Here is a 57,671-nt window from a genome sequence, read left to right as displayed (position 1 = left end):
CACCTTTTGCCAGAAGACGCACACCAGCAACCTTGCGGCTACCGACCAGACCAGCCTGGTACAGTGCTTCTTCCGTCACAGGAGCAGAGGCGGAAAGCTTGCCAGCCTCCAGAGCCTTGCTCACTGCACCGATATTCACCGCAGCATATTCCTTGCGGAAAATGTTGACGAAGCCACGCTTCGGCATACGGCGATAGATCGGCAGCTGACCACCCTCAAAGCCATTGATGGCCACGCCGGAGCGTGCCTTCTGACCTTTGTGACCCTTTCCGGAGGTCTTACCCTTGCCGGAACCGATACCACGCCCGAGACGCTTCTTGTGATAGCGTGCCCCGGCGTTGTCGCGCAATTCATTCAGGTTCATATCAACCCTCCACCTTCACCAGGTGGGACACCTTGCGGATCATACCACGGACAGAAGGGGTATCCTCCAGCTCACGGCTGGAACCGATGCCACGCAGGCCCAGCCCCTTCACCGTTTCCGCCTGACCCGGTTTGGAACCGATCACAGAAGCGATCTGCGTCACCCGGATTGTCTTGCCTTTTGTCTCAGACATTGGCAGCCTCCGTCTCTGACTGCTCACGACGTCCGAACAGCTCGAATGTCTTCTTGCCACGGCGGGCCGCAACCTGACGCGGGCTGCTTGCACGCTCAAGAGCGTTGAAAGCAGCTTTGATCATGTTGTGCGGGTTCCGGGTCCCGAGGCTCTTGGCAACAACGTCGCTGATGCCCAGGCTCTCGAAGACAGCACGGATCGGACCACCAGCGATGATCCCCGTACCAGCCTCAGCTGCACGAACGACAACCTCACCAGCACCGAAATGGCCCACTGCATCATGATGCAGAGTCCGGCCTTCTTTCATCGGTACACGGATCATGTTGCGACGGGCGCGCTCGGTTGCCTTACGAATGGCTTCCGGCACCTCACGGGCCTTACCAGCACCATAACCGACACGCCCCTTCTGGTCGCCAACAACGACCAGAGCCGCGAAGGCGAAACGCCGACCACCCTTAACAACCTTGGCGACACGGTTGATGGTTACCAGCTTGTCAACCAGCTCATCACCCTGCTCGCGCTCACGACCACCACGGCCGCCTTCTCTTGGCTCACGTGCCATGTGTGATCCTCCTTAGAAAGACAGCCCGCCCTCACGGGCAGCCTCTGCCAGGGCTTTCACCCGGCCATGATAGAGATAGGAGCCACGGTCGAACACGACTTCCTTGACCCCAGCCTTGACAGCGCGCTCGGCAACGAGCTTACCAATAACGGTAGCTGCTGCGATATTCGCACCCGTTTTACCGGCTTCACGAACACTCTTCTCAAGCGTAGAGGCGCTGGCCAGCGTAATTCCACGGGCATCGTCGATGACCTGGACGTGGATATTCTTGCTGGAACGGAAGACCGACAAACGCGGCCGGCCGCCGCTCTTGCGACGAAGCTGGAAACGCAGCCGCTTGCGGCGGCGTTCCTGCAATCCTTGCAGCGATGCCATTACTTCTTCTTACCTTCTTTCTGACGCAGAACTTCGGTCTCATACCGGACACCCTTGCCCTTGTAAGGCTCGGGCTTGCGGAAGCTGCGGATATCCAGAGCTACCTGACCAACGCGCTGCTTGTCGTTACCTTCAACCAGAATGGCTGTCGGGCGGGGCGTCGTGATTTTCACATCGGACGGGATCGGATAGATCACATCGTGAGAGAAACCGAGGTTCATGACCAGATTGGAACCCTGAACAGCAGCACGGAAACCCGTACCCTGGATCTCAAGCCCCTTCTGGAAGCCCTCAGAGACACCTTTGATCATGTTGGCGAACACCGCACGGGATGTCCCCCACATCGTCCAGCTCTTGTTGGTACGACCACCCAGCGGAGACACGGTAACCTTGCCGTCGGCAATCTTCACATCAACATGAGAAGATACCGGCACGCTAAGCTCACCACGTTTACCCTTGACGCAGAACATACCGTCCTTGACAGCTGCTTCCACGCCTGCGGGGAGGTCAATAGGATATTTACCTACGCGAGACATATTCCCTCCTTAGAAGACGCGGCAGAGGATCTCGCCACCAACATTGGCAGCCCGAGCCTCGACGTCTGAAAGAACACCGCGCGGCGTGGAGAGGATGGAAACACCCAGACCAGCATAAACACGCGGCAGCTCTTTGATTTTGGAGTACACACGGCGACCCGGACGGGACACGCGATGAATCTCGCGGATCACCGGCTGACCATCTGTGTACTTCAGCTCGATACGGAACTGGGAAATGCCCTTGCGGACTTCCTCGGTCGTGTAACCGCGGATATATCCTTCGCGTTTCAGTGCTTCAAGAACACTGGCACGCAGCTTGGACGCCGGAGCAACGCAGGCAGCATGGCGGGCACGCTGAGCGTTACGGACCCGGGTGAGCATATCACCCAAAGGATCAGACATAGACATTCAGACTACCCTTTTACCAGCTGGACTTGACCATGCCGGGGATCTGCCCCGTAGAAGCAAGGTCACGCAGAGCAATACGGCACAGTTCAAACTTGCGGTAGTTCCCACGGGGACGACCGGTCAGTTTGCAACGCAGGCGCACACGGGTCTGGGACCCATTACGCGGCAGCTTGGCCAGTTTAAGTGTCGCTTCGAAGCGCTCCTCCATGGAGAGAGAGCGGTTCTTGATAGTATTTTTGAGAGCGGTCCGCTTTTCAAGGTCACGCTGCGCCATGGCAGCACGACGATTATTACGGTTCACCGCAGAGACTTTCGCCATCTCGAATCTTCTCCCGGAACCTGTCAGGCCTATCCCGACGGTTTTCCAATCACCGGACTTGTAACGGAAACTCCCCCCTCATGTGAAGGGGGAAAGTCCATTTTCCCGTGATTGATACGAAAAATTGTCGCTCAGGACACGAACGGCAGATCAAATGCCTTCAGAAGAGCCTTCGCTTCTTCATCAGTTTTTGCCGTTGTCACAAAGATGATGTCCATACCACGGATGGCATCAACCCTGTCATAATCAATTTCCGGGAACACGATCTGCTCTTTCAGACCCATGGCAAAATTGCCACGGCCATCAAAGCCCTTGTTCGCCGGAAGACCGCGGAAGTCACGGATACGCGGCATGGCGATCGTCACCAGACGATCCAGGAACTCGTACATGCGAGCCTTGCGCAGCGTTACCTTACAACCGATCGGCAGCCCTTCACGAATACGGAAGCCCGCAACAGCCTTGCGTGCCACAGTCTTGACCGGCTTCTGACCAGAGATCAGAGCCATCTCTTCAACAGCGGCATCCAGCTTCTTCTGGTCAGCAGCAGCCTCACCGACCCCCATGTTCAGGACAATTTTCTCCAGTTTGGGGATCTGCATGTCGCTCTTATACCCGAACTGCTCACGCAGCTTGGCGCGGAGCTTGTCCTGATATTCCTGCTGCAGACGGGGCAGAACGGCACTCTTGTTATCGCTCATCGTTCGCTCCTCAGCCTTCGATCACTTCACCGGTCACCTTGGCAACACGGACCTTGCGACCATCTTCCAGAACACGGAAACCAACACGGGTCGGCTTACCACTCTTCGGGTCGATCAGCTTCAGATTGGACAGATGAACAGGCATCTCACGCTCGATGATGCCGCCACCCTCGCCCATACGGTTCGGCTTGGAGTGGCGCTTGGCAACAGCCACGCCACGCACCACAGCCTTTTCCACCTTCGGCAGAACGGAAAGGACTTCCCCACGCACACCGCGGGAACGCCCTGTCAGGACCAGAACCTGATCACCTTTTTTGATACGTGCAGCCATTACAGCACCTCCGGAGCCAGGGAGATGATCTTCATGAACTTGCGGGCACGCAGCTCACGAACAACCGGGCCAAAAATACGCGTACCAATCGGCTCCTGCTGCTTGTTCAGCAGGACAGCAGCGTTCCGGTCAAAGCGGATGGCGGAGCCATCTGCACGACGCACCGGGTAAGATGTGCGAACGATGACAGCCTGATGGACGTCACCCTTCTTCACCTTCCCGCGGGGAATTGCTTCCTTGACGGATACGACAATGATGTCGCCGACCGAGGCGGTCTTCCTCTTGGAGCCACCCAGCACTTTGATGCACTGCACCCGACGTGCACCGGAGTTGTCAGCTACGTCAAGGTTGGTCTCGGGATGAATCATGTGTCTACCCCCTTATGCGCCGACAGAAGTCGAAGCGGCCTCGGCAACATCGACTCCATTACGGGAAACGACCGTCCACGTCTTACGCTTGGAGAGAGGTGCGCACTCAACGATGCGGACCACATCACCAACCTTGCATGCATTGGCGCCATCATGCGCTGCATACTTCTTGGAACGGCGGATAAACTTTTTATAGAGCGGATGCATGACACGACGATCAACAAGAACGGTCACCGTCTTGTCCATCTTGTCACTTGTCACCCGCCCTGTCAGGACGCGCCTGGGCATCGTCCGTCTCCTCTCAGGACTTGGCGGCGGACGTTTTTGCGCCCGCACGGTTCTTCGACTGGTTCAGCAGTGTCTTGATGCGGGCGACAGCACGACGCACGATCCTGACACGGCTGGTGTTCTCGGACTGGCCTGTAGCCGCAGAGAAACGCTGGTTGATCTGCTCACGCTTCAGATCCAGCAGGAGAGCCTTGAGCTCATCCTCGCTCTTTGCGCGCAGCTCGGCAACCTTATAGGTCGTCTCAGCCATTCTCAAGCCTCCCCGATACGCTGAATGAACTTGGTCTTGATCGGCAGCTTTGCAGCCGCCAGGCTAAGAGCCAAGCGAGCAACCTCCGGCGGCACCCCTTCAATTTCGAAGAGGATACGACCCGGCTTCACACGGGCTGCCCAGTACTCGGGGTTACCTTTACCGGAACCCATACGCACTTCTGCCGGCTTTGTCGAGACCGGAGTGTCAGGAAAAATACGAATCCAGACACGTCCGGCACGCTTCATGGCACGCGTGATGGCACGACGGGATGCCTCGATCTGACGAGCCGTGATACGCTCAGGCTCCAGAGCCTTCAGACCATACGCACCGAAATTCAGCTGCGTACCGCCCTTGGCCATCCCATGAATGCGGCCCTTGTGGGCCTTACGAAACTTTGTCCGCTTTGGAGAAAGCATGATTTTCTATCCTCACATCAAGCACCTCGGATAAAAGACGGGGGAAGCCCCCCGCCCCTTAACGCTGAGGAGCCTGCTCCGCAGCACGACGGTCCTGGGCCATCGGGTCGTGAGCCAGGATCTCACCCTTGAAGATCCAGACCTTCACGCCGCAGGAACCGTAAGTGGTGTGCGCTGTAGAAGTCCCATAGTCGATGTCGGCACGCAGCGTATGCAGCGGTACACGACCCTCACGATACTGCTCGTCACGAGCGATCTCGGCGCCACCAAGACGTCCACTGCATGTCACGCGGATACCCTGGGCACCCAGACGCATTGCAGACTGGATGGAACGCTTCATCGCACGGCGGAAGGCCACACGGCGCTCCAGCTGCTGGGCGATGTTGTCTGCCACCAGAGTCGCATCGATTTCCGGCTTGCGGATCTCGACAATATTCAGAGCGACATCAGCCTTGGCCATGGCGCTGAGGGTCTTGCGCAGGGCGTCAATGTCCTGACCCTTTTTGCCGATGATCACGCCAGGACGTGCGGCGTAGATCGTCACACGAGGCTTTTTGGCAGGACGTTCGATGACCACACGGGAAACACCAGCACCCGAAAGCTTCTTGCGCAGGAAAGAGCGCAGCTTCAGATCCTCATGGAGCAGACGGGCATAATCCCCGCCTGCATACCAGCGGCTGTCCCATGTACGATTGACACCGAGCCGAAGCCCGATCGGATTAACCTTATGTCCCATAGATCAGGCTGCCTTCTGCTCTTTTGAGTTCTTGCCGGCCTTCGGAGCTTCCTCAGCTTCAGCGCGCTCAGCAACAACAATCTTCAGGTGGCTGAAAAACTTCTCAACACGAGCAGAACGACCACGGCCCCGTGCATGGAAGCGCTTCATCACGATCGACTTGCCAACCTCAGCAGTCTTCACCACCAGCTTGTCAACATCAAGCTGATGATTGTTTTCTGCATTGGCCACGGCACTCTCAAGAGCCTTCTTGACCTGCTGGGCGATACGGCGACGGGAGAACGTCAGCGCAGCGATTGCCTTGCCTGCCGGCTGGTTGCGGATCGTGGCAGCAACCAGATTCAGCTTGCGCGGGCTGACACGGATGTTGCGGGCAACAGCCTGTGCCTCTGTATCAGCCAGGGTACGGATATGCTTAGGCTTACTCATGCTCAGCCTCGCTTCGACTTCTTATCGGAACCATGACCGGTATAAGTACGGGTGGGTGAGAACTCACCAAACTTATGACCGACCATATGCTCCGTCACCTGCACAGGCAGGAACTTCTGACCATTATAGACGCCGAACGTCAGCCCGACGAACTGCGGCAGGATGGTGGAACGACGGGACCAAATCTTGATCACCTCATTCCGGCCCGATGCACGGGCCTTCTCAGCCTTGCCAAACAGATACCCGTCGACGAACGGGCCTTTCCAGACGGAACGTGCCATCTTCTATGCCCCTCTCTTACTTGCCGGTTTTACGACGACGGATAATCAGGCTGTCCGTCTTCTTGTTGGTACGGGTCTTGTAGCCCTTGGTCGGCACACCCCACGGTGTGACAGGATGACGGCCACCAGAGGTACGACCCTCACCACCACCATGCGGATGGTCGACGGGGTTCATGACCACACCACGGTTGTGTGGACGACGCCCCATCCAGCGACGACGACCTGCCTTACCAAAGTGCTGGTTCATGTTGTCCGGGTTGGAAACCGCACCAACAGTTGCCATGCACTCGGCACGCACGATACGCAGCTCACCGGACTGCAGCTTGATCTGTGCGTAACCGGCATCCTTGCCAACGAGCTGGGCATAGTTGCCAGCCGAACGGGCCAGCTTGCCACCAGCACCGGGCTTCAGCTCGATGTTGTGGATGATCGTACCAACCGGCATGGAAGCCAGCGGCATGGCGTTGCCCGGACGGACGTCAGCATGATGGGCAGCAACCACACGGTCACCAGCCTTCACGCGCTGAGGAGCCAGGATATAGGCCAGCTCACCATCCTCATAGCGGACCAGTGCGATGAAGGCCGTACGGTTCGGGTCATATTCCAGACGCTCGACCGTGCCGACAACATCGAACTTGCGACGCTTGAAATCAACATAACGGTAGGACTGCTTGTGCCCGCCGCCACGGAAGCGTACGGTTGTACGCCCGTAGTTGTTACGGCCACCAGTCTTGTTCTTGCCTTCCGTAAGCTGCTTGACGGGCTTGCCCTTCCAGAGCTCGCTCCGGTCAATCAGCACGGTACCACGAGTGCTTGGTGTCGTGGGATTAAAGTGCTTCAATGCCATGGTATCTTACCCCGCGCCTCAACCAAGCTTCGCTGTGAGGTCAATTGACTGACCTTCAGCAAGCTGGACATACGCCTTCTTGATGTCAGAACGGCGACCCGGACGACCTTTGACGCGCTTTGTCTTACCTTTCTGGATCAGGGTGCTGACACCAGCCACCTTGACGTTGAAAAGCTTCTCGACAGCGACCTTGATCTGCGGCTTCGTTGCTTCCAGAGCCACCTTGAACACAACCTGGTTCTTCTCAGAAGCCATGGTTGCCTTTTCAGTGATCAGCGGTGCACGCAGCACATCAAACAGAGCTTCCTGAGACAGGCCAGCAGCCGCCTTGCGTGCATTCAGAACTGTTTTCGTTGTCATGCCAGACGCTCCTTGAGACCCTCAAGAGCAGCGTGGGTAATCACCAGCACATCATGCTTGAGAATATCATAAACATTTGCCCCGATCGTGGGCAGGAGATCAATCTTGGGCAGATTGGCAATCGCACGGGCAAACGGCTGGTCAGCAACCTGATCCACGATCAGCGCAGACGAGCAGCCAAGAGCCTTCAGACGGGCAGCGGCCTCACGGGTCTTCTCAACGCCAGCCAGATCCTTCAGGATGATCAGCTTGCCTTCAGAAGCCTTCTGGGAAACGGCAGAGCGCAGCCCAAGACGACGCACCTTCTTGGGGAGGTCGAAACCATGATCACGGGCGACCGGACCATGCACGACACCACCGGTACGGAACTGCGGAGCTCTCAGAGAGCCCTGACGGGCAGAACCTGTCCCCTTCTGGCGATACGGCTTCTTGGTTGTGCCAGAAACGACACCCCTGCCCTTTGTTGCGTGTGTGCCAGCACGACGTTTGGCAAGCTGCCAGTTCACGACGCGGGCCATGATGTCCTTGCGGGGAACAATCCCGAAAATCTCTTCCGGCAGTGCGATTTTACCGGCACTTCCGTTTTCGAGGGTTTTGATATCGTATTCCATATCCCTCACCCGGCGGCCTCAACGGTCGCTGCCGGATATGGCGCGTCCGCATTACGGGCCTTCTTGATTGCATCGCGAACCAGAACAACACTGTTCTTGGCACCTGGGATAGCACCGCGCACCATGATCAGGTTACGCTCTTCATCCACAGCAGCAATTTCGAGGTTTTGTGTTGTCACGCGCTTGTCACCGAGGTGACCAGCCATCTTCTTGCCCTTGAAGACCTTGCCAGGATCCTGGCGCTGACCCGTAGAGCCGTGAGAACGGTGACTGATGGACACGCCGTGTGTCGCCTCAAGACCGGCAAAGTTGTGGCGCTTCATGACACCAGCAAAACCTTTACCCTTGCTACGGCCCGTGACATCCACTTTCTGACCAACCACGAAATGGGCAGCAGAAAGCTTCGTCCCCGGTTCCAGCAGGGCATCCTCTGCCACACGGAACTCGGCCAGCTTCTTCTTGGGCTCAACCTTCACACGGGCAAAATGCCCACGGTTCGCTTTTGTGACGTGCTTGGCCTTTGCAGCCCCCATACCGAGCTGGACAGCCGTATAGCCATCACGCTCCTGTGTACGGGCATCCACAACCTCGACAGCATCAAGGTGCAGCACCGTCACCGGCACATGTGTGCCGTCTTCTTTAAAGAGCCGGGTCATCCCCAGCTTTTTTGCAATCAATCCGGTACGCATCGTCTGGACCTTAGAGTTTAATCTCGACATCTACGCCAGCGGCGAGATCGAGCTTCATGAGGGCGTCCACGGTCTGCGGGGTCGGCTCGACAATGTCGAGCAGCCGGCGGTGCGTTCTCATTTCGAACTGCTCGCGGCTCTTCTTATCCACATGCGGTGAACGATTCACAGTAAACCGGGCAATATGCGTCGGCAGGGGGATGGGACCCCGAACCCGCGCACCCGTACGCTTCGCCGTATTGACGATCTCTTTCGTGCTGTTATCCAGCACGCGATGATCATACGCTTTAAGGCGAATGCGGATGTTCTGGTCGTCCATGATTTCACTTCATCCTTAATAAACCGGATGCCGTCCTACTGCATTTCTCCTAGAAATGGAACCCCGGCCGAAAAAAATTCGACCGGGGCACCAGATTCCGAAGTCAGCAGGGACTTAGGCGCTGATGGAAGCCACCACGCCGGCACCCACTGTACGGCCACCTTCACGAATAGCGAAGCGGAGACCTTCGTCCATGGCGATCGGAGCAATCAGCTCGACATCCATGGTAGCGTTATCACCCGGCATCACCATCTCGGTGCCTTCCGGCAGGGTCACAACACCCGTCACGTCCGTCGTACGGAAGTAGAACTGCGGACGATAGTTGGTAAAGAACGGCGTATGACGGCCACCCTCTTCCTTCGTCAGGATGTAGGCCTCAGCCTTGAACTTGCTGTGCGGGGTGATGGTGCCCGGCTTTGCCAGAACCTGACCACGCTCAACATCTTCGCGCTTCGTGCCACGCAGCAGAGCACCGATGTTGTCACCAGCTTCACCGCGATCCAGCAGCTTGCGGAACATCTCGACGCCCGTAACTGTCGTCTTGACGGTAGGACGCAGACCAACGATCTCGACCTCGTCACCGACGTTGACTTCACCACGCTCGACACGGCCAGTCACAACCGTACCACGCCCAGAGATGGAGAACACGTCTTCGATCGGCATCAGGAACGGACGGTCAACCGGACGCTCCGGCTGCGGGATGTAGCTGTCAACAGCCTTCATCAGCTCCAGGATGGCTTCCTTGCCCTGTGCCGGGTTACCATCTTCCAGAACGGCCAGAGCAGAACCCTTGACGATGGGGATATCGTCACCAGGGAAGTCGTAGGAGGACAGAAGCTCACGAACTTCCATCTCCACCAGCTCCAGCAGCTCCGGATCGTCAACCTGGTCAACCTTGTTCAGGAAGACCACCAGAGCCGGCACACCGACCTGACGGGCCAGCAGGATGTGCTCACGTGTCTGCGGCATAGGGCCGTCAGCAGCGGAGACAACCAGAATGGCGCCATCCATCTGGGCCGCACCGGTGATCATGTTCTTCACATAGTCAGCGTGGCCGGGGCAGTCCACGTGAGCGTAGTGACGGTTTTCCGTCTCATACTCAACGTGAGCTGTGGAAATCGTAATACCACGAGCGCGCTCTTCAGGAGCCTTGTCGATCTGGTCATAAGCACTGAAGGTTGCACCACCGGTCTCAGCCAGTGTCTTTGTGATTGCAGCCGTCAGCGTGGTCTTACCATGGTCAACGTGACCAATCGTGCCGATGTTAACATGCGGCTTTGTACGCTCAAATTTAGCCTTTGCCATCGTCTCTCTCCAAAACCTTGACCCACAGGGGCCAGAGGTATGACTGAAACTTCATGCTGGCCACTCTGGAAACCAGAAAATGGCCAGAAGCCTTATTACCGGTAAAAATTACCAGCGATAATGACTGAATGCCTTATTGGCTTCAGCCATACGGTGAGTGTCTTCCCGCTTCTTGACGGCTGCACCGCGGTTGTTCACCGCGTCCATCAACTCATTGGAAAGACGGTCCTGCATGGTGTTCTCACCACGCTTGCGGGACGCCTCAATCAGCCAGCGGATAGCCAGCGCCTGACGGCGTTCTGCACGAACCTCTACCGGAACCTGATAGGTCGCACCACCAACACGGCGGGAACGGACCTCAACAGCCGGCTTTACATTATCCAGTGCTGAGTGGAACATGGCCACCGGGTCCGCAGAAGACCCGCCACGCTTACGCAGCACTTCCAGTGCTCCATAAACGATGCGTTCAGCAGTAGATTTCTTACCATCATACATCAGCGCATTCATGAAGCGCGTAATGACGGCATCTCCGAATTTTGGATCGGGAAGGATCTCACGCTTGACAGCGCGATGACGGCGACTCATTCCAAATACCCCTTATTTCGGCCGCTTTGCGCCATACAGCGAACGGCGCTGACGGCGTTTTGCGATACCCTGCGTATCCAGCACACCACGAAGAATGTGGTAACGCACACCGGGAAGATCCTTCACGCGACCACCGCGGATCAGAACAACGCTATGCTCCTGGAGGTTGTGCCCCTCACCCGGAATATAGCTCACCACCTCATACCCGTTGGTCAGACGCACCTTGGCGACCTTACGCAGGGCGGAGTTCGGTTTTTTCGGCGTTACAGTATAAACACGTGTGCAAACACCACGCTTCTGCGGACATCCCTGCAGAGCAGGAACCTTGTTCCGCTTTGCGGCCGGCTCACGGCCCTTTGCGATCAACTGGTTGATGGTCGGCATGCGCCCTTCCCAATCCTTGTCCATATGCTGACGGGGAAACCCCCGCCACGACATTCCGTTCTAACCGACATGCGGCTGAACCGCCTGTCTTCGCACGATTGCACAGAAGAAAGGAAAGAATCTTCCCTCCTCCAAAGCTACTTGCCTCTGGACTTAACCTTTTTTTCCAAGAAACAAAAGTAGTGCCAGATGCTATTTTTTATTCTGGGACGATTCCTTCACCTTAACAGGCGGGAACTGTCTAAGGCGCGGACCCTAAGTTGGGTTGGCCCGAGAGTCAAGCCTCTCTGCCATAACAGAGAGGCTTGACCCCAGAATTCCTCACTCAGCAGCGTCTTCCACCTCAGCTCTCCCCTTATCGAGGCGAGCCGGGGCCTGGTCTGCTGCAAGATTACGCAGACGCCGCATGGCACCGCCCGTCCCTGCCGGGATGAGACGGCCCACGATCACATTCTCCTTCAAGCCACCAAGCGTATCGATCCTGCCAGATGTGGCAGCATCGGTAAGCACACGCGTAGTCTCCTGGAAGGAGGCCGCAGAGATGAAGGACTGCGTCTGTAGAGACGCCTTGGTAATACCCTGAAGGATCGGCATGGCCTTTGCCGGCTCACGCCCCTGCTCCAGAAGCATCCTGTTGTCCCGCTCGAACTCGATCCGGTCCACAGTCTCACCAATGAGATAGGTGGAATCACCCGGCTCCAGAACCTCAACCTTCTGCAACATCTGGCGGACGATCACTTCAATATGCTTGTCGTTGATCTTCACGCCCTGCAGGCGATAGACGTCCTGAATCTCATTGACCAGATAGTCGGACAGGGCTTCCATCCCCATGACCTTGAGGATGTCATGCGGCACACGGGGACCATCGACCAGCGGGTCACCCTTCTGGACAAAGTCACCTTCCTGCACGGAAATATGCTTGCCTTTGGGTATCAGGTAATCCGTCCGCTCACCCGTCTCGTCATTATGTACGATGACACAACGCTTCGACTTGTAGTCCTTGCCGAACTCGATGCGGCCATCACCTTCGGCAATGATCGCATGGTCCTTCGGACGGCGGGCTTCGAACAGCTCGGCCACACGTGGCAGACCACCGGTAATGTCACGGGTCTTAGAACCCTCGCGCGGAATACGGGCCAGCACGTCACCGGCATGGACCACGGCCCCATTCTCCACGGACAGAATACTGTCAGGAGACAGGAAGTAGCGGGCCTCGTTGCCGTTGGCGAGACGGACCACATTGCCATCCGCATCCTTGAGCTGGAGGCGGGGACGCAGATCAACACCCTTGGCGGCCTGCTTATAGTCCACGACAACACGTGAGGTCAGGCCGGTCACCTCGTCAACCCGCTCGACCAGCGTGATGCTGTCGATCAGGTCCTGATACTCGACCGTCCCAGCCTGCTCCGTGATGATCGGCAGCGTGTAGGGATCCCACTCTGCCATCTTGTCACCACGCTTGACCTCCTGCCCTTCGGACACCATCAGGCGGGCACCGTAAGGCACACGGTAGCGGGCCTTCTCCGCCCCGGTTTCGTCAATCAGCAGAATCTCACAGTTCCGGGACATGACCACAGGAACGTTCTGGGAATTCTGGACGACGTTGCGGTTACGGATGGTCACCTTGCCGTCACGGAAAGCCTCGACCATGGACTGCTCGGCACCACGGGTCGCCGCACCACCAATGTGGAAGGTACGCATCGTCAGCTGCGTTCCCGGCTCACCGATGGACTGGGCAGCGATCACGCCAACGGCTTCACCGATGTTAACCGGCGTACCACGGGCCAGATCACGGCCATAACAATGAGCGCAGATGCCTGCCTTGCTGTCACAGGTCAGGACAGAGCGAATTTCCACCGCTTCAATCCCGGCACCTTCGAGCATCTCGACATCAGCTTCTTCCAGCAGACGGTTGCGCTCCAGCAGTTTCTCACCCGTCATCGGATGGAACACATCCTGGGACAGGGTCCGCCCGAGGGCACGCTCTGCCAGAGAAGCCACGACCTCACCGCTATCCGTCACCGCACGGACAACGAGGCCACGCTCGCTACCGCAATCAGTTTCGGTAATGATGCAGTCCTGCGCCACGTCGACAAGACGACGTGTCAGGTAACCAGAGTTGGCGGTCTTCAGCGCCGTATCAGCCAGCCCCTTACGGGCACCATGGCTGGACGTGAAGTAATCGAGAACTGACAGACCTTCTTTAAAGTTGGCCACAATCGGCTGCTCGATGATCTCACCAGACGGCTTCACCATCAGGCCGCGCATACCGGCAAGCTGCTTCATCTGGGCCGGTGACCCACGGGCCCCGGAATGGCTCATCATCCAGACAGAGTTTGTCGGCTTGCCCGGTACCTGCTTGGAAATCTCCTTGAGCATGGCCGCCTGCACTTCATCCGTACAGCGGGACCAGGCATCCACCACCTTGTTATAGCGCTCGCCAGCGGTGATCAGACCTTCCTGATACTGCTGCTCGAACTCCTTCACCTCTTCGGTGGTTTTGTTGACCAGAGTGGTCTTTTCGGCTGGAACGATCATGTCGTCCTTGCCGAAGGAGATGCCAGCCTTGGCAGCGTGGCGGAAACCAAGAGCCATGAGACGGTCACAGAAAATAACAGCCTCTTTCTGCCCGCAGTGACGATACACGGTATCAATCACGTCGGACACCAGCTTCTTCGTCAGCTGACGATTGATCAGGCTGAACGGAATGGCCGGATGCTTCGGCAGGATCTGGGCAATCAGGGCGCGACCCGGTGTCGTCAGGATCATCTGACGGACCGGCTTGCCTTCCTCATCCTGAGCATCCAGACGCAGACGGATCTTGTCATGAAGCTTCAGTGCACCGGAAAGCAGGGCCGCCTCAATCTCGGCCACGGCCGCATAGGCAGGCGGAGCCGCCTTGATGACCTTGCCATCCTTGATCTCGGCTTCATCCGGCGTCAGACGGTACTCGGGCACCTCGAGGCTCAGATAGTACAGGCCAAGCACGATGTCCTGGGAAGGCACAATGATCGGCTTGCCGTTGGCCGGGCTGAGGATGTTGTTGGTGGACATCATCAGCACACGGGCTTCCAGCTGGGCTTCCAGCGAAAGCGGTACGTGCACGGCCATCTGATCACCGTCAAAGTCCGCATTGAAGGCGGTGCAGACCAGCGGGTGCAGCTGGATGGCCTTGCCTTCCACGAGGCTCGGCTCAAATGCCTGAATGCCGAGACGGTGCAGGGTCGGCGCACGGTTCAGCATCACCGGATGTTCACGGATGACCTCTTCGAGGATATCCCAGACTTCCGGACGCTCTTTCTCGACCATCCGCTTTGCGGCCTTGATGGTCGTGGCGTGCCCGTACTTCTCCAGCTTGGAATAAATAAAGGGCTTGAACAGCTCCAGCGCCATCTTCTTGGGAAGACCACACTGATGCAGCTTCAGCTCCGGCCCCACCACGATCACGGAACGGCCAGAATAGTCCACACGCTTGCCGAGCAGGTTCTGACGGAAGCGACCCTGCTTCCCTTTCAGCATGTCGGACAGGGACTTCAGCGGACGCTTGTTGGCCCCGGTGATGGCACGGCCACGGCGGCCATTGTCGAACAGCGCATCAACGGCTTCCTGCAGCATGCGCTTTTCGTTGCGGACGATGATGTCTGGCGCACGCAGCTCGATCAGCCGCTTCAGACGGTTGTTACGGTTGATGACACGGCGATACAGGTCATTCAGGTCGGAGGTGGCGAAACGCCCACCATCCAGCGGCACGAGCGGACGCAGCTCCGGCGGAATCACAGGCACGATGTCCATGATCATCCATTCCGGACGGGCACCACTCTCGACGAAGGATTCGACCATCTTGAGGCGTTTGACCAGCTTCTTGCGGGCCGCCTCGGATGTCGCCTTGCGCAACTTCTTGCGCATGACCGTTTTTTCCGAATCGCCGTCCATCACCTCGGCGTCGTAATCGAACGGATCCGGCTCGCCACGCTCCCGGGCAGCACGGCTCAGCTCGGCCTCCTGAGCGTTCGGCAGACCCCAGTCATAGCTGGACAGCGCACGCTTGATGGCCTCGGCACCGATACCGACATCCAGACCGTCATCAGCGAATTCATCCATCAGCTCTTCGCAACGGATTTCATCCAGCAGATACTGGTCACGACGCTTGCCGTGCTTGTAGGACTCGACCTGATCGGACTCGCAGACGCCCTTGTCGAGCACCAGGAACTTCTCGAAATACAGGACCGGCTCAACATCCTTGAGCGGCAGGTCCAGCATCGTGGCAATGCGGCTCGGCAGGGACTTCAGGAACCAGATATGAGCGACAGGTGAAGCAAGGTCGATATGGCCCATCCGCTCACGGCGGACCTTGGCCAGCGTCACCTCGACACCGCACTTCTCACAAACGATCCCACGGAACTTCATCCGCTTGTACTTGCCACAGAGGCACTCGTAATCCTTGGTCGGACCAAAAATCCGGGCACAGAACAACCCGTCACGCTCCGGCTTGAAGGTACGGTAGTTGATCGTCTCCGGTTTTTTGATCTCGCCATAGGACCATGAGCGGATCTGCTCACTGGAGGCGAGCTGGATGCGGATCTGGTCAAACGTGCCTGACTGACCAGACTGACCCAGAATCTTCATGAGTTCGTTCATTTGCCGAAACCCCACTGTGCCGGGCGGCGTCCCGCCGGCACGTTAAACATGAACAATGAAGAAGAAGCGGAAAGCACTGCCCTCACAGCCCTCCCTGCTCAAGTTCGACATTCAGACCAAGCGACTTCAGTTCCTTCACCAGAACGTTGAAGCTCTCTGGAATACCAGCTTCAAAGTCGTCCTGTTCACGAACGATCGCCTCATACACCTTCGTCCGGCCGGACACATCGTCCGATTTCACCGTCAGCATTTCCTGCAGCGTGTAGGCAGCACCGTAAGCCTCCAGTGCCCAGACCTCCATCTCACCGAAACGCTGACCACCGAACTGGGCCTTACCACCAAGCGGCTGCTGGGTGACCAGCGAGTAAGGACCGATCGAGCGGGCATGAATCTTGTCATCAACAAGGTGATGCAGCTTCAGCATGTAGATGTAGCCCACCGTGGACTGACGCTCGAACTTCTCGCCCGTACGCCCGTCGATCAGCTGGGACTGACCACTCTCGCTGACACCAGCCTTCTTCAGCATCTCCTCGATGTCAGGGATGGAGGCACCATCAAACACCGGAGTTGCGATCGGCACGCCCTTCCGCAGGTTGTTGGCCAGCTCGATCAGCTGATCGTTGTCCATCGTGGCGATATCTTCATTGAAGATCTTCTCACCATAGACATCTTTCAGACGGTCCAGCAGCTCCTGCCGACGCTCACCCGTGCGCTGATATTCATCAACCATCGCACCGATGCTCTGGCCGATATTGGCACAGGCCCAGCCCAGATGCGTCTCCAGAATCTGCCCCACATTCATGCGGGACGGCACGCCCAGAGGATTCAGCAGCAGATCAACCGGCTGACCATTCTCGAGGAACGGCATGTCCTCGACAGGAACGACACGGGACACCACACCCTTGTTACCGTGACGGCCAGCCATCTTGTCACCCGGCTGAAGCTTGCGCTTCACGGCAATGAAGACCTTGACCATCTTCATCACACCAGGCGGCAGCTCGTCACCACGCTGGAGCTTCTCGACCTTGTTGTCGAAGCGGTTGTTGATGCGCTTGATGGCACCATCAAACTCACGGCACAGCGTTTCCAGCTCGGCCATGACGGCCACGTCGGCAACAGGAATGTTGCGCCACGTCACACGGGGATGCTCACCCAGAAGCTCGGCCGTGATCGGCGTACCAGCCCGTACGCCCTTGAAGCCTGCAGCGGCTTCCTGCCCGACCAGACGCTCCTTGAGGCGGTTGTAGAAGCTGCGCTCCTGGATGGCACGCTCGTCATCACGGTCCTTGGCCAGACGCTCGATCTCGGCCCGCTCGATGGCCATGGCACGCTCGTCCTTGTCCACACCACGGCGGGAGAAGACACGGACATCAACCACCGTCCCGCTCGTGCCCGGGGGCAGCTTGAGGGAGGTGTCACGTACATCAGAAGCCTTTTCACCGAAGATGGCACGCAGAAGCTTTTCTTCCGGTGTCATCGGGCTTTCACCCTTCGGCGTCACCTTGCCGATCAGGATGTCACCCGGATTGACCTCGGCACCGACATAGACAATGCCGGCCTCATCAAGGTTGCGCAGGGCTTCCTCACCGACATTCGGGATGTCACGGGTAATTTCTTCCTGACCCAGCTTGGTATCACGGGCCATGACCTCGAACTCTTCAATGTGAATTGAAGTGAAGATGTCATCCCGGGCGATACGCTCGGAGATCAGGATGGAGTCCTCGAAGTTGTACCCATTCCACGGCACGAAGGCCACGAGCACATTACGGCCCAGAGCCAGCTCACCCAGTTCGGTGGACGGACCATCAGCGATGATGTCACCGGCAGCGACCAGATCGCCAACCTTCACCAGCGGACGCTGATTGAGGCAGGTAGACTGGTTGGAACGCATGTATTTGCGCAGACGGTAGATGTCCACGCCCTGGGTGGCCCCCTGCTCGTCCGTCGCACGGATCACGATACGGGCACCATCCAGCTGGTCCACCACACCGCCACGCTTGGCAATGATGGTCGCACCAGAGTCGTGCGCCACAGGGCCTTCCATGCCGGTACCGACCAGCGGGGCATCAGCCTTCACCAGCGGCACGGCCTGACGCTGCATGTTGGAACCCATCAGCGCACGGTTGGCGTCGTCGTTTTCCAGGAACGGAATAAGCGCAGCAGCCACGGAAACCAGCTGCTTCGGCGACACGTCACAGGCGGTAACCTGTTCCGGCGGCACAAGACGGAAGTCACCGGTCTGGCGGACAGCCACCAGCTCGTCCGTCAGACGATTGTCACTCTGCTTGGCATCGGCCTGCGCCACCAGAAGGCGTTCTTCCTCCATGGCGGAGAGATACTTCCAGCCGTCCTGGAAAACGCCATCCTTCACCAGACGATACGGCGTCTCGATGAAGCCGTACTTGTTCACCTTGGCATAAGTGGCCAGGGAGTTGATCAGACCGATGTTCGGCCCTTCCGGCGTCTCGATCGGGCAGATACGGCCATAATGGGTCGGATGAACGTCACGGACTTCAAAGCCTGCACGCTCACGGGTCAGACCGCCCGGACCAAGGGCCGACAGGCGACGTTTATGTGTCACCTCGGAGAGCGGATTGGTCTGATCCATGAACTGGCTGAGCTGGGAGGAACCGAAGAACTCACGTACGGCAGCAGCAGCAGGCTTGGCGTTGATCAGGTCATGCGGCATGACCGTGTCAATATCGACAGAGCCCATACGCTCACGGATGGCGCGCTCCATACGCAGCAGACCGATGCGGTACTGGTTCTCCATCAGCTCGCCGACGGAACGGACACGACGGTTGCCGAGGTTGTCGATATCATCGACCTGACCACGACCATCCTTGAGGTCGCAGAGGATCTTGACCGTCCGCAGGATGTCTTCCTTGCGCAGCGTCCGCAGCGTATCGGGCGCATCCACATCCAGCCGCATGTTCATCTTTACACGGCCAACGGCAGACAGGTCATACCGGTCCTGCGAGAAGAACAGACCATGCAGCATGGCTTCTGCCGTCTCACGGGTCGGCGGCTCACCAGGGCGCATGATGCGATAAATATCGATCAGCGCCTCTTCCCGCGTGGTGTTCTTGTCCGCCATCAGGGTGTTGCGGATCCACGGGCCATGCGTCCCGTCAATTGCGAGAAGCGGAAGCTCCTTCAGGCCCAGCTCTTCCAGCTCGGCCAGTTTCTCTTCCGTCAGCTCCTCGCCAGCCTCGGCATAGATTTCACCGGTCTTTTCATTGACAAGGTCATGGGCAATGAAGCGACCCAGAATATCCAGACGCCCCACCTGCACAACACGGGTCTTCTCGGCGATCTTGCGAACGACACGGGCTGTCAGTTTGGTCTCGGCATCTGCCACAACCTCGCCGGTATCAGCATCCACCAGCGGGCTGAGCAGCTTCAGGCCACGGAAGGCATCTGGCTCAAACGGGCGGGCCCACTCGCCACCCATGCGGGTGAAGGGCACGACATCGTAGAAAGTGGAGAGAATCTCGTCCTCATCCATACCGGCAACTTCGAGTGTATCGACGTCACCACCCTCGGCCAGCTTGGCTTCACGAGCCTTGAGGTAATTGTCACCTTCCAGTGCATAGAGCAGCGTGGTAACCGGCAGCTTGCGCTTGCGGTCGATGCGGACATGGATGATATCCTTGGCATCGAACTCGAAATCGAGCCAGGAACCACGGTAAGGGATGATACGGGCAGCAAAAAGATACTTCCCGGAAGAGTGTGTCTTGCCCTTGTCGTGATCGAAGAACACGCCGGGACTACGATGCATCTGGGAAACGATGACACGTTCCGTCCCGTTGATGATGAAGGTCCCGTTGTCCGTCATGAGCGGCATGTCGCCCATATAGACTGGCTGCTCCTTCAGGTCGTGAATGGAGCGGGTCCCCGTATCCTCGTCAATATCCCACGTTGTCAGACGCAGAATGACCTTCAGCGGGGCCGCATAGGTCAGGCCACGCTGGATGCACTCTTCCACATCGTATTTCGGTTCTTCGAATTCATAATACTGGAAATCCAGCCGCCCACGGCCAGCAAAATCATGAATCGGAAAAACTGAACGGAACACCTCCTGAAGGCCAGCCGGCTCCCGGCTGTCGGGGCGCACATTCATCTGCAGGAAAGCTTCATAGGAAGCCCGCTGCACGTCAATCAAATTAGGCATCGGCGCAATTTCGGGAATGCGCCCGAAGCTCTTGCGGATCCTCTTACGCCCTGTGAACGATTTTGTGATCGCCATCTTATCCTGCCTCTGAACCAGACCTTCAAGTCGTCCGCTATGTGACCATCCCATTAACCCCATGGAATATCAGACGACTTGAACGGCTGGCTTAATCCTGTCTATGACGCGTGACGGAATGCCTTACTATAGACAACTTCCCTGTCAACGGCAAATGGGGCGGGCACCATAAAGCACCCGCCCACTCGCTCCAACGGCTCCCCCAAAGGGGACCGCATGGATACAGCTCTTACTTGATCTCGACAGTAGCGCCGTTCTCTTCCAGAACCTTCTTGATCTTCTCGGCCTCGTCCTTCGTGGCGCCTTCCTTGATGGTCTTCGGAGCGCCCTCGACCAGGTCCTTGGCTTCCTTCAGGCCCAGACCCGTGATGCCACGGATTTCCTTGATGACGTTGATCTTCTTGTCACCAGCCTTGGCCAGAACAACATCGAACTCTGTCTTCTCGGCAGCAGCTTCACCACCAGCAGCCGGAGCAGCAGCAACAGCAGCAACCGGAGCAGCAGCGGAAACGCCCCACTTCTCTTCGAGCAGCTTGGACAGCTCGGCAGCTTCCAGAACGGAGAGAGCGGACAGTTCGTCAACCAGTTTTGCCAGATCGGCCATGATAATATCCTCTAAGATGCGTAAATGTCAGGCGGCGTCGCTCATGCGGGCCACCCCGTTAATCAAGCGGCTTCCGTGTCGCCTGTTCTGGCATAGGCACCAAGAACGCGAGCAAGCTGCCCAGCCGGAGCCTGGGTGACGCCTGCGATGCGGGTTGCCGGGGTACTGATCATACCAACCAGCTGTGCACGCAGCTCGTCCAGAGATGGCAGGGAGGCCAGTGCCTTGACGCTATCAGCCGTAAGGGTCTGATTGCCAAGGGCACCACCAAGTACCACCAGCTTGTCATTCTTCTTGGCGAACTCGACCAGCACCTTCGCCACGCCAACCGGCTCATCCGACCAAGAAATGGCCGTCGGGCCTTTAAGCAGCGGCGCAATGCCGTCGAACTGGGTCCCATCCAGAGCACGGCTGACCAGCCGGTTCTTCGCAACCCTGTATGTCGCACCTACAGCGCGGATGTTGCGGCGCAGTTCTGTCGCATCGGCAACCGTCAGACCCAGATTCTGGGTGACGACAACCATGGACGTGCTACCAAACACCTTGCTGAGGGACTCGACAAAGGCCCGTTTTTCCGTACGGTCCAAAACCTGTCTCCTCGTTAGTCCGATTGCTCGGACCAGGTTACCCATAGGCCCTGCCCTGCCCAAAGGCACAACAGAGCCCGCTCGCCTGTCCATGATAAGGAAGACCGCATCGCACCCAGAGGGCCTGATACGCTCTGCCCGTCTCACGCCTGCGCCCGAAAAGGGCTTTAAGGGATGACACCCACATGCGTTCTAGGACAGGAAAGGAGCAGCCTGGGCTGCTCCAGAACACCACCCTGGAGGGTGGCGATTCCATAATCTCCCCTCAATCAGCCTTCAAAGCTGGAGAGATCGATACGCACACCTACCCCCATTGTGGAGGAAAGTGAAGCCTTTTTCAGATAAGTCCCCTTCGCACCGGACGGACGGGCCTTCTGGAGCGCATCCACCAGAGCCTTCACGTTCTCAGCCAGCTGGGACTCGGAGAAAGAAGCCTTGCCGACGCCAGCATGAACGATACCGGCACGCTCGGCACGATATTCCACCTGACCGGACTTGGCAGCCTCAATGGCACCCTTGACGTCCATCGTCACGGTACCGAGACGGGGGTTCGGCATCAGGCCGCGCGGACCAAGAATCTTACCCAGACGTCCAACCAGAGCCATCATGTCCGGGGTGGCAATGCAGCGATCGAACTCGATCTCACCAGCCTGCACCTTCTCGGCCAGGTCTTCCGCACCGACAACCTCGGCACCGGCGGCGGCAGCTTCCTCAGCCTTCGGGCCACGGGCGAACACACCGACACGCAGCGTCTTGCCCGTACCGTGCGGCAGGGAGATCAGACCACGGACCATCTGGTCAGCATGACGGGGATCAACACCGAGACCGATGGAGAATTCAACCGTCTCATCGAACTTGGCCGTTGCGTTGCTCTTCACCAGAGCGACAGCGTCGTTCAGGGAGTACAGCTTGTCACCATCAACCTTGGCGCGCAGGGCGGCAATACGTTTGTTCTTGGCCATCTTCTCAGCCCTCCACCACATCAAGACCGATGGAACGGGCAGACCCTGCCAGCATACGCACGGCACCATCGATGTCGTTTGCGTTCATGTCCTGGAACTTCTTCTCAGCAATCTCACGCAGCTGGGATGTCGTCACGGACCCGACGGAAGACGCACGGCCAACCGTCTGGGAACCCTTGGTGATCTTCGCTGCCTTCAGCAGGAAGTAGGTGTTCGGCGGCGTCTTCGTAATGAAGGTGAAGGTACGGTCCGCATAGGCGGTGATCACGACCGGGATCGGCATCCCCGGCTCAAGACCCTGCGTCTTTGCGTTGAATTCCTTACAGAACTGCATGATGTTCAGACCGCGCTGACCCAGCGCCGGACCGACCGGCGGAGACGGGTTAGCCTTGCCAGCCGGAATCTGCAGTTTGATGTAGCCAACTACTTTTTTGGCCATATCCGGGACTCCCTAATTTACAGTTCCCGAACCGTGGTTGAGACGGCAGGGATCATCCCCGCCTCCCACGTTCGACTGAGAGGGTGCCTAGACCATTCCCCCCATACCGTCAAGCAGGAATCAGGGGTGCGCTGGCACGGCAGCTGCCCCCGTCAGGTCACGTTCCGCAACGGGTGGTTCGATCTCAGAACCCTTCTGCGGGGTTCCCACCGGCACCTCACCGGCGGGGCGGGCATGGTGCAGCCCCTCATACTGCAACGGCCCAATCGGATCGATGCTCTTTATGTCCGGCAGGAGCCTGTCCGACCAGCCGCCGCCAAGGGCACGGATGAGCCTGACCGTGGACTGGAGCTGCCGTGTCTGCGCCTGCACCTCCAGCAGGCGGGCCTTCAGCGCATCCTGCTGGGCCACCAGTGCATCCAGATAGTTCGTCAGCCCCCCCGTATAAAGAGCCATCGTCATGGCCTGTGTCCGCAGTGCAGCATCCACTGCCTGATGCTGCTGGAGCCGTTCCTGATGGTACAGGGCTGTCTGGCTCAGCCCATCCTCAACATCCTGAAAGGCCGCCAGAACCGTCGCCCGATAGGCGTCCACGCGTTCCCGATATTGCGACCAGGCCCGTTGCAGGGCCGCACGCCGCATCCCCCCCGTGAAAAGCGGCTCCACAGCCTGCACGGCCACCCGCCAGAACGCCTTGGAGATGCTGGCCAGATCAAACCCGGCATCCTCGAAGCCACCCGTCGCACTGATGGTGATATGGGGATAGAAAGCTGCCCGGGACACACCAATGGCCCGTGCAGCGGCAGCCATCTGCCGCTCGCTCATGGCCACGTCGGGCCGTCTCTCCAGCAGTGTGGATGGGATACCTTCCTTCACCCGGATGGTATCAAAATGCAGCCGGAAATCCTTGACCGGCTGGATGTGGAAGCTGGCAGGCACCATGTTCACCATGACAGCAATGGCATGTTCCTGCACCTGCCGGGTCGCCTCCAGATAGCTCCTTGCCGCCTGTGCGGAGTACAGCTCATTCTCCGCACGGGAGACATCCAGCCCCGCACCAATGGCCCCACCCTGCCGCAACCTCGTGATCTCCACGGCCGTACGGAAATACCGGATGGAATCATCATAAACAGCCAGCTGGGCATCAATCCCACGCAGTGCCATGTAGTTTGATGCCAGCTCGGCCTGGAGACTCAGCCTCGTTAGTGCATATTCAGCAGCCCCGGCCTGCGCCAGATTTTTCTGCATGTGCGTCTGGTTGCGGATGGCATCCCAGAAATCCGGCTCCCACGTGGCGGCACCGCTATAGGCGACGTTGGATTCATAAATGGGCGTATTGTTGCTCCGCCGCAGGAAGAGCCGCCCATCAGACTGCTTGTTCCGGCTCATCTGCGCCCCACCGGCCAGCTGCGGATACAGACGACTTTCCGTCTCACGGGCGATGTCACGCTCCTGCGTAAAAACTTCCGCCGCTGCCTGAAGGTCCGGATTATAGACATTCAGCCGCTCTTCCAGCTCATCAAGCTGGGGATCGTGGAACAGCTTCCACCATTCTCCCCGCACGACTGCATCGGCCGGCTTGGCATCCCCCATGATGCCTTTGCCTGCCCACCCCTCCGGGTAAATGAAATGTGGCCTGTGATAGTTCGGAGCCAGATCACATGATGTCAGAAAAAAAGAGAGCCCTCCTGCCAGAAGGGAGACCGTCTTCCACACCCCTGTTGCCATCAGTGCTGCCCCTGTTCCTGTCTGACAGGCGCAGAATCGGATGCCGTTGCCCCTCTTTCGCCCGGCTTTGCCTGATCATCAGGGCTGTTTTCCTCCGGTGGTGGCATCGCACCGACACGCCTCAGATCATTCGATGTCACATTCGGCACTGGCTTCTCAGTATCCTTGGGTTTGACATCATTATATCCACGGGTGGGTGTCACAACCCGGACCTCATCACCATCCAGCATGTCGGCTGTCGGATTGGCCACAATCTCATCATCCAGGGACATGCCGGAAAGAACCTGTGTCGTCATGCCAAAATTCGTACCGACCTGCACAGTCTCCAGCCGGACATGATGATTCACAACCTTGGCCACCTGCATCCCCTGGGCACGGAAGATGAGAGCACTGGTAGGCACAATCAGCACGTTCGGGTCGCCGGGAGCCTGGATATGCGCCGTGGCATAAGAATTGGGCCAGAGCAGTCCATCAGGATTGTCCAGCACCAGCTCGGTCGTCACGGTCCGGGTTGCGGCATTGAAGGCATTGGCCGTGGCCAGAAAACGGGCCTTGAACACACGCCCCGGATATTGTGGCACGCTGAGCTCCGCACTGATGCGGGGCGAAATGACACTGGCAAAATCCTGCGGTACCGATACGAACACACGGATCCGATGCACATCCGCCACGGAAAACAGCTCGGCGATCGCCCCCCGTGAATTGAGATTGCCCCCGGCCGCGTTCACATAATCCCCGACATTGACCAGACGGGACGTCACGATCCCATCAAAAGGGGCTACGATACGTTTGAAATTCTCCAGCGCCTCCACCCGTTCAACTTCATGGGCGGCAGCGTCAAGCTCGGCCTTCTGGGCAGCGGCATTGGCAGCCTGCACATCCACCTCCTGCCGGGAGACGGCCTGTGTCCCCCGCAGGGCTGTCCAGCGCTGCGTGGTAATCAGCGCCAGTTTGTAACGGGCATTGATAACCTCATAATGCGCCTTGGCCGCCGCGTACTGGGCATCAATGCTCGGCGTGCTGACCTCCGCCAGAAGGTCGCCCCGCTTCACATGGGCCCCGTAATCCTTGTACCACATCTTCACATAACCAGAGACCTGCGCATAGATCGGCGCCTCATACCAGGCTGCCAGATTGGCAGGCAGGTCCACGGTCCGGGTGGCAGGACCCGGCTGCGCCTTTATCAGCACGACACGGGCAATGGCACTGTCCTGCGTCTCCCGCACCAGCTCTCTCCTGTGCAGGGCACGCTGCACAAGCCCCAGTACAACCAGCCCTGCAAGCACCGCCAGAAGGATGAGAATCAGCAGGCGCCCCCTGCCACGAGCCGGAGATGGAGTCTGATGGGGGGACGGATTCATGAAGGTTCTCCTTCTGGAGTGGCCCGGTCACTCTTCGGGGCACCACCATGGATCAGGGCAAAAACGCAGGGGACAAACAGCAGCGTAGCCACCGTGGCCATCATCAGCCCGCCGATCACGGCCTTGCCCAGCGGCGCATTGGAGGAATTGCTGATGGACATGGGGATCATGCCGATCATCATGGCAAGGGCTGTCATCAGCACGGGCCGGATGCGTTCAAATCCGGCTTCCGAGGCGGCAAGAACGGCATTGCCGTGTTCCTCCAGCCGCTCCCGGGCAAAAGCCACAACCAGCACGGCATTGGCCGTGGCTGTCCCCATGCACATGATGGCCCCTGTCAGCGCCGGAACGGACAGGGTCGTATGGGTCAGGAACAGGCTCCACGCAATCCCGCCCAGAGCGGCAGGCAGAGCCATGACAATGACGAACGGATCCAGCCACGACTGAAAGTTCACGACAATGATCAGATAGACCAGCACGATGGAAAGCAGCAGCCCGCCAATCAGCTGGACATAAGCATTGTTCATCGTCACGACCTGCCCACGCACCACCATGCTGGACCCATGCGGCAGGTCAGGCCGGACGCTTTTCACCTCCCGGTTTACAGCACGGGACAGAGCCCCGAGGTCGATCCCCTCTGCCGCCACGTAGATGTCAAACACCGGCATGATGTTGTAATGGGAGACTTCCGCCGGTGTCCCTGTCTGTTCGATATGACTGACACCACCCAGTATCTGCATGGTCCCGTTCTGCGGGTTGCCATCCCCCTTGTCGAGCGGCATCTTCTCCAGGTCATTGAGGGTCTGGAGGTACATGGCCGGGGCCTGCACGTCGATCAGCTGTGAAGTGCCCTGCGGGTTGAGGTAATAAGTCTGCCCGACCTGCGAACTCCCCGAAAGGGTTGTCAGCACATTGAAGGCGATATCACGCTCCGTGATGCCGGTGCCCATGGCGAAACTGCGATGGGCATTGATGAGCATGGTCGGCTGGGTCATGGGCTGCTGGACACTGACATCCACCGCACCGGGAATTCTGCGCAGACGCTGGGCCAGACGGACGGCGAAGGCATAATTATGCTGGAGATCCCGCCCGACAATCTGGACATCAATGGGAGATGGCAGGCCAAAATTGAGAATCTTGGCTGTCAGATCGCCCGGCTGGAATGTGAAGCCTATCCCCGGGAAAGCCGTGCTGAGGGCCGTACGCAGGCGCTTGCGGTATTCGGCGATCGGACTTTCATCATCCTCCAGCTGAATGGTGACATCACAGTCCTGTGTTCCTGTCGTGGGAGAGGGCACCATGGCCTGGTTCATCTGGCTCATCGGCAGGCCGCAGTTATTGACGATCAGCTTCACCTGACCCGGCAGGGCCTCACGGATTTTCTTTTCAATCAACCCGCTGAGTTTGGCACTTTCCTCAATACGGGTTCCGACCGGAGCCCGGAAATGCATCTGCATGGTCCCGGATTTGATCTCCGAGAAAAAATCCTGCCCGACAAAGAAAAGCAGAAGAAGAGACGCCAGCGCACCGGAGAGGAAAAGAATGATGAACCGGGTCCGTATCGCCAGTACGGCCAGAAGAACATCATGATAACTTTGGCGGAACCGCTCGAAATATGCCTCAAACCTCTCCTGGAACCTGCCAAAGAAACCCTTTTTCCGGCTGGCATGGTCAGGATGGCGCTGCTGCTCCACCTGTGCGGCCAGAAGCCAGTTCGCCATCGTCGGGACGAGCGTTCTGGAAAGAACGAAAGAGGCAATCATCGCAAAAATGATGGCCTCGGCCATCGGCATGAACAGCCATCCCGCCACACCTGTCAGTTCAAAGAGCGGGAACCAGACAATGCAGATGCAGGTGGTCGAAACGAATGTCGGGATGACGATCTGGTTGGCAGCATCGACAATGGCAGGCTCAAGCTCCTTGCCCATATGAAGGTGGGCATCAATATTCTCGATCATCACCGTGGCATCATCCACGAGAATACCGACAGCCAGAGCCAGACCGCCCAGCGTCATCACATTGATGGATTGCCCGGCCAGGCTGAGGCCAATCAGAGCCGAAAGCATGGCCAGCGGAATGGAAACCGCTACGATCACGGTCGAACGCCACGACCCCAGAAAGAGCAGAACCGTCAGGCTGGTCAGGATGGCAGCGGTGATCATTTCCCGCACCACATCGACCACGGATTCCTTCACGAAGCTGGATGCATCGGTGAGAATATCCATGCTTGTGCCGGGGGGAAGCGTCTTCTGGATATCCGGCAGAAGTTTCTTCACCCCGCTCACCACATCCAGCGTGGAAGCGTTCCCGCTCTTCAGGATGACGATCATCACCGCCTGCTTGCCTCGCACCAGCACGGCGTTCGTCTGCGGCGGCCCACCCTTGTGGACCCAGGCCACATCCCGCAGATAGATGACGGAATTACCCACCTGCTTGATGGGCATCCGGTTGAAAGCGGCAATATCCATGGGGGCAGAATTGGTCCGCACCATGAAATCCATGGCACCGACCTTCTGATCCCCGGCCGGAAGCACGATATTCTGCCTGTTCAGGGCGCTGGCCACATCCACGGCAGAGAGACGGTGCGCCAGAAGCTTCACCGGGTCGATATCCACCATGATGTCCGCTGCCACACCACCATAAGGATTGGGGATGGCCGTCCCCGCTACGGAAACCAGCTCCGGCCGTATGAGGTTGGAGGCCATGTTATAGACCTCCGAAGCGGACATGTTGGGATTGTTGACCTGCAGGGTCAGGACAGGGACGGATGATGCATCCAGTGCCAGAATGAGCGGCGGCGTGGCCCCGGTGGGCAGCTGCTTGATGACCGTCTGGGACACGGAAGTGATCTGCGTCTGGGCAACGCTGGTATCCGTACCGGGCTGGAAGAAGATTTTGACAATCCCACGCCCGTAATAGGAGTTGCTCTCAATGTGCTCGATATTGTTGACGGTCGCCGTCAGGGCGCGCTCATAATAATAGACGATACGGCCGGAGACTTCCTCTGGCATCAGCCCTGTATAGGACCAGACAGCTGCCACCGTCGGAATCCTGATGTTGGGGAACACGTCCGTCGGCGTGCCCAGGATGGCCCTCACCCCGAAAATCAGGATCATGATGGACATGACCACAAACGTATAGGGCCGCCGCAGGGCGGTCAGGACAATGGCATTCATGACGGGCAGGACCCCATGTCGGACAGGGGCAGTCCCAGCATGAAGGCCCCCTCACCCGTCCCCGCTTTCATTCGATAGGCTGTCTTCTCTGTCTCGATACTGCTGGGCAATCTGTCTCTCCACCTGGACGGGCCACAGGTGCCCGAAGGCCCCAACCCTGCGTCCGGGGGATTATAACGACGCAACCCAAAGAAAAAATGCTTTTCATCTGAAAAGATTTTTAAGAACACGGTTCCGTTACCAGCCTTTTATCTGCCACGGCCCATCACACCTCACCCTGCGCACTGGGCCTGTTCAGGAACCGGGAAAACAAGACGGAACACGGTTCCGCTGCCAACATCCCCCTGACGGTTCTCATCAATCACGAGACGGGCCTCATGCAGCCGGACGATGGCCGCCACAAGGCTCAGCCCCAGCCCGCTGCCGGGCACGTGGCGGCTCTTGTCTGCCCGGTAGAAGCGGCCCATCACGGCATCACGCTCCTCCACCGCAATACCAACCCCGGTATCCCGCACCTCGAACCACGGTTCCCCCAGCTCGTTCCGCCCTGCCCGTAGAGTGACAGCTCCCCCCTCCCCCGTGAATTTCAGAGCATTGTCCAGAAGATTGGCCAGAACCTCGTTCAGCAGGTCGGCATCCCCCCAAAGCTCCACGGGGCCTTCATGAGGTATCACGGACAGGGTCAGCCCCTGCGTTTCTGCATTGGGCTCGTACAGATCAGCCATGTCGGCAATGAGAGGCATGATATCCATGCGCCTGAAACCAGCCCTGCGCTGACCATTTTCAATCTCCCCGATCCTCAGCAGGGCCGTAATGACAGAAAAACACTGCTCGAGATCCCTCTGGCACAAAGCCATTGCCTGCTCGAAGCGGAGCTCCTCCTCCGGGGTCGATGTCAACGCCTGTACAAAACCGTTCAGGCGATCCAGCCGGGCCTGGACACGGGCCAATGGTGTACGGAGATCATGGGCAATGTCGTTGCCAACATCCCGCATTTCACCCATCAGCTGCTCCAGACGGTCCAGCATTCTGTTGACCGACCCGGCAAGACGGTCAAGATCATCATGACCGCGCCCGACAGGCAGGCGCTCCCGAAGCTGCCCCTTGACGATCTGCTCGATGGAATGATGCATCTTGGTGATGCGCCCCAACGCACGGCGGCTGAGGATCATCCCCGCCATGAGAGCAAACAGTACGACCGGAACCATGGAGAACAGGGCGCATTGCCGGGCTACACGCCGCAGCTCATCCACCATGTGGCGGGAGCGCCCCAATACCAGAAGGCGGGTCTTCCCCGGCTGCATCCCCGGCACTTCCACCACAAGAAAGCGCATGACCGTCACGGAATGATCCGGCAGGACAAAGGAGAGGTTCTGGGTAGAAGGACTGGCCGTAAGCCCTGCGGGCCACGTTGTCATGTCCCCGGCTATGGGGTGATGGTCCCTGTCGAACAGGGCGGCAGCATTCAGGAAGATGCGCAGCTCGCTCGTGCTGCGTTCTTTCAGCCGGACCTCCAGATCACCCGGGGCCTCCTGCATCAGGACCGAAGCAGAACGGCGCAGCAGGTCGTTGGTGCGCAGCTGCTCATAAGTACTGATCTGCCCATAAAGCAGGATCAGCTCCAGCAGCATCCCCAGCACGACGACACAGACAAGCCCCAGCGTCAGCCGGAACGCCGCCGTACGAAACAGGTCACTCCGGGACACGCAGGCAGAACCCGGCACCACGGATGCTGTGGATCAACGGCTCCTCGCCATCCCGGTCCACCTTGCGACGCAGCTTGCCGATATGCACGTCCACCAGATTGGTGCGGGGGACGAACCGGTAATTCCAGACATCCTCCAGCAGCATGGTCCGGGTCAGCACCGTATTGGGGCGGCGGATCATGTATTCCAGCAGCCGGAACTCCCGTGGCAGAAGGTCGATTTCCCGCCCGTCCCGTCGCACCCGCCGTTCCAGAAGGTCCATCTCCAGCGGCCCCAGCTTCAGCATGGAGGTACGGCCATAGATGGGACGGCGCAGCAGGGCTTCCAGCCGGGCGGCCAGCTCTTCCATCACGAATGGTTTTGTCAGGTAATCGTCCCCGCCCGCCTTCAGGCCACTGATGCGGTCATCCACGGCTGACAGGGCCGACAGGACCAGAACCGGCATGGTCATGCCCTGCTCCCTCAGGGTCTCCAACACGCTCAGCCCGTCCATGCCCGGCAGCATGCGGTCCATCACCAGCAGGGCATAATCATCCCGGCGGGCCATCTCCAGCCCCTCGGTCCCTGTTGCTGCACGTGAAACCTCATAGCCACGCCCGCACAGATCCCCCACGATCTCTTCCGCAAGACTGTCGTCATCCTCGACAAGAAGGAGCTTTACCGGGGCCTGTCCCTCACCCTCCAGCGGAGCATCGCTGGGCCATGGCTGCCGTTCCATCTTCTTCATCTTCTTTTCCGCCGCCATCGCATCGCCCCTCCTCTGGCCACCATCACACACCAGACCGCCCTGCCGCAGCCTGTCCGGCCGCCACGCCACTGGCCCAGGCCCACTGGAAATTGTACCCTCCCAACCAGCCTGTCACATCCACGGCCTCTCCGACAACATACAGCCCCGGTACCGTGCGGGCCTCCATGGTCTGGGAGGACAGGTCTCTCGTATCCACACCGCCCCGCATGACCTCTGCCTTGGCGTAACCCTCCGTACCCGCCGGGTGGAGAACCCAGTCACTCACCTGCGCTGCCAGGGCACGCACCGCCTTCGCTGGCTGTTCCGCCAGCGGGCGGTCATCCAGCATTCCAGCAACCAACACCTTCACCAACCGGGCAGGCAGGGCCTCCAGCAGGGCGGGCGCATGAGCCTTCGGGCGCTGCTGGCAGATACCCCGCATATCCTCATGAACATCACGCCCCGGAGCCAGATTCAGGCGCAGGGCTTCATGCCCGTCCCACCATGACGATATCTGAAGGATGGCCGGGCCGGACACACCCCGATGGGTGAAGACCATCCCCCCCGTGAAGACCGGCTTCTTCCGACCGGCCAGCGAAGCCGTGACCTGAAGGGACACACCGGCAAGATTCGGCTGGGCCGCTTCAAGACGAAAGGGCACGAGGGCCGGAGCGGGTGGCACAATCCGCAGGCCGAACTGCCGGGCCAGCTTCAGGGCAATGTCGGTGGCGCCCAGCTTGGGCAGGGCCAGCCCCCCCGTTGCCAGGATGATGGACCGTGCCCGCACCGGCCCCTGTGATGTCTCCAGTGTGAAACTGTGACCATCATGGCTCACATCACTCAGGGAACAGCCCAGCTGGAACGTAACCCCGCCAACCCGACATTCATCTTCCAGCATGGAAACAATCTGCCGGGCCGATTCATCGCAGAAAAGCTGTCCCTCTTCCTTCTCATGCCAGCGAATGCGGTATTTCTCGACAAGGGACAGAAAATCCTGCGGGCGGTACCGGGCCAGAGCGGAGCGGCAGAAACGGGGATTTTCAGAGCGGTAATATGTCCAGTCCGCCTTCAGGTTGGTGAAATTGCACCGCCCACCACCAGAAATGAGAATTTTCCGCCCCGGCTGATCGGCATGGTCCAGAAGGACAGTCCGCGCGCCCCTCTGCCCTGCCGTGGCAGCCGCCATCATGCCAGCTGCCCCCGCCCCCATGACGGCCACATCCCACATCACCATGTCTGCCCCACGCCCTTCATGACCCGTCAGAAATCAAGATCGGCATAATGGGCAGGTGGTTTCACGCCGCTGACACGGTCACCCAGAAGATCACGGAAACAGGGGCGGGACTTTATGCGGGCGTACCAGTCCCGCACGCACGGAGCCCGACGCCAGTCGATATCACCCAGAAAATCCAGGGCGGAAATATGGGCCGCAGCCGTAAAATCTGCCGCTGTCAGAACAGAACCACCCAGCCATGTCCGTGTTTCGGCCAGATAGCCAATGTAATCCAGATGGAAACGGAGATTCTTGTACCCTGCCTGAAGAATCTTCCCATCAGGATGCCCCTGCCCGAAAAGACGCTTCTCCACCTTTTCCCCCAGAAGGTTGACCATGACTTCCTGCTGGAAGAGCCGCTCAAACCAGTCCATGAGGCGGCGGACTTCCACCCGTTCAGCCAGATTGCGCCCCAGAAGAGAGGTCTCCGGATAGGCATCCTCCAGATATTCGGCAATCACACGCCCGCCAGGCACGACCATGCCACTGTCCTCCACCAGAACGGGCACCTCGCCTGCCGGATTCAGTTCGTGAAACCGTTCGTTCTGCTCCCACGTCTTTTCCACGACGAGCTCAAACGGCAGCTTCTTCTCTGCCAGCATGAGCCGCACAAAACGCGATTGCGGAGACAGGGGTAAGTGATGCAGTATACGCATATGTTTTTCCTACGGCATTTTTGCATCAGGGAACAGAGACCATTCCAATCAGTCCAGACACAACCACGGTGATCCACAGTTCATGTCCAGCCCATCAGCATCTCCGTCGTTTCATCCGTCAGATGCGTCCGCAGTGCAAGCCCCAGGTACCAGCAGAATGACCATCCGTGCCCGGGGCCGGTCTTTCCTGGCACTCATTCTCTCCCCAGAAGCCCCGCTGAAGGACTGGCTGGCCGGACTGGATGAGCATATGAGGCGCGCCGCCGGATTCTTCAACCGCCAGCCCGTCATTCTGGACCTCAGCCTGCTGGATGAAAATACGGAAGGACTGGCCGGTTTCCAGCAGGAACTGCGCCAGCGCCATATCCATCTGATCGGCATTGAGGGGGGAGATCGCCACTGGGCAGCCCTCCAGTCATGGGAGTGGCCCATCGAACTCCAGGGCGGGCGCCCGAGCGGGCCCGTGAACCTGCCCGATGGCGAAGAGCCGCAGGCGGCCGAGCCCGCCACTGCGAACCTGAGCGAACCGCTCATCATCAACCGGGTCGTACGCTCTGGCCAGTCCATCCAGAATCCCGATGGGGACGTCATCGTGCTGGGGGCCGTCTCCTCTGGTGCGGAGATCATTGCCGGTGGGTCCATCCACGTTTACGGGCCGTTGCGCGGGCGGGCCATTGCCGGGGTGGACGGCCATCCCCAGGCCCGCATCTACACCGCCAAGATGGAGGCCGAACTGCTCGCCATTGACGGTTTCTACATGGTGGCCGAAGAAATGCCGGAAGACTCCGTGGGGAAAGCCGCACAGGTCTATCTGGAACAGGAACGGCTGAATGTGACTCCCCTTCAGGCAGGGACTGTCAAAATATGACTTTTTCCTTTTTGAAAAAAGAAAACTGCCCACTTGTGACACAGAATGTCTTATCAATGCTTAATCATCACTGTAGAGTATGAAGCAACAAGGCAAGGTTCCCTTTTACTGAACCTTAATCATCTGCAATAATGTCCACAAATAAGGCTCATGAGCCGACTGCGGGAAAGCTGAAAATTTCATGGCAAAGATCGTTGTTGTTACATCCGGCAAAGGGGGCGTTGGCAAAACGACAACAACAGCCGCCCTTGGGGCCGCCTTGGCGCGAAGCGGACAGAATGTGGCTGTGGTCGACTTTGACGTCGGGCTCCGCAACCTGGACCTCATCATGGGGGTCGAACGGCGGGTCGTGTTCGACCTGATCAACGTCATCCAGGGGGAAGCCACACTCCATCAGGCCCTGATCCGTGACAAGCGCTGTGATACCCTGTCCATCCTGCCGGCCTCCCAGACCCGGGACAAGGACGCCCTGACAAGCGAGGGCATAGAACGGGTGATGAACGAGCTGCGGGAGCGCTTCGACTGGATCCTCTGTGACAGCCCAGCCGGCATTGAGCGCGGGGCCCAGCTGGCCATGCATCATGCCGACCACGCCGTGATCGTCACCAATCCGGAAGTCAGCTCCGTCCGTGACTCTGACCGCATCATCGGTATGCTCGACAGCCAGACAGCCCGGGCACAGAAAGGTGAGACGGTCGAGAAGCACCTGCTTCTGACACGCTATGACCCGAGCCGGGCCTCCCGTGGTGAGATGCTGAGTGTTGAAGATGTCGTGGGCATCCTCTCCCTGCCCCTGCTTGGCGTCATTCCCGAAAGCGAAGATGTCCTCAAGGCCTCCAACGTCGGGGCTCCGGTCACTTTTGCCTCCCCGGAGAGCGTCCCTGCCCTGGCCTATTTCGAAGCCGTGGCCCGCCTGGAAGGCAAGGACATCCCCGTCACCATCCCGACCGAAAAACGTGGTCTGTTCGACCGCATCTTCAAAAAGAGGGGATCATGAGTTTTCTGGACAGCTTCTTTTCCCGGAAACGCCCCGAGGCAAGCAGCAATGTAGCACGGGACCGGCTGCAGATCCTGCTGGCGCATGAGCGGCAGGCGCAGGAAGGTGGGGACTCAACCCTCCTCCGGACTCTCCATGCTGAAATCCTTGAAGTTCTGGCACGTCATGTCTCCATTGATGAAGACAATGTGCAGATCAAGATGGATCGGGGGCAGAAATGCTCCAAGCTGGAGATCGACATCCAGGTCCCGCAGAGTGGCCTGCGGGCGCAGGTTTCCACCATGACCCCCAATGAGGACCTGTAGTACTCCCTTTCCCTTGACCAGACCTTGTGCGGGGCCTGCCCCGCCACTGTCTCCCTATGCCTGACAGAGATGCTGCCAGGCCGGTTTCTGCAGTCTTCGCTGCTCCGCTCCCCAGAGGAGCTTTTTTTGTCCCATAATGAACGATTCATCATGGTTCATTATGTGTCCAAGACAGCACAGTACGGCGCCTTTCATGCAACAGGTGCCCTGTCACACCCTCTATCCCATGGTCTTGAAGACGACTGTTCTATATCAGACAGGCGCATAGATGTTTCTATTTTTCACTATGAAGAATAGGTGTTTGCCCGGATGATCCCCCGTGTGCAAGGTCCTGCTTCACCTGCTGGAAAGTTGGTCTCTGATGCGTTCCCTGCCTCCTTCACGTCGCCTGACTACCCTCCCCTCCCTGCTTGGCATCGGGCTGGGCTGCATGACGGCTCTATCCTCCCAGGTCAAGGCGGCAACCAGAGACCAGACCATGGCACCGGCACAGGAAAAAATATCTGCCACAGGAAAGCCCAAACCCATCACCAGGCGGCAGGCCACCACCCCGTTGCGTCAGAAACACGTCCAGCAGGTGCCCGGCGGAACGGAAACACTCATCGTCACAGGGACACGGGAGATCGGGAAAAAGGCCCGTGATTCCATTGCACCCATTGATGTCGTCTCCAGCCGGCAGCTCACCAGTACCGGCCAGCCAACCCTGAGAGATGCCATGCAGCTCCTGCTGCCATCCCTCACCGTCCCCACAGGCGGCTTTGATGCAGGCGCCCTGACGGATTCCATCAGCCTGAGGGGACTGAGCTCCAATGAGACGCTGATCCTCGTCAATGGGCACAGGCGGCACACCACGGCCAACATCTATGCCGATTCCGGGCCGCAGCAGGGCACGACCCCGACCGACATCGACATGATCCCCCTCTCTGCCATCGATCACATCGAAGTGCTGCGAGATGGTGCCTCGGCCCAGTACGGATCGGATGCCATTGCCGGGGTGGTGAACATCATCCTCAAGAAGCAGGATCACGGACTGACGATCCGGTCCAACAGCGGCATCACCAGCAAGGGAGACGGCTACCAGCAGGGCATCTTCATTGATGGCGGGGCCTCCTTCGGGGAGGACCGTGGCTTCATCCATGTCAGTGGCGACCTCGTGCATCAGGACCACAGCTTCCGCTCCGGACCGGACAGCCGGACCGGAACAACCATCAACAAGATCCTGAGCCAGCCGGAACAGACCCGGGAGTCCGTAGCCATCAATGCAGGCTATGACATCACCAACACGCTCCAGCTCTACAGCACGGCCACCTATGCCCACCGCCATGCGGAGGCCTTCCAGAATTACCGTCTGCCCTCATCCCTTGCCAGCACCCCCGGTTACGCCGCCATCTACCCGGACGGCTATTCCCCCCTCCAGACGCTGGAAGAAAATGATTTTGAAATCACGGCAGGGCTGAAAGGCCGTCTGGCAGGCTGGCACTGGGACCTGTCCAGCACGTACGGGCGGGATTTCGACAATATCGGCCTGAAGAATGACGCCAACAAGGCCCTTCCCGCCTCCGCCCTGCAAACCACCTACAACAGGGTGCAGGGCTTCAATGACACGCAGTGGAACAACGAGCTGAACCTGAACAGGAAGCTCAATCTGTCCTTCTGGCCCCACAGCATCAATCTCGCCGGAGGGGCCGGATACCGTTATGAAGCCTACTCCATTGCTGAAGGCTCCAGTGCCAGTACCTATGGCGGCGGCACCAGCCTGGCCCTCGCCGGAACAAGCCCCCGCAGTGCGGGCAACTCCAACCGTGACGTGGTCTCCGGTTATGTCGACATTTCCACCCATCTGACAAAGCACTGGCAGCTGGACATGGCCGGACGGTACGAACATTACACCGATGTCGGCAACACGCAGACCGGCAAGATTTCCACCCGTTATGACGTGTCAAGGAGGCTTGCCTTCCGGGGGACATTCAGCAACGGCTTCCACGCTCCCACACTGGCGCAGGAACATTATTCCGCCCTGACCCTCTCCCCGACCGTGGCCCGTGGGCTGGTGGCCGCCACCTCTCCCGGAGCCCTGGCCAGCGGGGCCCAGCGTCTGAAACCGGAGCAGAGCACGAATGTGGAAGGGGGCATCATTGCCGAACCCTTCAAAGGGCTGCATGTCACGACCGATTTCTACCAGATCGACCTGCGGGGCCGCATCCTGCCCGGGAACAACCTCTATGGTGTGGAAGCCGCCAACATTCTGGCAGCCAACGGCATCACCGACCTGCCCGCCAACATCACGAACAACAATCTGTCCACCCAGTGGTTTGCCAATGTGGCGAACACCCGCACGCAGGGCATGGACATGACCATCACCTACACCACGAAACTGCGCCACGCCGGGCGCATCAACTGGGATGCCGCCATCAACCTGAACCGCACCAGACTGCGCCATCAGGCGACCCGCAGCGACGGCACGCCGGTCCTCAACGCCCCCAGCCGGGCCTACATCACGACTGCGTATCCCCGCAGCAAGATCATCTTTGGTGGCACATGGGTATCCCCGGCGCATCGCTGGGCCGTTGCCCTGCATGAAATCCGGTACGGGCAGACGACCTCCGCCCTGACCTATTACCGGAACAACAATACCTCAACGGCCTCGACCACCAACTACCTCCAGTTCCATAACAGACCGAAATGGACGACCAATCTTTCGGTGACGTACAACATCAACAAAATCTGGAGTACAACACTGGGCGGGAACAACATCTTCGCCGCCTTCCCCAGCAAGGTGCCTCATGGCAACCGTTATCTGGGAGCCGCCAAATACTACCTGAGCACATCCCAGCTCGGCATCAATGGCGGCTACTATTATCTGGACGTGTCAGCCCACTTCTGAAAAGTGGGCCAGACGGTCACATCTCGGCCCATGTCCGCAGCAGGTTGTGATACACGTTGGTCAGCCGCAGGACCTCCGCATCCTTGGGGCCGTGGCTCTGGGTCAGGGCCATGATGCTCTGGTCAAGGTCGAACAGGATGGACCGGTGCTCCTGCGAGCGGATGACGGACTGCGCCCAGAAAAAAGACCCCCAGCGGCTGCCCCGTGTCACCGGAGTGACCGTATGCAGGGCCGTGGTGGGATAGACAATCATGTCCCCCGCAGGCAGGCGCACCCGCTTTTCCTCTGAAGGCCCATGAAGGACCAGCTCGCCCCCGTCATATTCATCAAGATCGGAAATGAAAAGCGTGCTGGACACGTCCGTACGGATGCGGTGCCCCGTACCGGGAATGGGCCGCAGGGCGTTATCGACATGCGCCCCGAAATTCATCCCCACATCATAACGGTTGAAGAGCGGCGGCACGAGACGCAGGGGCAGCACGGCACTGTTATAGAGCGGGTTCGTGCCCAGCTTGCGCAGGACAAACGTGGAGAGCTCCTTCCCCAGCGGGCTGTCTGGAGCGATCTGAAGATTGTTCTTCACACTGCCAGACTGTGACCCGGCTGTTCCCCGGCCATCCACCCACTCTCCCGCGGCCAGACGGGACCGCAGGTCAGCCAGCTCTTCTGCCGAGAGAACTCCCGGAATATGCAACATCATGAGATCATGCCTTTCAGGCAGGCCAGCAGCCCCGCCACCTACAGGAAAAGGAGCAGACAGACCTGCCTGCTCCATGTGAAACCTTCACACCATCATCCACCGGTTTCAAGACCGGACATGCAGAAGGCATGGCCGGCCCCGACACTCAGTAATCCATGGTCAGACGGCCAAGGAATGTCCGCCCCGGTGCGGGCGTGGCATAGCCGCTGAAGAGACTGTTGTAGTTCAGCCGATTGGCCAGATTGTACCCGTTGAGAGAGACCTGCCAGTGCCGCCCGAAATGATGGGAAATGACGGTGTCAAAATCCACATTGGCAGGCACCTTGGAGGTGTTGTCATTATCCAGATACACTTTCTGACGCCATGTCAGACCACCACCGATGGTGAAGTTCCACGGCGTACCGGGGAAGGCCTCATAGGCGGACCAGAGGGTCGCCTGATTGTGCGGCACGTACTGGATCTGGTTATGCATCCGCCCGCCACCATTGGAGGATGTCTTCGGGTCATACAGGGCGTAAGTGGCCGTGATGTTCCAGCCCGGCAGGATCATGCCACCAAGGGAGAGTTCCATGCCCTGGTTGCGCTGCTGGGCACCCGTGTTGATGGTGGAGTTGGAGACCGGGTCTGTCGTCAGGGCATTGCTCTTGTCCAGACGGAAAAGCGAGATGGTGGCCCCCAGGCGGTCATGCAGCAGACTGAACTTGCTGCCGACCTCATACAGGCGGGCACGCTGCGGGCGTGTATCCACGGTTCCCTTTGATCCCGGCCGGACCGGTATGGCCCCGCTGGTCACATACATGCCCGTCGGCGTGGTGGAGCTGGCATAGGTGAAATAGACCGTCTGCCACTTCGTCGGTGTCAGCACGAGGCTGGCCGTCGGGTTGAAGGTGTTGGTCGTCTGCGGGAAGCTCCTGTCCGGGTTGTTCGGCAGTTCGGACAGGCCGGACGTCCAGTAGTTGCTCTGCCAGCGGTCCCAGCGGAACCCGCCCTTGATGGATGCCCAGTTTGTCAGCCAGATCTGGTCATACAGGAAAATGCCCGTGTCGAACCCATACCCGCGGCTGTTCGGCTTCTTGCCGATACCGGCAATATTGGGCATGGAATTGGCCTGTGCGGAGACACGGCGCACCATGGCATCCGGCACATTGTGCGGGTCTGGATACAGCATGTTGGCGGTCGGCACCGCCTTGGTGAGGGAAGCACCCTCATAGGTGTCCTGATGACGGGAATCATGGACATATTCCATGTCAAACCCTGTCACGACCTGATGCCGCAGGAACCCTGTCTTAAAGTCGGCCTGCAAGGAGGCGACGTCCTGGAAGGACCAGCTGTTCTGCTTGTAGGGCAGCGGCACGCTCCCGTTAGTGTTGCGGGTGATCACACCGGCACCGTAATTGCCACTGTTCAGCGCATTGACGCACTTCGTGCCGCACTGCACCTTGGAGGCCTCAAAGTCACGGCTGTACTCACCGAAGCGCAGATCATTGTGGAATGTCAGATGATCGTTGAAGATGTGCTTCAGGCGCAGCGTCTCCATCGTGTCATCGGTATGATTATGGTCCTGCTGCTTGCCGTACCAGTTCTGCCGGGGCACGCCATATTCCGAGATCGGCCGCCCATAGGCAGACCCACGGGCCTTGACGACCGGCATCCCGTAATCCGGGATGCTGTTGTCCGTCTCATGCATCACCTGAAGCACGACGGTCGTCTTCGTCCCCAGTCCGAAGGCCACGGATGGCGCAATGCCCCAGCGATGATCCCAGACATGGTCCCGCCCGACCACATTGTTGGACGCCCCCAGCCCTTCCAGACGGAAGGCCGTGGTGTCGTTGATCCGCTTGTTCACATCCACCGTGCCACGGAAATAATCCGCTGACCCGCCACTGAAATCCACGTTGTAATGGTCGTTGACCGTCGGCGTCTTCGTCACGACATTGATGGCGCCGCCAGTCGTTCCGTTACCGAAAACCTGTGAAGACGGCCCCTTGATGACATTGACGGAATCATAATTGAAGCTGTCACGGGAATAGACGCCGAAGTCCCGCAGGCCATCTTCGTAGATGTCATTCTGTGCCGGGAACCCACGGATGAGAAACTGGTCCCCATTCAGGCCGCCAGCCCCTTCCCCGACGGAAGCCGTGATGCCGGGGACGTTGCGCAGGGCCTCATCCAGAGACTTCACGTTCTGCTGCTTGATCAGTTCCCGAGGGACGACATCAATGGTCTGCGGCGTGTGCATGACATCCTGCGGCAGACGCCCCATGTCGTTGCCTGCATGCATCGTGTTGAACGGATGACCGATGACATGGATACGCTCCACCTGCGTTGCCTGCACACCATCCTGTGCCGCCCGGGATGCAGATGTTCCGGCTGTTGTCTGTTCCGCATGTGTTCCATCTGATGTGGCAACGCCATCCTGATGCAGGGCTGTTGTGTCAGCAGCATAGGCCCCCCCAGCGACACCACCCAGTGTCAGGACAGCCGAAGCCGGCTTGAGGCATTGATGGATAAAACGACTCATACAAAGGTGCTCCACATCAGGGTAATACGACCTCCACCAAGGAGAGACACCTTCCATAGATGATAATTATTCTCAGTTTCAAACCATAAAAATCATACCAAATCGTTTACAGATAAGATTGTGTCTTAATTGCCACAATATGACACATCATTACCATAATGGCTGTTTCCTGCTGTTTTTCAGCATGTTGCTACCTCCACTCCCATGTTGTGAACAGGTATTGCCGATTATTTCTTAGAACTGACAGGATAAACCGAACACAAAAACAAGAGCCCGTTCCTCAGCCCCAATGCGGAGCCATACCTTCAGGCCGGACAGTATGTCCGGCCTGAAAAAACAGCTCAGTAATCCATGGTCAGACGGCCAAGGAATGTCCGCCCCGGTGCAGGGGTAGAATAGCCACTGAAGAGCGTGTTGTAGTTCAGCCGGTTGGCCAGATTGTATCCGTTGAGAGAAACCTGCCAGTGCCGCCCGAAATGATGGGAAATAACGGTGTCAAAATCCACGTTGGCGGGCACCTTGGAGGTATTGTTGTTATCCAGATACACACCCTGCCGCCATGTCAGCCCCCCACCGATCGTGAAGTTCCATGGCAGGTTGGGGAAGGCCTCATAAGCGGACCAGAGAGTCGCCTGATTATGCGGCACGTACTGGATCTGATTATGCATAGGCCCGCCATTGTTGGAAGATGTTTTCGGATCATACAGCGCATAAGTAGCTGTGATGTTCCAACCCGTCAGGATCATCCCCCCGAGGGAGAGTTCCATGCCCTGGTTGCGCTGCTGGGCCCCCGTGTTGATGGTGGAGTTGGAGACCGGGTCTGTCGTCAGGGCATTGTCCTTGTCCAAACGGAAGAGCGAGATGGTGGCCCCCAGGCGGTCATGCAGCAGGCTGAACTTGCTGCCGACCTCATACAGGCGGGCATGCTGTGGCCGGTTATCCACCGTTCCTCCATTCTTGCCCGGCCGGACCGGCACGGCCCCGCTGGTCACATACATGCCCGTTGGTGTGGTGGAGCTGGCATAGGTGAAATAGATCGTCTGCCAGCTGGTCGGTGTCAGCACGAGGCTGGCCGTCGGGTTGAAGGTATTCTTCGTCTGCGGGAAACGCTTGTCCTCATTCGGGACGGGGCGGTTTTTCTCATTCAGGGTCGTCTCTGGCCCACCTGTTACGGTGTACCCACTCTGCCAACGGTCCCAACGGAACCCGCCCTTGATGGACGCCCAGTTTGTCAGCCAGATCTGGTCATACAGGAAGATGCCCGTATCAAACCCATAACCATGATTGTCCGGCTTTCTGCCCAGCCCGGCAATGTACGGCATGCTCTTCGGATTCTCCCCTCCCGGCACACGACGGGCCTGTGCATCCGTTACCTCATGCGGATTGGGATAGAGCAGATTGGCCGCAGGAATGGTCCCGGCATAGACGTCCTGATGACGAGAATCATGGACATATTCCATGTCAAACCCTGTCACGACCTGATGCCGGAGAGACCATGTCTTGAAGTCTGCCTGCAGGGACGCAACGTCCTGGAAGGACCAGCTGTTCTGCTTGTAGGGCAGCGGCACACTGTTGCCCGGCGTCGTGCGATTGACCAGCCCCTTGCCAAAATCACCGCCATTGATCGCATCAATACAGCCAGCCCGGCACACGACCTTCGAAGCTTCAAAATTACGGCTGTATTCACCGAAGCGCAGATCATTGTGGAAGGTGAAATGCCGATTGAAAACATGCTTCAGCCGCAATGTTTCCATCGTGTCGTCGGTGTGATTATGGTCCTGCTGCTTGCCAAAGAAATTGTGCCGCGGCACGCCATATTCAGACAAAGGCCGCCCATAAGCCGACCACTTTGTCTTGATGACCGGCATCCCGAAATCTGGCACGCTGTTATCTGTCTGGTGCATCACCTGAAGAACAACGGTCGTCTTCGTCCCCAGCCCGAAGGCCACGGATGGCGCAATGCCCCAGCGATGATCCCAGACATGGTCCCGACCCACCACATTGTTGGACGCTCCCATGCCTTCCAGACGGAAGGCCGTCCTGTTATTGATGGTCTTGTTCACATCCACCGTGCCACGGAAATAATCCGCTGACCCGCCACTGAAATCCACGTTGTAATGGTCATTGGCCATCGGCGTCTTCGTCACGACATTGATGGCGCCGCCAGTCGTTCCATTACCGAAAACCTGTGAAGACGGCCCCTTGATGACATTGACGGAATCATAATTGAAGCTGTCACGAGCGTAGACACCGAAGTCCCGCAGGCCATCTTCGTAGATGTCATTCTGTGCCGGGAACCCACGGATGAGAAACTGGTCCCCATTCAGGCCGCCAGCCCCTTCCCCGACGGAAGCCGTGATGCCGGGGACGTTGCGCAGGGCCTCATCCAGAGACTTCACGTTCTGCTGCTTGATCAGTTCCCGGGGAACGACATCAATGGTCTGCGGCGTGTGCATGACATCCTGCGGCAGACGCCCCATGTCATTGCCTGCATGCATCGTATTGAACGGATGACCGATGACATGGATGCGCTCCACCTGCGTCGCCTGCACGCCCTGCGTCTGGGCATCATTGACAGAAGGCGCTGGTGTCGTCGTTTCCTGCCCTGTTGGCGTGCTTTCTTCCTGATGGGAGGCAGAAGCAGCCAAAGCTCCCCCTGCCATGCTCCCTAAAGTCAGCACCGCTGAGACCGGTTTTAGACATTGATGGATAAAACGACTCATGGAAACAACCTTTGTCCTGAAAGGGTCACGCACATCCCCAGCGGGATAGCCGCTCATAAATGCGACTAATTCTTAATTTTAACTTTAAGAAATTGTTGTCCTTTGCAGAAATTTGATGAATGTGTCGTAAAAAACACATTTATTTTAATCTTTTGTTTGTTATCTATAAGACAGACACAGTCCCTCTCATTATTTTTGTTAATATTTAAACAATTAAATATTAACCATTGCGATCTCCCATAAAAAAAACTGCGCCTTCCCAAACGGGAAAGGCGCAGAATCCAGCAGATGATCCGTGTCTGAAGGGTAGATCAGTAATCCATGCTCAACCGCCCAAGGAAGGCCCGCCCCGGAGCCGGTGTTACCCGGTTCGTGAAGAGTGAGTTGTAGTTGAGACGGTTGGACAGGTTGTAGGCATTCAACGACACGACCCAGTGCCGGTTGATGCGGTGCGAGATGTAGGAATCGAACTCCACGTTGGCGGGCACCTTCGCCGTGTTGGCAAGGTTCAGATACACGCCCTGCCGCCATGTCAGCCCCCCACCGATGGTGAAGTTCCAGAGCTTGCCGGGAAAGGCTTCATAAGCAGACCACAGCGTCGCCTGATTGTGCGGCACGTACTGGATGTTCCGGCCATGATTGGGACCGGACATCACCCGCGGGTCATACAGGGCATATGTGGCCGTCACGTTCCAGCCCGGCAGGATCATGCCTCCCAGGGACAGTTCCAGCCCCTGGTTGCGTTCCTTCACACCCGTGGCCAGTACCTGCCCGGCGACCGGGTCCGTCGTCAGGGCATTGCTCTTGTCCAGCCGGAAGAGCGAGATCGTGGCCCCGAGACGGTCATGCAGCAGGCTCATCTTGGACCCCACCTCATAGAGCTGGGAGCGTTCAGGCTGGGTGGCCACCTGCCCGTTCACGGGGCGGATCGGCAGGGCACCGTTGGTCACATACATGCCCATCGGCGTCGTGGAGCTTGCATAGGTGAAGTAGAAGGTCTGCCAGCTGTTGGGCGTGATCAGCAGGCTGGCCGTCGGATTGATGACGCCCTTCGTGTCATGATAATCCAGTGCCGCAGACGGCGCCTTGCCCAACGGGCCACGGGCCGCCGCACTCTCCTGCCCGTCCGCTCCCCATGTCCTGTACATGGTCTGCCAGCGGTCCCAGCGCAGCCCACCCTTGGCGGACAGCCACTTGGTGAACCAGATCTGGTCATACAGGAAAAGACCCGTATCGAATCCATAGCCACGGGAATCCGGCCGCCCCAGACTGTAATTGGTGTTCTTCCAGCAGTTTCCGGAATCCGCCCGGCAGGTCGCATAACCATAAGCGTCACGCTGCGGATGGTAGGTGTTCTGCCACGGAATGGCCCGGTGGGCACCCACGGCATCATACGCATACTGGCGACGGGAATCCTGCACATATTCCATGTCGAATCCCGTCACGACCTGATGGCGCAGGAATCCCGTATTGAAGTCCGCCTGCAGGGAGGCCACGTCCTGAAAGGACCAGCTGGACTGCTTGTACGGCATCGGCCCGCCATTGAGGCCCACACCGGCAGCCGGATCGACCTTCTTGTACCCCGGATTGTATATCTGCATCTCGGAGCAGGACGCGTTGGCACATTGCGGCGTGGAGGCCGCAAAGTCCCGGCTGTATTCACCGAAGCGCAGGTCATTGTGGAACGTGAAATGACGGTTGAAGACATGCTTCAGCCGCAATGTCTCCATCGTGTCATCGCTGTTGTCATGGTCCTGCGTCTTGCCGTACCAGTTGCCCCGGCGCACACCGAGAGACGACTGCTCCGTGATGGGATGGCCCTTGACGACCGGCACGCCATAATCCGGCACGTTGCGGGAGGTCTGGTGCATCACCTGCAACACGACCGTCGTTTTCGTGCCGATGCCAAAAGCGATGGACGGCGCAATACCCCAGCGGTGGGAATAGGCGTAATCACGCCCCACCACATCATTGGAATTCCCCATGCCCTCCAGACGGAAGGCCGAAGTATCCCCGATGCGTTTGTTCACATCCACCGTGCCACGGTAGAAATTCCCCGACCCACCACTGAAATCGGCTCCGTAATGATCCTTCAGTGTCGGGGTTTTGGTGATGATATTGATGGCCCCACCTGTCGTTCCGTTACCGAACACCTCGGAGGACGGCCCCTTGATGACATTGACGGAATCCTGAAAGAAACTGTCACGGGTATAAACCCCAAAATCCCGCAAACCATCTTCATAAATGTCATTTTGCGCGGGGAAGCCACGGATGAGGAACTGGTCGCCACTCATTCCTCCAGCCCCTTCCCCCACGGAAGAGGTGATACCGGGAACATTCTTCAGGGCTTCCTCGAGCGATTTTGCATTCTGCTGCTTGATGAGCTCCCGGGGAACGACATCGATCGTCTGGGCCGTGTGCATGACATCCTGCGGCATCCGGCCCATGTCGTTGCTGGCATGCATCGTGTTGAACGGGTGGCCGATGACATGAATCTGCTCGACCCCCTTGGCCTGAATTCCTCTGGAATCATCTGTTCCATCTGCAGGAGACGTTACATCCTGGGCAACCCTGTTTGCCGCTCCCGGCTCTGCATGGGCACCCCCTACAACACCCCCCATTGTCAGAACTGCAGATAACGGCCTGAGACCACTACGGATGAAACGACTCATATATACCACCAGAAAAACAACATTATTCAGAAGTCGTTCTAGGTGATAATAATTATCATTATATAATAAAGTTTAATTTAAAGATCGGACACACACCCTTCCTCACCAACAGAAGAATGGCAGGAAACTCATGTTTTTTCTAAAAAAAGCAGATGGGAACAGTCAATGAAACCAGTCACAATGACACAGTGAAAGGTATAACCTATCATGTGAATTAATTTATTTTATTCCCGATCAAAAGACCGGGGATGACACAGCCTGACAAGGTGACGGCGACAGAGCAGATCATCCGGGGCCCCGCTCTGCTTGCAGGCCAGCTCCAGCTCCTGCGTTGCCTCCGCTGCCTGGGAGAGAGCAACCTGAGACCAGCGCCTCATGCCCGCCAGAAAAGCATCCTTGTGACGAAAAAAGACAGGTGGCTTCAGGGCAGCCATGGCCTCCTGCCGGGACTGTCCCTCCTGCACCAGAAAAAACGCCCGCTGGAAGCGCTCCAGCACGGACAATGTCACACGGGCAAAAGCAACAGGGCTGGCCCCATCCCCCATGGCCCGCTCAAACGCCCGGTCAGCCTCCAGCCGGTTCCCCGCCAAGGCCGCATACACCGCATCATCAAGGGACGCCTGCCCCGAATCCCCCACGCAGGCCTGGACGTCATCAACGGTCAGGGTGCTACCCGGCTCACCGTAAAGACGCAGTTTTTCCACTTCACTACGGACCAGCGTCCGATCATGCCCCAGATGACCGAGCAGCCACGCCATGCCATCACGATCCAGCCGGATATCATCTTCCGCCAGAATATCGCTCACCGTCCGGGCAAGGTTGCGCCCTTCCTCCGGATAACACCCGATGGACGCCACCTGCCTGTGTTTTTCTGCAAACTGCCGCAGCTTGGAGCGACTTCCCAATCCTGGCCCTTCCAGAACGACCAATGTATCGCTCTGATGCTCCAGAAGGGATTTCAGCTGGCCAAGAGCGCCATCCTGCACACCACGCAACCAGACAGCACGCCGCCCCCCTGTCAGGGACAGGGCCAGAGCCTCCTCCTCCAGCCTGTCCTGCTCTTCCGCTTCCAGCCGGGCCAGACGAAACGGGTCATCCAGATCATCCAGTATGGTCTGGACAGCCTCCCTCGCCCGCTCACGGATCAACCCGCCATCATCTCCGTGGAGAAGAATCACACGCCAGCTGCCAGCCTCCTTCAGAGTCTGCCTGGCAGCCTGCGTCTTGATCTTCACAGACCGTTATCCTCTTCGTCCTCCAGATTCCGGCTGTCCTCACCCGTCCATGTGGAGGCGTTGTTGCTGCTGCGCCCCGTTGCATTGGCTGGGAAGCCATCAACACCAATATAGCGCATGTCCGTCCGCTGCGTGCCGGGCAGACGGTCCAGATAGGGATCACGCCCCGGACGGATGGACTTCTCCTCTCCCAGAGACTGATGCGCCCGGAACCAGACAGCCACCTGCATGGTGATGTCATGCGCCAGGCTTTCCCCGATCCGCTTGTAAAGCGTTTCGTTATTGAGCGTCTGGGCAAAATACTGCTCAATATTCATGTTGAAGCCGTCCAGAGTGCGGGCATAGCCCCGTGCCAGCACCTTGCTGGTATCCCCGACACGATAAAGCCGCCAGTCAGCCCAGCCAACACCACGGGTACGACCCGAGGTATTGTCCTGATGGATATCGATCGACTCCAGAGAAGCCGTGGCATTCACACGCAGGATGTACCCCTCCGGCCGTTCGGGCCCATCCCCCGCCATTTCCTTTTGCAGGCCAAGGCGCAGCTCCTGCCCGAAACGGGTCGGAATGTTCGCTACATAAACATCCTTCAGCTGGGCATTGACGGCAGCATCCTTCTGCCCAGCCTGCCTGCCATAAAGTGGCTGGAAACCACACGCTCCCAGACTGGCAAGCCCGACCCCGGCCAGCAGGATGCCAAGGCCCCGGCGAGCCACTTTCTTCATCCGGGAGTTTCCGTTCATCCAGCCTCTCCCGCTCAGCCCGCTACCACAAAATTGACGATCCGGTTCGGCACATGGATCTCCTTGACAACCCGTTTACCTTCCAGCGCTTTCGCCACATTCGGCTCGGCCCTGGCCTGTGCCAGCACAGTCTCCTTCGCCTCATCAGGGGCGCAGGTGATCGTACCACGCAGCTTGCCCAGCACCTGCACGGCAATGGTCACCTTCTTCACCGCCAGCAGGCTCTCATCCGCTTCCGGCCAGCTCCGCTCCACCACCATCGGGCCTTCCGGCTCCAGCAGCAGCATCAGCTCCTCGGCCAGATGCGGCATCATGGGAGAGACCAGCATGGCCAGAACATGGGCGGCCTCACGGCGGGCGGCAGGCAGGCCCTCACCATCCCGGCCCTCAGCCTCACCCAGCGCAGAGGACAGCTCATGCAAACGGGCCACGGCCACATTCGGCGTGAACCCTTCCAGAGCCTCCGTCACGGCGGCAATGGTGCGGTGCGTCACCTGCCGCAGCTCCTCCCCGGCAGCCCCGTGGGCGGCATCCGCTCCATCCCTTGCCGCAACGGTCTGAACCTGCCGGTAGAGACGCTGCATGAAGCGCCCGGACGCTGCCACACCAGCTGCTGTCCATTCCATGTCACGCTCCGGCGGGCTGTCGGACAGGACAAACCAGCGGGCCGTGTCGGCACCGTAACGTTCAATGATCTCCACCGGAGACACCGTGTTGCGCTTGGACTTGGACATCTTCTCCGAACGTCCGACCGTCACGGGATTGCCGTTGTCCTTGCGGACCACCTGATCCCCACGCTGCTCGACCTCATCCGGGTACAGCCACTGGGTACCATCCCGGTAGCTCTCATGCGTGACCATGCCCTGCGTGAACAGCCCGGCAAATGGCTCGCTGACATCCAGATGTCCCGTCTTCTTCATCGCCCGGGTGAAGAACCGGGCATAAAGCAGATGGAGGATGGCGTGCTCGATACCGCCGATATACTGGTCCACGGCCAACCAGCCATCAGCCGCCTTGCGATCAGTTGGCGTTGCGGCCTTTGGTGCCGTGAAACGGGCGAAATACCATGAGCTGTCCACGAACGTGTCGCAGGTATCGGTCTCACGCCGTGCAGCTGCACCGCATTTCGGGCAGGAGACGTGCTTCCATGTCGGATGGTGGTCGAGCGGATTGCCCGGCCTGTCAAACGTGACATCCTCCGGCAGCGTCACCGGCAACTGATCTTCCGGCACAGGGACAGCACCGCAGGACTCGCAATAAATGATGGGAATCGGGCAGCCCCAATACCGCTGACGGGAAATGCCCCAGTCCCGCAGGCGCCAGTTGGTCACGCCACGGCCAACGCCCAACTCTTCCACCCGCTCGATGGCAGCCCGGATGGCCTCTTTCGTACTCTTCCCACTCAGGAAGCCGGAATTGTAGAGCGTGGCCTCACCCGTAACGGCCTTCTTGCCAACGCTGAAGCTGGCTTCCTCTTCCCCTGCAGGCAGCAGGACGGAAGGAACGTCCAGTCCATATTTGCGGGCAAAGTCCAGATCACGCTGGTCGCCACAGGGGCAACCGAACACTGCACCCGTGCCATATTCCGTCAGCACGAAATTGGCGATCCAGACCGGAGCCGTCTGTTCCGGGTTCAGCGGATTCACCACACGCAGCCCGGTATCGAAACCACGCTTCTCCATCGTGCTCAGGGCTTCTTCAGACGTGCCAACACGCTGACATTCTTCAATGAAGCCCTGCGCTTCCGGGTTGTCCGCCGCAATCCTGCGGGCCAGCGGGTGATCCGCCGCAATACCGATGAAGCTCAGACCGAACAGCGTGTCAGGCCGTGTGGTGAAGACCTCGATGGAATCCTCATCCACGTCATAACCCTGCGGCGGGTTATGCAGGCTGAAACGGACCCGGGCCCCCTCGGAACGGCCAATCCAGCGCTCCTGCATGGTGCGGACACGCTCCGGCCACTTGTCCAGCTCCTTCAGCCCCTCCAGCAGGGGCTCGGCAAAATCAGTGATCTTGAGGAACCACTGGGAGAGCGTCTTCTTCTCCACCAGCGCACCGGACCGCCAGCCACGGCCATCAACCACCTGCTCGTTGGCCAGCACGGTCTGGTCCACCGGGTCCCAGTTGACAGACGAATCACGTCGTTCCACCAGCCCGGCAGCCAGCATGTCGAGGAACAACTTCTGCTGCTGGCCGTAATAGTCTGGCAGACAGGTCGCAATCTCACGCTTCCAGTCCAGCGAGAAACCGAGCCGCTGAAGCGTCCCCCGCATGGTGGCGATGTTCTGGAGGGTCCATTTGCCCGGATGAACGCCCCGCTCCCGTGCGGCATTTTCTGCCGGCAGGCCGAAAGCATCCCAGCCCATGGGGTGCAGCACGGCATAGCCACGGGCACGCTTGTACCGGGCCACCACATCGCCCAGCGTGTAATTGCGCACATGCCCGACATGCAGCTGCCCAGACGGATAGGGGAACATCTCCAGCACGTAATATTTCGGTCTGTCGGCCGGGGGCACGTCCGGCACATGGAAGATGTCGGCCTCCGCCCACCGGGCCTGCCAGTGAGGCTCACGGGCGTGGAAGTCGAAACTGGAGGAGTCAGAAACGTTGCTGGCTGTCATGTCACTCATCGGATTATGTTATTTCCCACCGCCGTTTTCGGCACGCAGCTGCCGGGCCCTCTCCAGAATACGGGCCGTGATATCCGCCGCCGTATTGGGAGCAGCCGGGGTATCCTGCCACTCTCCCCCATTGATGCGTGTCTGGCGGAAGACGCTCAGCCGGATGGCATCCGACCGCAGGCGACGGTCCAGCACATAGGCCGCGATCTTGAAACGCTCATCCTGCGTTCCCGGGGGCTGGTACCAGTCTGTCAGGATGACACCCCCCTGGGCATCGGCAGAGGCCATGGGCATGAAAGAAAGCGTATCGATCGCCCCCCGCCAGAGATAGGCATTCACCCCACCACGGAGCTGGTCATCACCACCCTGTGCGCCACGGTCCACACCCAGCAGATGGTTGCGGGGCAGCGTCAGCGAGGACGGATCCCTTGGCTTGCCACCACAGCCCGCCAGCCCCCCGACAGCCATCACCGCCAGCAGCGACAGTACCATGGGGCGGCGCAGGCTGCACCGGAGAATGGAAGAACGGGATACTGGGCGGGATGATGAAAGGAACATGGGCAAACCTGCAAAGGCCGTGCCAGGGCCGGTCTTGAACAAGGCTTCCAGCATGGCAGGGGTGGAAGCATCAACTGTCAGAACAGGTCCTTCATATCGTGTTCACCCTCACAGGCCAAGGGACATGGTACGATGACAGGCTTGCGAAACCGTAAAAAAAGCGCTAGCTAGGCGTTGCGTGTCCGCGTAGCTCAGCAGGATAGAGCACAGGATTCCTAAGATAATTGGGCACCGGGATGGCAAACCGCCCGGTGAATTCGCTCAAATTCGGGGAACGCTAACGCCCTCATCAGGCCAGGCCAATCCCGAGCCAAGCCTGCCCATACGGGCAGGAAGGTGTAGAGACTGTACGGGCGACACCATGGCAGGCATAAGCCTGTGGTGAAGAGACAGTCCAGACCACGAACGGCCCTGGTACGGGTTCCGGCGGCGAAAGCCGAAGTGGCATGAATCCTGGGGTCGAGGGTTCGAATCCCCCCGCGGACACCACGCAGCACCGATAACAACCGTACTGCCGATGGAATGACAGCAGGGAAAACCCCATGACCCAGAGAGACCTCGAGGCCCTGCGGACTTTCCAGGAATGGTTTGTCTCTCTTGCCGGCCCGGGCCTGATGCGTGTTCCCCTTCATCAGCCCACCTGCCAGAGAGACGGAATGGTCGCCATTACCCTGTACCGGCGCAATGGCTATCAGGCTGAACTGGGCTACATTCCACAAGGCAGGCGATACGCCATCTCCTTCCCTGAGGGGCAATATGCCCTCCTGTCCTTTCTTGGTGGATCGTTTGACTGTGATCCCTCCACCGTACCGGGTTTCCCAGACCCGGCTGGCCGGGCCTACCTGCCAGACAGGTTTCTGGAGCAGACAGGGCCTGATACCCACGCCCCGCAGATGGAACAGGTACACCCATGCCTGTCACTATCCACAGACATACGCACCATTGCCCTGACCAACGGTGCGCCCAGCCGGGTCGTGTTTTCATCACCCGAGGGAGATGGCGTTGTCCTTCTCTTCAGTTTTTACAAAGAAGGAGAGATGGCCAGCACTATCCGGCAACTGCACATGATCGCGGAAAAAGGACCCTGATTCTTCTGGCATTTCGTAACATGATGATTTATAATTGGTTAAAATTACCCGCCGCCAACAGACGCTGAGGGGCACTATCCGCCATGGCCACCTACTCCTATAACTCCAGCTACGACAATCTGAAAGCCATCGGAACCAACCAGGTTACTGGAAAAAGGAACTGGACCTTTATCCTGGGCGGCAACACGACCAGCACCACACAGGCACAGAGCAAACTCAACAATATTTACGTAGCCGGGACCGGTGGTCTTGGAAACAACATCTCGAACTCCCTCGCCTATGTCTATCAGAATACCCTGAACAACGGTATCGCCGTAAATGGCGGCTCTCTGGCTGCCGTCGGAAAAGTCGGTATCCTCTCGGGCGCCACAGCCCTTTCCGGAGCGTCCATCGAAGCTGTGGGGCAGGGAACCGTTCTGAATGGCATTGTCGGCTCGTCAGGGGCCGTCTTCGCAGGGGCTGTCACTCTCGCCCGCACCGACCCGAATGCGCCTTACGTCAACGGACCCGGCACGGCCATCAATCCCAGCGTCGGCTCTGGTGGATATGCGCTCGTAGGCGGTGGGGCCGCCGACTTCATCGTCAAAGGCTTCCAGGTCAACGGATCGGGTGGCCTCATGGTTGGCGGGACATTCAATCCTGGCAGCCTCTACGGAATTGGTAATGGGGGAACGGGAACCGGAGGCACCATCTTCGGCAGTCAGTCCGTTTTCTCCAACGGGCTCTCACAAAACCAGATCTTTGTCGGTAACAATGCTTTGCAGACAGTTGTCAGCAATGGTCTTTCCTCCAAAGCGACCATCATAGGCGGGACGCTTCTCAATTCCGGTGGAACCACATCCGGTGCCACGATCAGCAGTGGCGGGCAGATACGCATCACCGGCGGAACCTACGTCACCTGGCTGAATGCAGGCTATCAGAGCGTGACTGGCAGTTACGGGCTGGGGACCTCCTATGACGACACCATCACCTCCGGTGGCACGGAGGTGGTCGGCAGTGACGGAACCGTGTACCGCTCCGTCCTTTCCTCCGGGGCGGTCGGGACCATCCTCGGTGGAGGGACCTCCCTCTCTGCCAACATCGCCGGGGGAACGGAGACTGTCAGTTCCGGTGGTATCCTCAGCACAGGAACTGTCAGCAATAACGGTTCCATTTTTGTCTCTTCAGGGGGCTATGCCTCCAGCGTGGACATCAGCCAGGGTTATGCTGAGGTCACATCCGGAGGCATCGGCTCCGAATTCTCTGCCAGCAATGGCGGCACCATCCAGATTGATGGTGGCGCTTCAGTCAGCCATCCTGTCGTAAATAGCGGTGGTACCCTGACCATTGCCTCTGGTGCCGTCATTTCCAACGGGGCAACCATCAATGCCAGCCCCGATACCAGCATCGTTTTCCCTTCCGGGGCGACAGCGGACTATGTCGTGACCAACAATGGCACGACCCTCATCACTCCCGGGGCCACAATCCTCAACAATGTCGTGTACGCCACCGGTAGTGGTACAACCCTCCTCTCAGGCTCCGGTGCCACCATCGGGACGGCCCTTGCCGGGTTCAACCCCAACAGCAGCCTGGCCAGCCGCGGGACCATCGCTGTCAGCAACGGAGGGGTTCTCTCTGCTGCCACGGTCCAGCTGGGTGGGGCTGTCATTCTCGGCTCTGGCGGGACAGTTGGTGGTACTCTCAGCCTCCTCGGGGGGACGGGCTCGTTCCTCTCCGGCGGCAAGATGGATACCACCACGCCGTTGCAGGTTTCAGGCATCAGCACTTCCGTGCCCATGGGGACATGGGTTGGAGCACCGCTCAACACAGTAACATTTGGTGCCGCCCTTTATGTCGACTCCGGCTACAATTTCACGGAGATTGACGTTGGCAGCAAAGCCACAGCCACCATCAACGGAGGTACTGTCGGTACCTTCACGATCGGCAGCGGTGGGACCGACACCATTACAGGCGGGGCATCTGTCACGTCTCTTGCGGCTACAAGCGGGCTGAGCACCATCTCCGGCGGAACTGTCGACAGTTTCACGGCCACAGGAGGGACCAACAATCTCGCCGCCGGGGCCTCCATCAATACGTTCAACGTCACAGGCGGTGTCAACAGCATTGGTTCTGGCGTGCTGGTCAACACGCTCAGCGCTGGCCCGGGGGCATCCCTCGCCCTCGCCAGTGGGGCGTCCGTCTCCAATGTCACGCTCAATGGCGTCAATCTCACCGTCCCTCAGGGCGGAGCAGGGATCACGCTTCTTTCTGCCCTCAATGGGGCTACGAGCATCATCAGTTCCGGCGCCCGGATCGACAGCGTCTTCCTCTCATCCGGTAAGGCAACTGTCACCTCCGGGGCCTTCATCAGCCGCCTGACCATCATGAGTGGCGCCTCTGGCGTTCTGAACTCGGGAGCTTCCGTCCAGCATGTCGAGGTAGCCAATGGCGGCTGGGTCAGCGGGGCCCGCATCGCCAACAACAGTGAACTGGCTGTTTCCTCCGGCGGGACAGCCCTCCAGACACTTGTCACCTTCGATGCCGGTACGGGGCAGCATTCTGGTGCCTCCTACACCATGGTCCAATCCGGCGGGACCCTCTCCGGGGCCTCCATTATCGGCGCCTCCGGGGCCATCAACAAAAACAATCTGGGGGGACTGCTGACTGTGGCCTCCGGGGCGGTGCTTCTCAACACGTCCATGGGCTATAACGCCCGCATCAAGGTTGATGGGCTGAAATACAGCAATTCCGGGAATGTGACCGTCAGGAATGGTACCCTGACAGTTACAGAAAATGGGCAGACCTGGGCGGTCGGTCTCCAGGGCAATTATGACGCCACCGGATTCGTTCTGAATGACGATGGACAGGGCAACACCATCATCGCCTATCAGAAGTGCTTCCTGGCAGGCAGCATGATCCGCACCCCCAAAGGCGAAAAAGCCGTGGAGCGCCTGCGCAAGGGCGAACAGATCAATGTCTTTGTGGATGGCCGGGAAGAGATCCGTGACATTACGGCTGTCATCCAGCGTCGTGCCCGTGTCAACACATCCAGACCTGAAGACATGGCTGGCTGGTCTGTTCTCATCGCCAAGGATGCCTTTGGTGAGGGGCTGCCCAACAAGGACCTTTCCGTCACGCCGGAGCACTGCTTCTACTTTGAGGGCCGCTTTGTCCCTGCCCGTATGCTCGTCAACGGCACGTCCATCCGGTATGATCACAGTCAGGTTGAATACGATTATTACCACGTGCAGACGGAACCGCACTCTGTCATCTGGGCCAATGGTGTCCTGACGGAAAGCTGGCTGGATACGGATGAAGAAGATCTGTACAAGCCAGAAGACGATTCCTCGGAAGATACCCTGAAGCTGGCAGAGCGTCATCAGCTCAACTGGGACGACCACGCCGCTGCGCCGCTGGATGTCTCCCAGACTTTCGTAAAGCCGCTGCATGACAGATTTGCCGCACGGGCCGTTGAACTCGGCATTGCCGAAGCCGGGACGTCGCACGGTGCGCCGCATGACGGCATGACAGCCGATCCTGCTCCCTATATCCGTCTGCCAGACGGGCGGACCATCCGGCCTCAGCGGCATGAAGCCGGGCGCTACCTCTTTGCCCTCCCGGCACATGCCCGCCAGGTCACGCTGGGCTCCCGGACATTCCGGCCCTCTGAGAGTATCGGCCCACACGTGGATGACCGACGTGAGCTCGGTATTCTGGTCGGACAGGTCTCCCTCTGGGTTGGCGAGAAGGAGCACATCATCACCCGCCATCTGACAGAAAAGAACCTGAAAGGCTGGGATGTCATTGAAGCCGGTCCCCATCGCTGGACGCAGGGTGAAGCAGAACTTCTCCTGCATGATGCCCCCGCTGCCAGTGTTGGCCAGAACATGCTCAGCATTGAAGTACAGGCTGGCGGCCCCTACCGGCAGGTCTGACCACACCCCGGGGAAGCAGGATGGTTTCCCCGGGCTCCAAAACGTCATAGGCTGTTTCATCGCTTTCCAACGCAGGACT

51 protein-coding genes (1 of these 51 cut by a window edge) are annotated in these 57,671 nt (G+C 58.7%); 6 read left to right on the top strand and 45 right to left on the bottom strand.

Features of this window, described 5'->3' with window-relative positions; all coding sequences use genetic code 11:
- The 37 genes from rplO to DTJ15_RS06630 all read right to left on the bottom strand — a co-directional run.
- Positions 1-364, bottom strand: the 5' portion of a protein-coding gene (gene rplO, locus DTJ15_RS06810) for a 50S ribosomal protein L15 (RefSeq protein ID WP_043557858.1). Its footprint begins 125 nt before the window's first position; only the first 364 of its 489 coding nucleotides appear in the window; it begins with the start codon at positions 362-364; its stop codon lies beyond the left edge, outside the window.
- A 1-nt stretch (position 365) separates the two neighbouring features.
- Entirely contained in the window at positions 366-557 is a 192-nt protein-coding gene (rpmD, locus tag DTJ15_RS06805) for a 50S ribosomal protein L30 (RefSeq protein WP_043557856.1), read from the bottom strand.
- Complete coding sequence (rpsE, locus tag DTJ15_RS06800) at positions 550-1,119, bottom strand: 30S ribosomal protein S5 (RefSeq protein ID WP_043557855.1); 570 nt, start codon at positions 1,117-1,119, stop codon at positions 550-552. The genes rpmD and rpsE overlap by 8 nt, the downstream gene beginning before the upstream one ends.
- A 12-nt stretch (positions 1,120-1,131) precedes the next feature.
- Positions 1,132-1,494 carry a 50S ribosomal protein L18 gene (gene rplR, locus DTJ15_RS06795; RefSeq protein ID WP_043557853.1) on the bottom strand — a complete coding sequence of 121 codons (363 nt, stop codon included), beginning with the start codon at positions 1,492-1,494 and terminating at the stop codon, positions 1,132-1,134.
- The gene (rplF, locus tag DTJ15_RS06790) at positions 1,494-2,030 is read right to left on the bottom strand and encodes a 50S ribosomal protein L6 (protein ID WP_043557852.1); all 537 of its coding nucleotides are present in this window, start codon (positions 2,028-2,030) and stop codon (positions 1,494-1,496) included. Before rplF ends, rplR begins: the two co-directional genes overlap by 1 nt.
- A gap of 9 nt (positions 2,031-2,039) precedes the next feature.
- Entirely contained in the window at positions 2,040-2,438 is a 399-nt protein-coding gene (gene rpsH / locus DTJ15_RS06785) for a 30S ribosomal protein S8 (RefSeq protein WP_043557850.1), read from the bottom strand.
- A gap of 13 nt (positions 2,439-2,451) precedes the next feature.
- Entirely contained in the window at positions 2,452-2,757 is a 306-nt protein-coding gene (gene rpsN / locus DTJ15_RS06780; RefSeq protein WP_043557849.1) for a 30S ribosomal protein S14, read from the bottom strand.
- Positions 2,758-2,888: 131 nt separating this feature from the next.
- The gene (gene rplE, locus DTJ15_RS06775; RefSeq protein WP_043557848.1) at positions 2,889-3,455 is read right to left on the bottom strand and encodes a 50S ribosomal protein L5; all 567 of its coding nucleotides are present in this window, start codon (positions 3,453-3,455) and stop codon (positions 2,889-2,891) included.
- Positions 3,456-3,465: 10 nt separating this feature from the next.
- Positions 3,466-3,786 carry a 50S ribosomal protein L24 gene (gene rplX / locus DTJ15_RS06770; RefSeq protein ID WP_081562857.1) on the bottom strand — a complete coding sequence of 107 codons (321 nt, stop codon included), beginning with the start codon at positions 3,784-3,786 and terminating at the stop codon, positions 3,466-3,468.
- Complete coding sequence (gene rplN / locus DTJ15_RS06765) at positions 3,786-4,154, bottom strand: 50S ribosomal protein L14 (RefSeq protein WP_043557844.1); 369 nt, start codon at positions 4,152-4,154, stop codon at positions 3,786-3,788. The genes rplX and rplN overlap by 1 nt, the downstream gene beginning before the upstream one ends.
- A 12-nt stretch (positions 4,155-4,166) precedes the next feature.
- Positions 4,167-4,442, bottom strand: a complete 276-nt coding sequence (gene rpsQ, locus DTJ15_RS06760; protein WP_043557843.1) for a 30S ribosomal protein S17 — start codon at positions 4,440-4,442, stop codon at positions 4,167-4,169.
- Positions 4,443-4,455: 13 nt separating this feature from the next.
- Positions 4,456-4,692, bottom strand: a complete 237-nt coding sequence (gene rpmC, locus DTJ15_RS06755; protein WP_043557842.1) for a 50S ribosomal protein L29 — start codon at positions 4,690-4,692, stop codon at positions 4,456-4,458.
- 2 nt (positions 4,693-4,694) lie between these two features.
- Entirely contained in the window at positions 4,695-5,111 is a 417-nt protein-coding gene (gene rplP, locus DTJ15_RS06750; protein WP_043557840.1) for a 50S ribosomal protein L16, read from the bottom strand.
- Positions 5,112-5,169: 58 nt separating this feature from the next.
- Entirely contained in the window at positions 5,170-5,847 is a 678-nt protein-coding gene (rpsC, locus tag DTJ15_RS06745) for a 30S ribosomal protein S3 (RefSeq protein WP_043557839.1), read from the bottom strand.
- A 3-nt stretch (positions 5,848-5,850) separates the two neighbouring features.
- A complete protein-coding gene (gene rplV / locus DTJ15_RS06740) occupies positions 5,851-6,276 on the bottom strand; it encodes a 50S ribosomal protein L22 (RefSeq protein WP_043557837.1) in 426 nt (141 codons plus the stop codon).
- Between the two features lie 2 nt (positions 6,277-6,278).
- The gene (gene rpsS, locus DTJ15_RS06735; protein WP_043557836.1) at positions 6,279-6,557 is read right to left on the bottom strand and encodes a 30S ribosomal protein S19; all 279 of its coding nucleotides are present in this window, start codon (positions 6,555-6,557) and stop codon (positions 6,279-6,281) included.
- A 16-nt stretch (positions 6,558-6,573) separates the two neighbouring features.
- Complete coding sequence (gene rplB / locus DTJ15_RS06730; RefSeq protein WP_081562856.1) at positions 6,574-7,404, bottom strand: 50S ribosomal protein L2; 831 nt, start codon at positions 7,402-7,404, stop codon at positions 6,574-6,576.
- 18 nt (positions 7,405-7,422) lie between these two features.
- Positions 7,423-7,719, bottom strand: coding sequence for a 50S ribosomal protein L23 (locus tag DTJ15_RS06725; RefSeq protein ID WP_181005181.1), 297 nt, complete (start codon positions 7,717-7,719; stop codon positions 7,423-7,425).
- 41 nt (positions 7,720-7,760) lie between these two features.
- Positions 7,761-8,375: a 50S ribosomal protein L4 gene (gene rplD / locus DTJ15_RS06720; protein WP_043557831.1), complete on the bottom strand. Its 615-nt coding sequence runs from the start codon at positions 8,373-8,375 to the stop codon at positions 7,761-7,763.
- Positions 8,376-8,380: 5 nt separating this feature from the next.
- Positions 8,381-9,064 (bottom strand): 50S ribosomal protein L3, encoded by a 684-nt coding sequence (gene rplC / locus DTJ15_RS06715; RefSeq protein ID WP_043557830.1) that lies wholly within the window; start codon positions 9,062-9,064, stop codon positions 8,381-8,383.
- Between the two features lie 10 nt (positions 9,065-9,074).
- Positions 9,075-9,383, bottom strand: coding sequence for a 30S ribosomal protein S10 (gene rpsJ / locus DTJ15_RS06710; protein WP_018980179.1), 309 nt, complete (start codon positions 9,381-9,383; stop codon positions 9,075-9,077).
- Between the two features lie 114 nt (positions 9,384-9,497).
- Positions 9,498-10,688: an elongation factor Tu gene (gene tuf, locus DTJ15_RS06705; RefSeq protein WP_043557828.1), complete on the bottom strand. Its 1,191-nt coding sequence runs from the start codon at positions 10,686-10,688 to the stop codon at positions 9,498-9,500.
- Between the two features lie 108 nt (positions 10,689-10,796).
- Positions 10,797-11,273: a 30S ribosomal protein S7 gene (gene rpsG, locus DTJ15_RS06700; RefSeq protein ID WP_043557827.1), complete on the bottom strand. Its 477-nt coding sequence runs from the start codon at positions 11,271-11,273 to the stop codon at positions 10,797-10,799.
- A 12-nt stretch (positions 11,274-11,285) separates the two neighbouring features.
- A complete protein-coding gene (gene rpsL / locus DTJ15_RS06695; protein WP_023979007.1) occupies positions 11,286-11,657 on the bottom strand; it encodes a 30S ribosomal protein S12 in 372 nt (123 codons plus the stop codon).
- A gap of 321 nt (positions 11,658-11,978) precedes the next feature.
- A complete protein-coding gene (gene rpoC / locus DTJ15_RS06690; RefSeq protein WP_043557824.1) occupies positions 11,979-16,295 on the bottom strand; it encodes a DNA-directed RNA polymerase subunit beta' in 4,317 nt (1,438 codons plus the stop codon).
- Between the two features lie 82 nt (positions 16,296-16,377).
- Positions 16,378-20,544, bottom strand: a complete 4,167-nt coding sequence (gene rpoB / locus DTJ15_RS06685; protein ID WP_043557823.1) for a DNA-directed RNA polymerase subunit beta — start codon at positions 20,542-20,544, stop codon at positions 16,378-16,380.
- Positions 20,545-20,773: 229 nt separating this feature from the next.
- Positions 20,774-21,148, bottom strand: coding sequence for a 50S ribosomal protein L7/L12 (rplL, locus tag DTJ15_RS06680; protein ID WP_043557822.1), 375 nt, complete (start codon positions 21,146-21,148; stop codon positions 20,774-20,776).
- 62 nt (positions 21,149-21,210) lie between these two features.
- On the bottom strand, positions 21,211-21,735 hold the full coding sequence (gene rplJ / locus DTJ15_RS06675) for a 50S ribosomal protein L10 (RefSeq protein ID WP_043557820.1): 525 nt from the start codon (positions 21,733-21,735) through the stop codon (positions 21,211-21,213).
- 269 nt (positions 21,736-22,004) lie between these two features.
- Entirely contained in the window at positions 22,005-22,697 is a 693-nt protein-coding gene (gene rplA, locus DTJ15_RS06670; RefSeq protein WP_043558313.1) for a 50S ribosomal protein L1, read from the bottom strand.
- A gap of 4 nt (positions 22,698-22,701) precedes the next feature.
- Positions 22,702-23,136 (bottom strand): 50S ribosomal protein L11, encoded by a 435-nt coding sequence (gene rplK, locus DTJ15_RS06665; RefSeq protein WP_043557819.1) that lies wholly within the window; start codon positions 23,134-23,136, stop codon positions 22,702-22,704.
- A gap of 120 nt (positions 23,137-23,256) precedes the next feature.
- Positions 23,257-24,864 (bottom strand): efflux transporter outer membrane subunit, encoded by a 1,608-nt coding sequence (locus DTJ15_RS06660; protein WP_043557818.1) that lies wholly within the window; start codon positions 24,862-24,864, stop codon positions 23,257-23,259.
- The gene (locus DTJ15_RS06655) at positions 24,864-26,225 is read right to left on the bottom strand and encodes an efflux RND transporter periplasmic adaptor subunit (protein ID WP_052348862.1); all 1,362 of its coding nucleotides are present in this window, start codon (positions 26,223-26,225) and stop codon (positions 24,864-24,866) included. Before DTJ15_RS06655 ends, DTJ15_RS06660 begins: the two co-directional genes overlap by 1 nt.
- Positions 26,222-29,401: an efflux RND transporter permease subunit gene (locus DTJ15_RS06650; protein WP_249109692.1), complete on the bottom strand. Its 3,180-nt coding sequence runs from the start codon at positions 29,399-29,401 to the stop codon at positions 26,222-26,224. The genes DTJ15_RS06655 and DTJ15_RS06650 overlap by 4 nt, the downstream gene beginning before the upstream one ends.
- A gap of 272 nt (positions 29,402-29,673) precedes the next feature.
- Positions 29,674-31,107, bottom strand: coding sequence for a HAMP domain-containing sensor histidine kinase (locus DTJ15_RS06645; RefSeq protein WP_043558309.1), 1,434 nt, complete (start codon positions 31,105-31,107; stop codon positions 29,674-29,676).
- Positions 31,094-31,825, bottom strand: coding sequence for a response regulator transcription factor (locus DTJ15_RS06640; RefSeq protein WP_052348917.1), 732 nt, complete (start codon positions 31,823-31,825; stop codon positions 31,094-31,096). The genes DTJ15_RS06645 and DTJ15_RS06640 overlap by 14 nt, the downstream gene beginning before the upstream one ends.
- A gap of 52 nt (positions 31,826-31,877) precedes the next feature.
- Complete coding sequence (locus tag DTJ15_RS06635) at positions 31,878-33,062, bottom strand: aminoacetone oxidase family FAD-binding enzyme (protein WP_103765282.1); 1,185 nt, start codon at positions 33,060-33,062, stop codon at positions 31,878-31,880.
- Positions 33,063-33,094: 32 nt separating this feature from the next.
- The gene (locus DTJ15_RS06630) at positions 33,095-33,763 is read right to left on the bottom strand and encodes a glutathione S-transferase family protein (RefSeq protein ID WP_043557811.1); all 669 of its coding nucleotides are present in this window, start codon (positions 33,761-33,763) and stop codon (positions 33,095-33,097) included.
- 157 nt (positions 33,764-33,920) lie between these two features.
- On the opposite strand from DTJ15_RS06630, the gene minC reads away from it, so the two are divergent.
- From minC to DTJ15_RS06610, 4 genes are all read left to right on the top strand, one after another.
- Positions 33,921-34,631, top strand: a complete 711-nt coding sequence (minC, locus tag DTJ15_RS06625; protein WP_103765221.1) for a septum site-determining protein MinC — start codon at positions 33,921-33,923, stop codon at positions 34,629-34,631.
- 181 nt (positions 34,632-34,812) lie between these two features.
- The gene (gene minD, locus DTJ15_RS06620; protein ID WP_081562853.1) at positions 34,813-35,628 is read left to right on the top strand and encodes a septum site-determining protein MinD; all 816 of its coding nucleotides are present in this window, start codon (positions 34,813-34,815) and stop codon (positions 35,626-35,628) included.
- Entirely contained in the window at positions 35,625-35,933 is a 309-nt protein-coding gene (gene minE / locus DTJ15_RS06615) for a cell division topological specificity factor MinE (protein ID WP_043557807.1), read from the top strand. Before minD ends, minE begins: the two co-directional genes overlap by 4 nt.
- Positions 35,934-36,294: 361 nt before the next feature.
- Positions 36,295-38,817, top strand: a complete 2,523-nt coding sequence (locus DTJ15_RS06610) for a TonB-dependent siderophore receptor (RefSeq protein ID WP_043557805.1) — start codon at positions 36,295-36,297, stop codon at positions 38,815-38,817.
- A gap of 16 nt (positions 38,818-38,833) precedes the next feature.
- Here the strand turns inward: DTJ15_RS06610 and DTJ15_RS06605 are convergent, their stop codons facing one another.
- The 8 genes from DTJ15_RS06605 to DTJ15_RS06570 form a co-directional block, all read right to left on the bottom strand.
- Positions 38,834-39,517 (bottom strand): Fe2+-dependent dioxygenase, encoded by a 684-nt coding sequence (locus DTJ15_RS06605; protein WP_043558305.1) that lies wholly within the window; start codon positions 39,515-39,517, stop codon positions 38,834-38,836.
- A 145-nt stretch (positions 39,518-39,662) separates the two neighbouring features.
- Entirely contained in the window at positions 39,663-42,038 is a 2,376-nt protein-coding gene (locus tag DTJ15_RS06600; RefSeq protein WP_249109691.1) for a TonB-dependent siderophore receptor, read from the bottom strand.
- A gap of 341 nt (positions 42,039-42,379) precedes the next feature.
- On the bottom strand, positions 42,380-44,761 hold the full coding sequence (locus DTJ15_RS06595) for a TonB-dependent siderophore receptor (protein ID WP_081563396.1): 2,382 nt from the start codon (positions 44,759-44,761) through the stop codon (positions 42,380-42,382).
- 311 nt (positions 44,762-45,072) lie between these two features.
- The gene (locus tag DTJ15_RS06590; RefSeq protein ID WP_249109690.1) at positions 45,073-47,433 is read right to left on the bottom strand and encodes a TonB-dependent siderophore receptor; all 2,361 of its coding nucleotides are present in this window, start codon (positions 47,431-47,433) and stop codon (positions 45,073-45,075) included.
- Between the two features lie 224 nt (positions 47,434-47,657).
- Entirely contained in the window at positions 47,658-48,668 is a 1,011-nt protein-coding gene (holA, locus tag DTJ15_RS06585) for a DNA polymerase III subunit delta (RefSeq protein ID WP_081562687.1), read from the bottom strand.
- Positions 48,665-49,411 (bottom strand): hypothetical protein, encoded by a 747-nt coding sequence (locus DTJ15_RS06580; protein ID WP_227431506.1) that lies wholly within the window; start codon positions 49,409-49,411, stop codon positions 48,665-48,667. The genes holA and DTJ15_RS06580 overlap by 4 nt, the downstream gene beginning before the upstream one ends.
- A gap of 14 nt (positions 49,412-49,425) precedes the next feature.
- Positions 49,426-52,041 carry a leucine--tRNA ligase gene (gene leuS, locus DTJ15_RS06575; protein WP_249103276.1) on the bottom strand — a complete coding sequence of 872 codons (2,616 nt, stop codon included), beginning with the start codon at positions 52,039-52,041 and terminating at the stop codon, positions 49,426-49,428.
- Positions 52,042-52,050: 9 nt separating this feature from the next.
- The gene (locus tag DTJ15_RS06570; protein ID WP_043558583.1) at positions 52,051-52,590 is read right to left on the bottom strand and encodes a DUF3576 domain-containing protein; all 540 of its coding nucleotides are present in this window, start codon (positions 52,588-52,590) and stop codon (positions 52,051-52,053) included.
- 542 nt (positions 52,591-53,132) lie between these two features.
- On the opposite strand from DTJ15_RS06570, the gene DTJ15_RS06565 reads away from it, so the two are divergent.
- Together DTJ15_RS06565 and DTJ15_RS06560 are read left to right on the top strand one after the other, a co-directional pair.
- Positions 53,133-53,678, top strand: a complete 546-nt coding sequence (locus DTJ15_RS06565; protein ID WP_103765224.1) for a hypothetical protein — start codon at positions 53,133-53,135, stop codon at positions 53,676-53,678.
- A gap of 83 nt (positions 53,679-53,761) precedes the next feature.
- Complete coding sequence (locus DTJ15_RS06560; protein WP_249109689.1) at positions 53,762-57,592, top strand: Hint domain-containing protein; 3,831 nt, start codon at positions 53,762-53,764, stop codon at positions 57,590-57,592.
- Positions 57,593-57,671 lie beyond the last annotated feature (79 nt).

The organism is Parasaccharibacter sp. TMW 2.1891 (genome assembly GCF_023337675.1).
Taxonomy (GTDB): Bacteria; Pseudomonadota; Alphaproteobacteria; order Acetobacterales; family Acetobacteraceae; genus Bombella; species Bombella apis.
This window is presented reverse-complemented; position numbering and strand designations above follow the sequence as displayed.

Excerpts from the sequence above, each read along its gene's own strand:
- DTJ15_RS06570 (WP_043558583.1), bottom strand. The coding sequence starts at position 52,590 with ATGTTCCTTTCATCATCCCGCCCAGTATCCCGTTCTTCCATTCTCCGG.
- rpsG (WP_043557827.1), bottom strand. The coding sequence starts at position 11,273 with ATGAGTCGCCGTCATCGCGCTGTCAAGCGTGAGATCCTTCCCGATCCA.
- rplK (WP_043557819.1), bottom strand. The coding sequence starts at position 23,136 with ATGGCCAAAAAAGTAGTTGGCTACATCAAACTGCAGATTCCGGCTGGC.
- rpmD (WP_043557856.1), bottom strand. The coding sequence starts at position 557 with ATGTCTGAGACAAAAGGCAAGACAATCCGGGTGACGCAGATCGCTTCT.
- DTJ15_RS06635 (WP_103765282.1), bottom strand. The coding sequence starts at position 33,062 with ATGTGGGATGTGGCCGTCATGGGGGCGGGGGCAGCTGGCATGATGGCG.
- minE (WP_043557807.1), top strand. The coding sequence starts at position 35,625 with ATGAGTTTTCTGGACAGCTTCTTTTCCCGGAAACGCCCCGAGGCAAGC.
- rplF (WP_043557852.1), bottom strand. The coding sequence starts at position 2,030 with ATGTCTCGCGTAGGTAAATATCCTATTGACCTCCCCGCAGGCGTGGAA.
- rpsS (WP_043557836.1), bottom strand. The coding sequence starts at position 6,557 with ATGGCACGTTCCGTCTGGAAAGGCCCGTTCGTCGACGGGTATCTGTTT.
- minD (WP_081562853.1), top strand. The coding sequence starts at position 34,813 with ATGGCAAAGATCGTTGTTGTTACATCCGGCAAAGGGGGCGTTGGCAAA.
- DTJ15_RS06580 (WP_227431506.1), bottom strand. The coding sequence starts at position 49,411 with ATGAACGGAAACTCCCGGATGAAGAAAGTGGCTCGCCGGGGCCTTGGC.
- DTJ15_RS06565 (WP_103765224.1), top strand. The coding sequence starts at position 53,133 with ATGACCCAGAGAGACCTCGAGGCCCTGCGGACTTTCCAGGAATGGTTT.
- rpoC (WP_043557824.1), bottom strand. The coding sequence starts at position 16,295 with ATGAACGAACTCATGAAGATTCTGGGTCAGTCTGGTCAGTCAGGCACG.
- leuS (WP_249103276.1), bottom strand. The coding sequence starts at position 52,041 with ATGAGTGACATGACAGCCAGCAACGTTTCTGACTCCTCCAGTTTCGAC.
- rpsC (WP_043557839.1), bottom strand. The coding sequence starts at position 5,847 with ATGGGACATAAGGTTAATCCGATCGGGCTTCGGCTCGGTGTCAATCGT.
- rpsH (WP_043557850.1), bottom strand. The coding sequence starts at position 2,438 with ATGTCTATGTCTGATCCTTTGGGTGATATGCTCACCCGGGTCCGTAAC.
- DTJ15_RS06600 (WP_249109691.1), bottom strand. The coding sequence starts at position 42,038 with ATGAGTCGTTTTATCCATCAATGCCTCAAGCCGGCTTCGGCTGTCCTG.
- rpmC (WP_043557842.1), bottom strand. The coding sequence starts at position 4,692 with ATGGCTGAGACGACCTATAAGGTTGCCGAGCTGCGCGCAAAGAGCGAG.
- DTJ15_RS06590 (WP_249109690.1), bottom strand. The coding sequence starts at position 47,433 with ATGAGTCGTTTCATCCGTAGTGGTCTCAGGCCGTTATCTGCAGTTCTG.
- rplB (WP_081562856.1), bottom strand. The coding sequence starts at position 7,404 with ATGGCATTGAAGCACTTTAATCCCACGACACCAAGCACTCGTGGTACC.
- rpsE (WP_043557855.1), bottom strand. The coding sequence starts at position 1,119 with ATGGCACGTGAGCCAAGAGAAGGCGGCCGTGGTGGTCGTGAGCGCGAG.
- rplP (WP_043557840.1), bottom strand. The coding sequence starts at position 5,111 with ATGCTTTCTCCAAAGCGGACAAAGTTTCGTAAGGCCCACAAGGGCCGC.
- rpoB (WP_043557823.1), bottom strand. The coding sequence starts at position 20,544 with ATGGCGATCACAAAATCGTTCACAGGGCGTAAGAGGATCCGCAAGAGC.
- rplC (WP_043557830.1), bottom strand. The coding sequence starts at position 9,064 with ATGCGTACCGGATTGATTGCAAAAAAGCTGGGGATGACCCGGCTCTTT.
- rplD (WP_043557831.1), bottom strand. The coding sequence starts at position 8,375 with ATGGAATACGATATCAAAACCCTCGAAAACGGAAGTGCCGGTAAAATC.
- rpsJ (WP_018980179.1), bottom strand. The coding sequence starts at position 9,383 with ATGGACGACCAGAACATCCGCATTCGCCTTAAAGCGTATGATCATCGC.
- rplR (WP_043557853.1), bottom strand. The coding sequence starts at position 1,494 with ATGGCATCGCTGCAAGGATTGCAGGAACGCCGCCGCAAGCGGCTGCGT.
- DTJ15_RS06650 (WP_249109692.1), bottom strand. The coding sequence starts at position 29,401 with ATGAATGCCATTGTCCTGACCGCCCTGCGGCGGCCCTATACGTTTGTG.
- rpsQ (WP_043557843.1), bottom strand. The coding sequence starts at position 4,442 with ATGCCCAGGCGCGTCCTGACAGGGCGGGTGACAAGTGACAAGATGGAC.
- rplN (WP_043557844.1), bottom strand. The coding sequence starts at position 4,154 with ATGATTCATCCCGAGACCAACCTTGACGTAGCTGACAACTCCGGTGCA.
- DTJ15_RS06660 (WP_043557818.1), bottom strand. The coding sequence starts at position 24,864 with ATGGCAACAGGGGTGTGGAAGACGGTCTCCCTTCTGGCAGGAGGGCTC.
- rplX (WP_081562857.1), bottom strand. The coding sequence starts at position 3,786 with ATGGCTGCACGTATCAAAAAAGGTGATCAGGTTCTGGTCCTGACAGGG.
- rplV (WP_043557837.1), bottom strand. The coding sequence starts at position 6,276 with ATGAGTAAGCCTAAGCATATCCGTACCCTGGCTGATACAGAGGCACAG.
- rplL (WP_043557822.1), bottom strand. The coding sequence starts at position 21,148 with ATGGCCGATCTGGCAAAACTGGTTGACGAACTGTCCGCTCTCTCCGTT.
- DTJ15_RS06560 (WP_249109689.1), top strand. The coding sequence starts at position 53,762 with ATGGCCACCTACTCCTATAACTCCAGCTACGACAATCTGAAAGCCATC.
- rplE (WP_043557848.1), bottom strand. The coding sequence starts at position 3,455 with ATGAGCGATAACAAGAGTGCCGTTCTGCCCCGTCTGCAGCAGGAATAT.
- DTJ15_RS06595 (WP_081563396.1), bottom strand. The coding sequence starts at position 44,761 with ATGAGTCGTTTTATCCATCAATGTCTAAAACCGGTCTCAGCGGTGCTG.
- DTJ15_RS06630 (WP_043557811.1), bottom strand. The coding sequence starts at position 33,763 with ATGCGTATACTGCATCACTTACCCCTGTCTCCGCAATCGCGTTTTGTG.
- minC (WP_103765221.1), top strand. The coding sequence starts at position 33,921 with ATGACCATCCGTGCCCGGGGCCGGTCTTTCCTGGCACTCATTCTCTCC.
- DTJ15_RS06655 (WP_052348862.1), bottom strand. The coding sequence starts at position 26,225 with ATGAATCCGTCCCCCCATCAGACTCCATCTCCGGCTCGTGGCAGGGGG.
- tuf (WP_043557828.1), bottom strand. The coding sequence starts at position 10,688 with ATGGCAAAGGCTAAATTTGAGCGTACAAAGCCGCATGTTAACATCGGC.
- DTJ15_RS06640 (WP_052348917.1), bottom strand. The coding sequence starts at position 31,825 with ATGGAACGGCAGCCATGGCCCAGCGATGCTCCGCTGGAGGGTGAGGGA.
- DTJ15_RS06605 (WP_043558305.1), bottom strand. The coding sequence starts at position 39,517 with ATGATGTTGCATATTCCGGGAGTTCTCTCGGCAGAAGAGCTGGCTGAC.
- rpsL (WP_023979007.1), bottom strand. The coding sequence starts at position 11,657 with ATGCCGACCATCAACCAGTTGATCGCAAAGGGCCGTGAGCCGGCCGCA.
- rplA (WP_043558313.1), bottom strand. The coding sequence starts at position 22,697 with ATGGCCAAGAACAAACGTATTGCCGCCCTGCGCGCCAAGGTTGATGGT.
- rpsN (WP_043557849.1), bottom strand. The coding sequence starts at position 2,757 with ATGGCGAAAGTCTCTGCGGTGAACCGTAATAATCGTCGTGCTGCCATG.
- DTJ15_RS06610 (WP_043557805.1), top strand. The coding sequence starts at position 36,295 with ATGCGTTCCCTGCCTCCTTCACGTCGCCTGACTACCCTCCCCTCCCTG.